At 60.2% G+C, this 57,671-nt stretch carries 51 protein-coding genes (2 of these 51 running past the window's edge); 34 read left to right on the top strand and 17 right to left on the bottom strand.

Annotation, left to right across the window (positions count from 1 at the left end; all coding sequences use genetic code 11):
- Positions 1-911: the 5' portion of a SurA N-terminal domain-containing protein gene (locus ACR3XE_RS10250; RefSeq protein WP_486185707.1), read on the bottom strand. The gene continues 1,036 nt to the left of window position 1, outside the view; the window shows 911 of its 1,947 coding nt (coding positions 1-911); its start codon is at positions 909-911; its stop codon lies beyond the left edge, outside the window.
- A 159-nt stretch (positions 912-1,070) separates the two neighbouring features.
- Between ACR3XE_RS10250 and tpiA the strand changes: the two genes are divergently transcribed.
- From tpiA to ACR3XE_RS10200, 10 genes are all read left to right on the top strand, one after another.
- On the top strand, positions 1,071-1,823 hold the full coding sequence (tpiA, locus tag ACR3XE_RS10245; RefSeq protein WP_486185706.1) for a triose-phosphate isomerase: 753 nt from the start codon (positions 1,071-1,073) through the stop codon (positions 1,821-1,823).
- Positions 1,824-1,896: 73 nt separating this feature from the next.
- Positions 1,897-2,325 carry a preprotein translocase subunit SecG gene (gene secG / locus ACR3XE_RS10240; protein ID WP_473697751.1) on the top strand — a complete coding sequence of 143 codons (429 nt, stop codon included), beginning with the start codon at positions 1,897-1,899 and terminating at the stop codon, positions 2,323-2,325.
- A gap of 103 nt (positions 2,326-2,428) precedes the next feature.
- Positions 2,429-4,060, top strand: a complete 1,632-nt coding sequence (pyrG, locus tag ACR3XE_RS10235; RefSeq protein WP_473697752.1) for a CTP synthase — start codon at positions 2,429-2,431, stop codon at positions 4,058-4,060.
- Positions 4,061-4,088: 28 nt separating this feature from the next.
- A complete protein-coding gene (locus ACR3XE_RS10230) occupies positions 4,089-4,775 on the top strand; it encodes a Crp/Fnr family transcriptional regulator (RefSeq protein WP_473697753.1) in 687 nt (228 codons plus the stop codon).
- Between the two features lie 372 nt (positions 4,776-5,147).
- On the top strand, positions 5,148-6,398 hold the full coding sequence (locus tag ACR3XE_RS10225) for a lipoprotein-releasing ABC transporter permease subunit (RefSeq protein WP_473697754.1): 1,251 nt from the start codon (positions 5,148-5,150) through the stop codon (positions 6,396-6,398).
- Positions 6,391-7,065 carry an ABC transporter ATP-binding protein gene (locus tag ACR3XE_RS10220; protein WP_473697755.1) on the top strand — a complete coding sequence of 225 codons (675 nt, stop codon included), beginning with the start codon at positions 6,391-6,393 and terminating at the stop codon, positions 7,063-7,065. Before ACR3XE_RS10225 ends, ACR3XE_RS10220 begins: the two co-directional genes overlap by 8 nt.
- 29 nt (positions 7,066-7,094) lie before the next feature.
- Entirely contained in the window at positions 7,095-7,658 is a 564-nt protein-coding gene (locus ACR3XE_RS10215; RefSeq protein ID WP_486185705.1) for a hypothetical protein, read from the top strand.
- Positions 7,659-7,660: 2 nt separating this feature from the next.
- Positions 7,661-8,137: a glutathione peroxidase gene (locus ACR3XE_RS10210; RefSeq protein WP_473697757.1), complete on the top strand. Its 477-nt coding sequence runs from the start codon at positions 7,661-7,663 to the stop codon at positions 8,135-8,137.
- 39 nt (positions 8,138-8,176) lie between these two features.
- A complete protein-coding gene (gene dnaE / locus ACR3XE_RS10205) occupies positions 8,177-11,674 on the top strand; it encodes a DNA polymerase III subunit alpha (RefSeq protein WP_473697758.1) in 3,498 nt (1,165 codons plus the stop codon).
- A gap of 61 nt (positions 11,675-11,735) precedes the next feature.
- Positions 11,736-13,343 (top strand): long-chain fatty acid--CoA ligase, encoded by a 1,608-nt coding sequence (locus tag ACR3XE_RS10200; protein ID WP_473697759.1) that lies wholly within the window; start codon positions 11,736-11,738, stop codon positions 13,341-13,343.
- On the opposite strand, the gene ACR3XE_RS10195 is transcribed toward ACR3XE_RS10200, so the two are convergent.
- From ACR3XE_RS10195 to ACR3XE_RS10180, 4 genes are read right to left on the bottom strand one after another with little or no spacing between them, the layout of a single operon-like run.
- Positions 13,340-14,428, bottom strand: a complete 1,089-nt coding sequence (locus ACR3XE_RS10195) for a PA0069 family radical SAM protein (RefSeq protein WP_473697760.1) — start codon at positions 14,426-14,428, stop codon at positions 13,340-13,342. The genes ACR3XE_RS10200 and ACR3XE_RS10195 overlap by 4 nt on opposite strands.
- Positions 14,429-14,474: 46 nt before the next feature.
- On the bottom strand, positions 14,475-15,002 hold the full coding sequence (gene moaB, locus ACR3XE_RS10190; RefSeq protein WP_473697761.1) for a molybdenum cofactor biosynthesis protein B: 528 nt from the start codon (positions 15,000-15,002) through the stop codon (positions 14,475-14,477).
- A 15-nt stretch (positions 15,003-15,017) separates the two neighbouring features.
- Positions 15,018-16,784, bottom strand: coding sequence for a lytic transglycosylase domain-containing protein (locus ACR3XE_RS10185; RefSeq protein ID WP_486185704.1), 1,767 nt, complete (start codon positions 16,782-16,784; stop codon positions 15,018-15,020).
- Positions 16,785-16,787: 3 nt separating this feature from the next.
- On the bottom strand, positions 16,788-17,573 hold the full coding sequence (locus ACR3XE_RS10180) for a uracil-DNA glycosylase family protein (protein WP_473697763.1): 786 nt from the start codon (positions 17,571-17,573) through the stop codon (positions 16,788-16,790).
- 120 nt (positions 17,574-17,693) lie between these two features.
- Between ACR3XE_RS10180 and ACR3XE_RS10175 the strand changes: the two genes are divergently transcribed.
- From ACR3XE_RS10175 to ACR3XE_RS10140, 8 genes are read left to right on the top strand one after another with little or no spacing between them, the layout of a single operon-like run.
- Entirely contained in the window at positions 17,694-19,349 is a 1,656-nt protein-coding gene (locus ACR3XE_RS10175) for an electron transfer flavoprotein-ubiquinone oxidoreductase (protein ID WP_473697764.1), read from the top strand.
- A 7-nt stretch (positions 19,350-19,356) separates the two neighbouring features.
- A complete protein-coding gene (locus tag ACR3XE_RS10170; RefSeq protein ID WP_473697765.1) occupies positions 19,357-21,021 on the top strand; it encodes a tetratricopeptide repeat protein in 1,665 nt (554 codons plus the stop codon).
- 6 nt (positions 21,022-21,027) lie between these two features.
- Complete coding sequence (locus ACR3XE_RS10165) at positions 21,028-21,879, top strand: 4-(cytidine 5'-diphospho)-2-C-methyl-D-erythritol kinase (protein WP_473697766.1); 852 nt, start codon at positions 21,028-21,030, stop codon at positions 21,877-21,879.
- Positions 21,876-22,604, top strand: coding sequence for an N-formylglutamate amidohydrolase (locus ACR3XE_RS10160; protein WP_473697767.1), 729 nt, complete (start codon positions 21,876-21,878; stop codon positions 22,602-22,604). Before ACR3XE_RS10165 ends, ACR3XE_RS10160 begins: the two co-directional genes overlap by 4 nt.
- A 49-nt stretch (positions 22,605-22,653) precedes the next feature.
- On the top strand, positions 22,654-24,375 hold the full coding sequence (gene ilvD / locus ACR3XE_RS10155) for a dihydroxy-acid dehydratase (RefSeq protein ID WP_473700310.1): 1,722 nt from the start codon (positions 22,654-22,656) through the stop codon (positions 24,373-24,375).
- Between the two features lie 13 nt (positions 24,376-24,388).
- Entirely contained in the window at positions 24,389-24,763 is a 375-nt protein-coding gene (locus ACR3XE_RS10150; protein WP_486185703.1) for a hypothetical protein, read from the top strand.
- A gap of 50 nt (positions 24,764-24,813) precedes the next feature.
- Positions 24,814-26,175, top strand: coding sequence for an NAD(P)H-hydrate epimerase (locus ACR3XE_RS10145; RefSeq protein ID WP_473697769.1), 1,362 nt, complete (start codon positions 24,814-24,816; stop codon positions 26,173-26,175).
- Between the two features lie 5 nt (positions 26,176-26,180).
- Positions 26,181-27,383 carry a class I SAM-dependent RNA methyltransferase gene (locus ACR3XE_RS10140; protein ID WP_473697770.1) on the top strand — a complete coding sequence of 401 codons (1,203 nt, stop codon included), beginning with the start codon at positions 26,181-26,183 and terminating at the stop codon, positions 27,381-27,383.
- Positions 27,384-27,389: 6 nt separating this feature from the next.
- Here the strand turns inward: ACR3XE_RS10140 and ACR3XE_RS10135 are convergent, their stop codons facing one another.
- The 5 genes from ACR3XE_RS10135 to ACR3XE_RS10115 all read right to left on the bottom strand — a co-directional run bounded on the left by ACR3XE_RS10135 (position 27,390) and on the right by ACR3XE_RS10115 (position 32,271).
- On the bottom strand, positions 27,390-27,824 hold the full coding sequence (locus tag ACR3XE_RS10135; protein ID WP_473697771.1) for an MAPEG family protein: 435 nt from the start codon (positions 27,822-27,824) through the stop codon (positions 27,390-27,392).
- 2 nt (positions 27,825-27,826) lie between these two features.
- Positions 27,827-28,261 (bottom strand): MAPEG family protein, encoded by a 435-nt coding sequence (locus ACR3XE_RS10130; RefSeq protein ID WP_473697772.1) that lies wholly within the window; start codon positions 28,259-28,261, stop codon positions 27,827-27,829.
- A gap of 134 nt (positions 28,262-28,395) precedes the next feature.
- The gene (locus tag ACR3XE_RS10125) at positions 28,396-29,592 is read right to left on the bottom strand and encodes a type III PLP-dependent enzyme (RefSeq protein WP_473697773.1); all 1,197 of its coding nucleotides are present in this window, start codon (positions 29,590-29,592) and stop codon (positions 28,396-28,398) included.
- 145 nt (positions 29,593-29,737) lie between these two features.
- Entirely contained in the window at positions 29,738-30,910 is a 1,173-nt protein-coding gene (locus tag ACR3XE_RS10120) for a carboxynorspermidine decarboxylase (protein ID WP_473697774.1), read from the bottom strand.
- 152 nt (positions 30,911-31,062) lie between these two features.
- Positions 31,063-32,271, bottom strand: coding sequence for a saccharopine dehydrogenase family protein (locus ACR3XE_RS10115; protein ID WP_473697775.1), 1,209 nt, complete (start codon positions 32,269-32,271; stop codon positions 31,063-31,065).
- A 63-nt stretch (positions 32,272-32,334) separates the two neighbouring features.
- On the opposite strand from ACR3XE_RS10115, the gene ACR3XE_RS10110 reads away from it, so the two are divergent.
- From ACR3XE_RS10110 to ACR3XE_RS10100, 3 genes are read left to right on the top strand one after another with little or no spacing between them, the layout of a single operon-like run.
- Complete coding sequence (locus tag ACR3XE_RS10110; RefSeq protein ID WP_473697776.1) at positions 32,335-33,324, top strand: threonine ammonia-lyase; 990 nt, start codon at positions 32,335-32,337, stop codon at positions 33,322-33,324.
- A gap of 57 nt (positions 33,325-33,381) precedes the next feature.
- Positions 33,382-33,801 (top strand): hypothetical protein, encoded by a 420-nt coding sequence (locus ACR3XE_RS10105; protein WP_473697777.1) that lies wholly within the window; start codon positions 33,382-33,384, stop codon positions 33,799-33,801.
- Positions 33,802-33,821: 20 nt separating this feature from the next.
- Entirely contained in the window at positions 33,822-34,412 is a 591-nt protein-coding gene (locus ACR3XE_RS10100; protein WP_473697778.1) for a GNAT family N-acetyltransferase, read from the top strand.
- Positions 34,413-34,422: 10 nt separating this feature from the next.
- On the opposite strand, the gene ACR3XE_RS10095 is transcribed toward ACR3XE_RS10100, so the two are convergent.
- The 3 genes from ACR3XE_RS10095 to murI form a co-directional block, all read right to left on the bottom strand.
- On the bottom strand, positions 34,423-35,112 hold the full coding sequence (locus ACR3XE_RS10095) for a nitroreductase (protein ID WP_473697779.1): 690 nt from the start codon (positions 35,110-35,112) through the stop codon (positions 34,423-34,425).
- Positions 35,109-36,329: a 5-aminolevulinate synthase gene (hemA, locus tag ACR3XE_RS10090; protein WP_473697780.1), complete on the bottom strand. Its 1,221-nt coding sequence runs from the start codon at positions 36,327-36,329 to the stop codon at positions 35,109-35,111. The genes ACR3XE_RS10095 and hemA overlap by 4 nt, the downstream gene beginning before the upstream one ends.
- 107 nt (positions 36,330-36,436) lie before the next feature.
- Positions 36,437-37,255, bottom strand: a complete 819-nt coding sequence (murI, locus tag ACR3XE_RS10085) for a glutamate racemase (RefSeq protein ID WP_486186022.1) — start codon at positions 37,253-37,255, stop codon at positions 36,437-36,439.
- A gap of 126 nt (positions 37,256-37,381) precedes the next feature.
- Between murI and plsY the strand changes: the two genes are divergently transcribed.
- From plsY to ACR3XE_RS10065, 4 genes are all read left to right on the top strand, one after another.
- A complete protein-coding gene (gene plsY, locus ACR3XE_RS10080) occupies positions 37,382-37,987 on the top strand; it encodes a glycerol-3-phosphate 1-O-acyltransferase PlsY (protein ID WP_473697782.1) in 606 nt (201 codons plus the stop codon).
- Positions 37,984-39,066, top strand: coding sequence for a DNA-processing protein DprA (dprA, locus tag ACR3XE_RS10075; protein WP_473697783.1), 1,083 nt, complete (start codon positions 37,984-37,986; stop codon positions 39,064-39,066). Before plsY ends, dprA begins: the two co-directional genes overlap by 4 nt.
- Before the next feature lie 157 nt (positions 39,067-39,223).
- The gene (topA, locus tag ACR3XE_RS10070; protein WP_486185702.1) at positions 39,224-41,764 is read left to right on the top strand and encodes a type I DNA topoisomerase; all 2,541 of its coding nucleotides are present in this window, start codon (positions 39,224-39,226) and stop codon (positions 41,762-41,764) included.
- A 63-nt stretch (positions 41,765-41,827) separates the two neighbouring features.
- Positions 41,828-42,958 (top strand): alpha/beta fold hydrolase, encoded by a 1,131-nt coding sequence (locus ACR3XE_RS10065; protein WP_486185701.1) that lies wholly within the window; start codon positions 41,828-41,830, stop codon positions 42,956-42,958.
- 22 nt (positions 42,959-42,980) lie between these two features.
- Here ACR3XE_RS10065 and era read toward each other — a convergent pair whose 3' ends face one another.
- Genes era through lepB form a run of 3 tightly spaced genes read right to left on the bottom strand, consistent with a single transcriptional unit; the run spans position 42,981 to position 45,450 of the window.
- A complete protein-coding gene (era, locus tag ACR3XE_RS10060; RefSeq protein ID WP_473697784.1) occupies positions 42,981-43,874 on the bottom strand; it encodes a GTPase Era in 894 nt (297 codons plus the stop codon).
- Entirely contained in the window at positions 43,871-44,551 is a 681-nt protein-coding gene (gene rnc, locus ACR3XE_RS10055) for a ribonuclease III (RefSeq protein ID WP_473697785.1), read from the bottom strand. The genes era and rnc overlap by 4 nt, the downstream gene beginning before the upstream one ends.
- The gene (gene lepB, locus ACR3XE_RS10050; RefSeq protein WP_473697786.1) at positions 44,548-45,450 is read right to left on the bottom strand and encodes a signal peptidase I; all 903 of its coding nucleotides are present in this window, start codon (positions 45,448-45,450) and stop codon (positions 44,548-44,550) included. Before lepB ends, rnc begins: the two co-directional genes overlap by 4 nt.
- A 120-nt stretch (positions 45,451-45,570) precedes the next feature.
- Here lepB and pgi point away from each other — a divergent pair, with 120 nt between their 5' ends.
- The 3 genes from pgi (at position 45,571) to ACR3XE_RS10035 (ending at position 49,631) form a co-directional block, all read left to right on the top strand.
- Complete coding sequence (pgi, locus tag ACR3XE_RS10045; protein WP_473697787.1) at positions 45,571-47,076, top strand: glucose-6-phosphate isomerase; 1,506 nt, start codon at positions 45,571-45,573, stop codon at positions 47,074-47,076.
- 111 nt (positions 47,077-47,187) lie between these two features.
- Positions 47,188-48,534: a glutathione-disulfide reductase gene (gene gor, locus ACR3XE_RS10040; protein ID WP_473697788.1), complete on the top strand. Its 1,347-nt coding sequence runs from the start codon at positions 47,188-47,190 to the stop codon at positions 48,532-48,534.
- An 80-nt stretch (positions 48,535-48,614) separates the two neighbouring features.
- Positions 48,615-49,631, top strand: a complete 1,017-nt coding sequence (locus tag ACR3XE_RS10035) for an NAD-dependent epimerase/dehydratase family protein (protein WP_473697789.1) — start codon at positions 48,615-48,617, stop codon at positions 49,629-49,631.
- 32 nt (positions 49,632-49,663) lie between these two features.
- Here the strand turns inward: ACR3XE_RS10035 and ACR3XE_RS10030 are convergent, their stop codons facing one another.
- Positions 49,664-51,082 (bottom strand): helix-turn-helix domain-containing protein, encoded by a 1,419-nt coding sequence (locus ACR3XE_RS10030; RefSeq protein WP_486185700.1) that lies wholly within the window; start codon positions 51,080-51,082, stop codon positions 49,664-49,666.
- Positions 51,083-51,187: 105 nt separating this feature from the next.
- On the opposite strand from ACR3XE_RS10030, the gene ACR3XE_RS10025 reads away from it, so the two are divergent.
- From ACR3XE_RS10025 to ACR3XE_RS10000, 6 genes are all read left to right on the top strand, one after another.
- Positions 51,188-52,720 carry an acyl-CoA carboxylase subunit beta gene (locus ACR3XE_RS10025; RefSeq protein ID WP_486185699.1) on the top strand — a complete coding sequence of 511 codons (1,533 nt, stop codon included), beginning with the start codon at positions 51,188-51,190 and terminating at the stop codon, positions 52,718-52,720.
- A gap of 230 nt (positions 52,721-52,950) precedes the next feature.
- Positions 52,951-53,118 (top strand): hypothetical protein, encoded by a 168-nt coding sequence (locus ACR3XE_RS10020; RefSeq protein ID WP_473697791.1) that lies wholly within the window; start codon positions 52,951-52,953, stop codon positions 53,116-53,118.
- Between the two features lies 1 nt (position 53,119).
- Positions 53,120-53,557, top strand: a complete 438-nt coding sequence (mce, locus tag ACR3XE_RS10015) for a methylmalonyl-CoA epimerase (protein WP_486185698.1) — start codon at positions 53,120-53,122, stop codon at positions 53,555-53,557.
- Between the two features lie 113 nt (positions 53,558-53,670).
- A complete protein-coding gene (locus ACR3XE_RS10010) occupies positions 53,671-54,453 on the top strand; it encodes an enoyl-CoA hydratase-related protein (RefSeq protein WP_473697792.1) in 783 nt (260 codons plus the stop codon).
- A 2-nt stretch (positions 54,454-54,455) separates the two neighbouring features.
- Positions 54,456-56,585, top strand: coding sequence for a methylmalonyl-CoA mutase (scpA, locus tag ACR3XE_RS10005; RefSeq protein WP_473697793.1), 2,130 nt, complete (start codon positions 54,456-54,458; stop codon positions 56,583-56,585).
- A gap of 30 nt (positions 56,586-56,615) precedes the next feature.
- Positions 56,616-57,671, top strand: partial view of an O-acetylhomoserine aminocarboxypropyltransferase gene (locus ACR3XE_RS10000; RefSeq protein WP_486185697.1) — the 5' portion only. Its footprint extends 222 nt past the window's final position; only the first 1,056 of its 1,278 coding nucleotides appear in the window; its start codon is at positions 56,616-56,618; its stop codon lies off the right edge, out of view.

The following is a 57,671-nucleotide window of genomic DNA, read 5'->3' as shown; positions in this document are numbered from 1 at the left end:
CGCGCAGCTGCATCAAGTGAGGATCCGGCGCGCACTTTTGTGGCGATGGATTTTGCTGTCGCCTCGTCGGGCGCGACGACTTGCGCAAAGCGACGCGTTTCGCTCGCCGCATAGCTCGCTGCATTGGCTTTATAGTCCTCGGCAGTTTCGGCATCCGTCACGGCGGGCGCAGGGACGACCGAACGATCAAATATTGCATATTGCACGACCCGCCGTTCCGGGATGCTATATTTGCTGGAATTTTGAGAGAGATAGGTTTTGAGCGCCGCGTCATCCGGAGCCTTGGTCGGCTCCCACAGGCTCGCCGGGATAAAGGTCGCTTGACCGCGTCGATCTTCTAGCAACAGCGCCGCATAGGGCGCGGCGATGCCGGTTGAAATTTTTGGTAAGGAACCGACTGGAACAATCATCTGTTCCATCATCAACTGAAGCTTGATTTCATCGCGGAGCTGCGTCTCGGTCATCCCGTTTTCGCGCAAGAAGGACTGATATCGCGTCTGATCGAACTTGCCAGACACTCCATTGAAAACCGGCAGGTCGGCAATGCGACCGTCGATGAGCCTTTTGCTGACGCCAAAGCCGACCGAATCGGCATATTGTAACAGCGCCGCGCTCTCGACCATCTGATTCAGCACCTGATCGATCCCGCCTGATTCGATAAAATCGCTCATCGTCAGGCCGGGTTGCTGCTGCCGTGCCTGATCATAGGCGCGACGGACGCGGGTCCGAAGCTCGCCGACACCAATTTTCGTGCTACCGACTTTGGCGACATCGGCGCCGCCTACTCCGCCAAAACTGGCATTCCCGGTCACGTCGCCCATCGCAAAGGCAAAACCGACCAGAACGACAAAGGACAGGGCGAGGAATTTGCCGATGGTCGAAGCAAACATATTACGGAGGGCAGTGATCATGGTTGGGTCAATACTCTGATAAAAAGGCAGCGCAGGCGGCGTTGCGGCTCGCTTTAGGCGTCAGTGGTACAGGCTTCAAGGTGCGATTGGCCTGTCGACCGCTTGCGTGTTGGGCAATCGCGGCGTTAGAGCATGTGCAATGCAGAAGAAGGACAGGCGATGACCCGACGAAAATTTGTGGTGGGCAATTGGAAAATGAACGGTTTGCAGGCCGATCTTGCCGAAGCAAAAACGATTGCCGCGATTGCGGCCGACCATCGCGCGGTCGATGTTGCGATTTGTCCGCCTGCGACATTATTGGGAGCGATGTCCGCTTCGTTCCCCGATTTGGCCATGGGAGGGCAGGATTGTCATGCCAAGCCTTCGGGCGCCTTTACCGGCAGCGTCGCCGCCTCGATGCTGGTCGACTGCGGCGCCAAGCTGACCATCGTCGGCCATAGTGAACGGCGCGAGGGTTGCGGAGAAAGCGACACCGATGTGCAAGAGAAAGCCGACGCGGCGCTACAAAGCGGACTGTCGGTGATCCTGTGCGTTGGTGAACCCCGCGAAATTCGCGAATCAAGCGGGGCAATTGCCTATGTGCTCGACCAGATCAGCGGCTCCTTGCCGACCTCCTTTGATGCACAGAAACTTGCGATCGCCTATGAACCCATTTGGGCTATCGGTACCGGTCTGGTGCCGACGACCGCCGATGTAGCGGCGATGCATGATGCCATTCGCGATGCTTTGACGGGCCGGATTGGCGATGACGGCAGCAAGGTTCGCCTTCTTTATGGCGGCTCCGTCAACGGCGACAATGCAGCTGAATTGCTCGGCACAGACAATGTTGACGGAGCGCTTGTTGGCGGCGCGAGCCTGACCGCAGCGAAATTTGGCCCGATCATTCAGGCCGCGGCTGCATTGGCGGCTTGAAGCGGATGCCGTTCGTCTCTATGTGCGCTGCGCAATGAAGGCGCAGACGCGCCGCCAATTTCGGGAACAATCCATGACCAGCCTCTTTAACTTCCTGCTCGTCGTCCAGGCCGTGATCGCCGCGGCGATGATTGGCGTCATCCTGATGCAGAAATCAGAAGGCGGTGGGCTTGGCATGGGCGGCAGCCCGGGCGGGTTGCTGTCGGCACGTGGTGCGGCGGATTTCATGACGCGTGCGACGACAGTTTTGGCGACATTGTTCGTCAGCCTGTCGATCATCCTTGCGGCCATGGCCTCGGTGGGGCGCAGCGGGTCGACGATCGACACTTCGCTGTCGAAAACGGCGCAGGAGTCGGGAGCGACGGGTTCGTCGCTGACCGGCGATGCTGCTCCGAACCAGGCCGCTCCGACCACCGCACCTCCTGCCAGCGACGATCCGCTGGCTGCGGCTGCCGCAGCTGATGCTGCAGCGGCCAAGCAGGGCGTTCCGCTCGAGCAATAATTCGATCGCCCGTTTCGGGCACTAGATTCAGGCTGAATTATTTTGCCTGAAGCGATTCGATGGCTTGCGTCATCGCCCCTCCATTGACTAAGCCTTTTCTCCCATGGCGCGGTTCATTTTTATCACCGGCGGCGTGGTCTCCTCGCTTGGCAAAGGTCTGATGGCGGCAAGCCTTGCGGCTTTGTTACAGGCGCGTGGATACCGCGTGCGCATCCGGAAATTCGATCCCTATCTGAATGTCGATCCGGGCACGATGTCGCCCTATCAGCATGGAGAGGTCTATGTGACCGATGACGGGGCCGAAACCGACCTCGATCTGGGTCATTATGAACGCTTCACTGGAGTTGCAGCGCGACAGAGCGACAATGTGACCTCGGGCCGAATCTATAGCCAGATTATCCAGCGCGAACGGCGCGGCGATTATCTGGGGGCAACCGTTCAGGTCATTCCGCACGTCACCGACGCCATCAAGGCCTTTGCCCGCACCGATGTTGATGATCTTGATTTCGTGCTGTGTGAAATTGGCGGCACCGTTGGCGATATTGAATCGCTTCCGTTCATTGAGGCGATTCGGCAGTTTCGCAACGAAGTTGGGCGCGAAAACGCCATTTCCGTGCATGTGACTTTGGTCCCCTACATCGCCGCTGCGGGCGAGTTAAAGACCAAGCCGACACAGCACAGCGTCCGCGAACTCGCCAGTCTAGGGGTTCAACCCGACATATTGCTGTGCCGCTGTGAAAAACCGCTGCCTGAAACCGAACGCGCCAAAATCGCGCAATTCTGTAATGTGCGTAAAGAAGCTGTCATCCCCGCGCTCGACGCCGACAGCATCTATTCGGTGCCGGTCCAATATCATGGAGAAGGCCTTGATAGCGAAGTGCTCCACGCCTTTGGCATCACCGACGCGCCTGATCCCGATTTGTCACGCTGGTTCGACATCATGGATCGCAAGCAACATCCTGAGGGCGAAGTCACAATTGGCGTCGTAGGCAAATATGTGTCGCTACCCGATGCCTATAAGTCGTTGAACGAGGCGCTTGTCCATGGCGGCATGTCGAACCGGGTCAAGGTCAATATCCGCTGGCTCGACGCCGAAATGTTCGAGGATGAAGATGAACTTGCGGCACGACTAGAGCCACTACACGGCATATTGGTTCCCGGCGGTTTTGGTGAGCGCGGGTCAGAAGGCAAAATTTCCAGCGTCCGCTTTGCTCGCGAACGCAATGTGCCTTTTCTGGGCATTTGCCTTGGTATGCAGATGGCCTGCATAGAGGGCGCGCGCAACACCAGCGCTATTGCTGGCGCTTCCAGCACCGAATTCGGATCGACCGATGAGCCGATTGTCGGGCTGATTACCGAGTGGATGAGCGCCGAAGGATTGCAAAAGCGCGGCGCCGAAACCGACTTGGGCGGGACGATGCGACTGGGCGCCTATCCTGCCAAACTGTCGCCCAACAGCCATGTTGCGACCATCTATGGCAGTGATGAGATCAGCGAGCGTCATCGCCACCGCTATGAGGTCAATGGCCAGTATCGCGATCGGCTCGAGGCGGGTGGGCTGGTCTTTTCGGGCCTATCCCCCGACGGCATGTTGCCCGAAATTGTTGAACGTCCTGACCATCCTTGGTTCATCGGCGTTCAATTCCATCCGGAATTGAAATCAAAGCCGTTCGACCCGCACCCTCTGTTCGCGGGATTTATCGAAGCAGCGGTCAAGCAGAGCCGACTGGTCTGAACTGCCAACACAGGGTAGGGGTGGGGTCATGGATTATGCCAAACTTGCCGATATGCAGGGAGCAGACAGTATTTTTGCTGGCCTGTCCGCGCCCGATTGGGAAGCTCTGGCTAGCCGCGCTGTCCAGATCAGCTTTGTCAAAGGCCGCGAACTTTTAAGTCAAGGGGACAGCGGCGACGGCATGTTGATCCTGACCGAAGGCAGCGCGCGTGTGTCGATGCTGACCGCGAATGGCCGCGAAATTGTTCTCGCTTATGCCGACCCGGGTGCCGTACTCGGCGAAATCGCCTTGCTTGATGGCGGCGAACGAACGGCATCGGTCATTGCCACCAGTGCTGGCAAAGCCCTGCAACTTGGCCGCAACGCGCTGCGTGATTTTGTGGCCACCCATCCCGAATTTGCCTGGTCGTTGATGCATCAACTGGCCCGCCGCCTCCGTACTGCAGACCATACCATTGAAAGCGACCGCGCCTATGCGTCGGGGCCGCGGCTTGCGCGCTATCTGAAACGCCTGATTGGTATCGGGACAGGGGAAAAGACCCACCGTGTCGAATTGAGCCAGTCCGAGCTGGGCAATTTCGCCGGAATGAGCCGCGAGCATATTAATCGCCAGCTACGAAGTTGGGAAGAATCGGGTGTCATCGCGCTTGAACAGGGACGTGTGCGCATCCTGGATGTCGCTACGCTGGAAGAGATTAGCGAAGCCGAAGGCTGAATGTCCGCTACACCATTGCTTGCAATAGCTCCGAAGGACAACGCCCGGGCTTCGCAAGCGAAACCCGGGCGCCTGTGACGAACGTCGCCATCCCCCTTTTGGCGCAGACCGGCGAACCAGTCCGCTCTCCCTGGAACCGGGCCTTTGGCCGCTTGATCCAGAAGTGTTAGGGCTAGGAAGTCATCCCGGCTTTGTCACGCGCTACCACGCCTTTGGCCAAATTTTGCGGGTCGGCTGTGGCCGATAGGCAACAATAACTGCGAGTGAGTCGCAGCTAGGGCGACATTGTCGGTGCCATTGCCAGCAGCGAAGGCGCACCGTAAAGCACGACTGTAACGCCTGCTTCTCGATCTTGTGAAAGCCTCATCCTCCATGATCCTGCGTCCCTATGAACGCGCTCTCTTTAAACGATATCTTCTGCCTGCGCGCGGTGAAGGCTTTATTTTCGTCGCCGCCGCCTTCAGTTTTAGCGCGGTGGTGTTGGGTGTCGCCTCGCTCGTCATTGTCATGAGCGTCATGAACGGGGTGCGCGGTGAATTGTTTGACAAGATTGTCGGGCTGAATGGCCATGCCGTCGTGCAAGGCTTTGGCGGCCGCCTCGACGATTGGCGCGATGTGCTCAAGGAAACGAAAGCAACACCGGGCGTGGTATCGGCGACGCCGCTGATCGAACAGCCGTTGCTGACCACCTATAATGGCCGGGTCGAAGCCGTGCTGGTGCGCGGCATGACGGTGCCAGACATTCTCAGTAACAATGTTCTGCAAGGCAAAGTGCTGCAAGGTAGTCTCACCAATCTGAAGGTTGGATCGGGCGAAATTGCACTGGGATCGCAACTGGCTCAGAATTTGGGGGCGACAGTCGGGTCGAAGATTACGATCATCAATCCGGCGGGGCGCTCGACGCCTTTTGGCACAGTGCCGCGCGAAATCAGTTATCGTGTGGGCGCTATTTTCGAGATCGGCGTCTATGATTTCGACAAGGCATATGTCGTTATGCCGTTGCAAGATGCCCAATTGTTGCTGTTGCTTGGCGATCAGATCGGGATGATCGAACTCAAGACCATAGATCCGGACAAAGTCGGAACGATATTGGCCCCGCTTGCCGAAAAACTGTCGGACAAGGCAGTGATTTCCGACTGGCGATCGATGAATGCCAGCTTGTTTGAGGCGCTGACGGTCGAGCGTGTGGCTTTGTTCGTCATCCTGTCGCTGATCATCTTGGTGGCGGCATTCAATATCGTTTCATCGCTCATCATGCTGGTACGCGCCAAGACTCGCGACATAGCGATCATCAGAACCATGGGCGCGCCGCGGGATTCTGTTTTGCGGGTGTTCGTTGCCATCGGTGTGGCTATTGGGGCTGGTGGTACGGTGGTTGGTTTGGTTCTTGGATTTGTCCTGCTGTATTTCCGCCAAGGCGTGTTGGGGGCGATCAGTTTCCTTACCGGACAGAATTTGTGGGACCCTTCGATCCGTTTTCTGACGGAGCTGCCATCAAAGCCCGATCCGGTCGAAATTGTCGGGGTCGCGGGGATGACGATTTTGTTCAGCTTCCTTGCGACGCTCTATCCGGCGTTCAAAGCCGCCAATACCGACCCTGTCCAGGTTCTGCGCTATGAGTGATCTGCTGCAATTGGAGGGCCTGCAACGCCGGTTTGTGCAAGGCGATGTGACAATTGATGTGTTGCGCGGTGTCGATGCGACCTTGAAGCGCGGCGAGATTGTCGCGTTGCTGGGGCCGTCGGGATCGGGCAAATCGACCTTATTGCAAGCGGTCGGCCTGCTTGAGGGCGGATTTGAAGGCATCATCCGCATCGATGGCACGGACGTCACCAAATATAGTCAAGGCGAACGCACCCGGACGCGGCGAGAAAAAATTGGGTTTATCTATCAATTCCACCATCTGCTGCCCGATTTTAACGCCATCGAGAATGTGATTCTGCCGCAGTTGATCCGCGGGACTGCCCAAGCCGAAGCCGAAGTCCGCGCCGAGGAATTGCTGTCGCGGCTCGGATTGGCGGAGCGCCTGCATCACAAGCCCAGCAAGCTGTCGGGCGGCGAACAACAGCGTGTCGCCGTCGCGCGGGCGCTCGCAAACCGGCCGTTGCTCGTGCTTGCCGACGAGCCGACGGGCAATCTGGACGAAGCAACCGCCGACCGTGTGTTTGACCATTTCGTCTCGCTTGTCCGTGACAATGATTCGGCTGCACTGGTCGCCACGCATAATGAGCGTCTTGCTGCTCGGATGGATCGAGTGCTTCGGTTGCACGAAGGCCGCATCGAGGCCTAGGAAGCAAAAAGGCGAAGGGGGAAGAAGCCATGCTTCAAAAAATATACCCGCTGGGCGTCGCGTTGATGTTGCTGCTGCCGCATGTCGCGTCCGCGCAAACCGCGCCGCCGGTGCCAACTGCGACTGCCGCGCCGGCCAAGCCATGCAGCAGCGACGCTTATCGCGCGTTCGATTTTTGGGTCGGCGAATGGGATGTGTATCCGAATGGCAAAACGACCCAAGTTGCGACCAGCAGCATCGAATCGATGTTCGGCGGCTGTGCCATTCGCGAGACATGGAAGCCGTTGAAAGGAAGCGGTGGCGGATCGTTCAGCAATTATGACGCCGACCTCGACCTGTGGCGCCAAGCCTGGGTTGACGGCAGCGGGACGCGCGTCGATTTTGAAGGCGGCACCGTGGATGGCAAGATGGTGCTGACCGGCATTTGGCGGAATGCTCTTGGCCCCGGGAAGCATAATCTGACTCGCATGACCTATACCGCCAATCCTGACCATTCGGTGCGCCAGCATGGCGAGCAATCGATCGATCACGGCCTGACTTGGACGACCAGTTTTGATTTCATTTATAAACCGCATGTTGCGACGGAGAATTGACCATGGACCTTTATGATTTGTCGGCGGCTATGCCCGACGGCAGCAAACAGACGATGGCCGATTATCGGGGCAAGGTTCTGCTGGTCGTCAACACCGCGTCCAAATGCGGTTTCACCCCGCAATATGAGGGGCTGGAGGCGCTCTATCGCGATTATAAGGATCGCGGACTCGAAGTGCTGGCCTTTCCCTGCAACCAATTTGCCGGGCAGGAACCGGGCGACGCGAGCGAGATCGCCAATTTCTGCACGCTGACCTATGACGTCACCTTTCCGGTCATGGCCAAGATTGACGTCAACGGATCGAGTGCCGACCCCATTTTCAAGCATCTGAAGTCCGAAAAATCCGGATTGTTGGGCAGCGGGATCAAGTGGAACTTCACCAAATTTCTGGTCGACCGCGACGGCAAAGTCGTGTCGCGCCATGCCCCGACCACGACACCCGAAGCGCTCCGCAGCGAAATCGAAAAACTGCTGGGATAAGGCTTGGCCGAATCAGCGCGAGAGCGTTAGCGTGGCGCCATGGCCTTTAGCCCCTTTGTCCCCTTGCGCGTTTTTTCGAGCTACACGATGCTCGAGGGAGCGATTGAACCAAAATTGATCGCCAAAGCCGCGCGCGATAGGGGATTTCCGGCGGTCGCCATCGCGGACCGCAACGGGCTGTATGGCGCGATGGCCTTTGGCGATGCCTGCAAAGCAGCGGGCATTCAGCCGATTATCGGAGCCTTTGTCAGCTTCGCGCGGCCCGGTCAGCGGCTGGCCAATGGCGCGCCGATGATCGACTGGCTGGCGCTCTATGCGCAAGATGAGGTCGGCTATGGCAATTTATGCGCGCTGGTGTCGGCGGCGCATCTGGACCGCCCGATTGAGCAGGGCCCGCATCTGCCGCTGTCGGCGCTGGCGGGCAAAAGCGAGGGCCTGATTTGCCTGACCGCTGGCGGCGAGGGGGCTCTCACCCGTTTGCTGGCCGACGAGCAAGTTTCGGCTGCCAATGACTATATCGAGCAGCTGGAGGCGCTGTTTTCTGGGCGGCTGTACATCGAGCTATCGCGCCGCAACAACGCCGCCGAGATGGCCGCCGAAGCGGCGCTGATCGACATGGCCTTTGCCCGCGCCTTGCCGCTGGTGGCGACCAATCCTGCCTCTTATCTGGAGCCCGAATTCCACCCCGCGCACGACGCCATGCTTTGCATCGCGCAGTCGGCCTATGTCGAAAGTAGCGACCGCCGCGTCAGCTGTCCCGAAGCGTGGATGAAATCGGCGGAGTCGATGGAGGACAGTTTCTCCGACCTGCCAGAGGCGGTGCGAAACAGCCTGATTATCGCGCAACGCTGTGCCTTTATGGCGCCGAATCGCAGCCCGATCCTGCCGAGTTTGGCAGGCGATCGCGAAGCCGAAGCGGCGCAACTGGCGCGCGATGCCCATGCGGGACTAGAGACGCGGCTGGCGCTTTATCCTGACCTGAGCGACGAAGAACGCACGACCTATGTCGAGCGGCTCGATTTCGAAATAGATGTCATCATCAAAATGGGTTTCCCCGGTTACTTTCTGATCGTGGCCGATTTTATCAAATGGGCGAAGGGGCAGGATATTCCGGTGGGTCCGGGGCGTGGGTCGGGTGCCGGTTCGGTCGTCGCCTGGTCGCTGACCATCACCGACCTTGATCCGTTAAAACTGGGGCTGCTGTTCGAACGCTTCCTCAATCCCGAGCGTGTGTCCATGCCCGATTTCGACATTGATTTCTGCGAAACGCGGCGCGGTGAAGTCATCCGTTATGTGCAGGAAAAATATGGCCGCGACACGGTGGCGCAGATCATCACTTTCGGAAAATTGAAAGCGCGCGCGGTCCTGAAAGATACCGGGCGCGTCCTTCAAATGAGCTATGGTCAGGTTGACCGACTGGCCAAGCTGGTGCCCAATCATCCGACCGACCCCTGGACGCTGGAACGCGCGCTCAACGGCGTATCGGAATTGATGGCCGCCTATAAGGAAGATGACGGAGTGCGCCGCCTGTTCGATATGGCGCGCCAGCTGGAAGGCTTGCCGCGCCATAGCTCCACCCACGCGGCGGGCGTCGTTATTGGCGACCGCCCGCTCGACCAGCTGGTGCCGCTCTATCGTGATCCACGGTCGGACATGCCGGTCACGCAGTTCGACATGAAATTTGTCGAAAATGCCGGACTGGTGAAATTCGACTTTTTGGGCCTCAAAACCTTGTCGGTGCTGCGGGAGGCGCGCAAGCTGCTGGCTCTGCGCGGGATCGACGTCGATCTCGATACGCTCGCTTGGGATGACCCGACAGTTTATGAATTGCTGCAACGCGGCGACACGGTCGGGGTGTTCCAGCTTGAATCCGAAGGGATGCGGCGCACGCTGTCGGCGGTGAAGCCCACAGCATTTGGCGACATTATCGCGCTTGTTGCGCTCTATCGCCCGGGTCCGATGGACAATATTCCGCTGTTCGGTGCCCGCAAGAACGGACGCGAGGCCATCGCCTACCCGCACCCCCTGCTCGAAAGCATTTTGGCCGAGACCTATGGCGTTTTTGTCTATCAAGAACAGGTCATGCAGGCGGCGCAGATCCTGGCGGGATATAGTCTGGGCGGCGCCGATCTGTTGCGCCGGGCGATGGGTAAAAAGATTCAGGCCGAAATGGACGCCCAGCGCGAGACTTTCGTTCTGGGCTGCGCCGAGCACCATCAAATCGACAAGAAAAAGGCGAACGAGCTGTTCGATTTGATCGACAAGTTCGCCGGTTATGGCTTTAACAAGAGCCATGCCGCGGCCTATGCGCTGCTCGCCTATCAAACGGCGTGGTTGAAGGCCCATTATCCGCATGAATTTTTCGCTGCGTCGATGTCGTTCGACAACCATCAGACCGACAAATTGTCGATTTTTATCGACGATATGCGACGGCTAGACATCGGCATTGCGCCGCCGTCGATCAACGACAGCGAAGCCGATTTTTCGGTTGGTGTTGGCGATGATGGCCTTGCGGTGCGCTATGCCCTTGGCGCGCTGAAAGGTGTGGGCGAAAAGGCGATGGTCGAGCTGGTGGCCGAGCGACGCGAGCATGGCGATTTCGTCAGTCTGGATGATTTTGCGGCGCGCATTGATCCGCGTCAGCTCAACCGTCGCCAGATTGAGGCGCTGGCGGGTGCGGGTGCCTTTGACGCTCTCGAACCCGATCGGTCGCGTGTCTATGCCGGTGCCGATGTGTTGCTGGCGAGCGCCAACGCGGCGGCGCGCGAGCGCACGACCGGACAGGGCGGATTGTTCGGCGGTGAGGTCGATATTGCCCCGATGCTGCAATTGCCGACCGCCGAGCCTTGGACAATTGCCGAGCGTATGGCACGTGAGAAAGAGGCCTATGGCTTCTATTTTTCGGCGCATCCGGTCCAGCAATTCGATGCGATTGTCGCCGCCCGCGGATCGCGCACCTATGGCGAGATATGCAGCACCGTCGACATGCAGCCGGGGACGCGGATACCGGCATCGATGGCGGCTATGGTCGAAAGCGCACGCCCACGCATGTCGCAACGCGGCAACCGCTTTCTCAACCTGACGCTATCCGATCGAACCGGACAATTTCAGGCGAGTTGTTTCGACGAGACCGCCGGGAAGTTGCTGGAGGAACTGGCCAATCATGGCGGCTGCGCGCTGTTGGGTGTCGAACTGGATCTGCTGGAGGGTGAGGAAACACCGCGCGTCACGATCAGGGGTGCCCAATCGCTGACCGACATTGCTGCGACCGCGGCCTTGCAGTTGACGTGCGCGGTTGCAACGCCTGCTGCGATTGCCGAGCTTGCCGATCTGCTCGAACCAAGGGAGGACGCGCGCGGGCGGGTCGAGATTCGCACCAATGACCCCGAAACGGATGCCGAAATCCGGGTCGAACTTGGCAACGCCTTTGTCCTTGACCCCGATGTTGTGGCGCGGGCGGGATTGGTGCTGGGTATCGACGACGCGCAATTGTCTTTGGTGACGCCGCGCGATTTTAGGATGCGCGCGGTCGCTTGACGCTTGCGTCAGCCGCTGACTCGGCCTTATCGTCCGCTTATAAACATAAGAAGGGATGACGATGTTAGGAATGCAAAGCCAGCCGCTGCTCGTGACCGGTCTGATCGACCATGCCACGCGTGAACATGCTGACCGGGAAATCATCACCCATTGGGCTGACGGCACGCAGACGCGATCCAGTTGGGGCGAAGTCGGGAGCGATGCCCGCCGCTTTGCCGCCGCGATGGTCCGGTTGGGGATGAAAAAGGGTGATCGCATTGCGACCTTGGCGATGAACCACAACCATCATCTGGTGAGCTGGTACGGCAGCGCGGGCATGGGCGGGGTGCTTCATACCGTCAATCCACGGCTGTTTGACGAACAATTGATCTATATCATCAACCATGCCGAAGATCGGGTGCTGCTGTTTGATGAGGCGTTCCTGCCCATCGTCGAACGTTTGCGCGAGCAGTTGCCCAAGGTTGAACATTTTGTCCTGTTCGATGCGCCAGCAAGCGAAGGATATCTGTCCTACGCCGACCTGATCGCTGCAGAGGATGGCAGTTTTGAGTGGGTGGAGCTTGATGAACGCGACCCCGTCGGGCTTTGCTATACCAGCGGGACAACCGGCAATCCCAAGGGTGTGTTGTATGAGCATCGATCGAACGTTATCCACGCGATAACCGAGGTTCAGCCCGATGCGTTCAACCTGTCGAATCGCAGCGCCATCCTGCCGATTGTGCCCATGTTCCACGCCAACAGCTGGGGCGTGCCCTTTGCCTCTGCTGCCGTGGGCGCAAAGCTGGTGTTTTCGGCGACCAACGACGCGGCGACGCTTTGCACGCTGATGCACGAAGAAGGTGTGACGCACAGCGCCGGCGTGCCGACGGTGTGGCTTGCGCTGTTCGCTCATATGGATGCGACGGGGGCTGATTATGGTCAATTGCAGCGCGTGGTCATCGGTGGATCAGCCTGTCCGCGCGCGATGATCGAACGGTTTATGAAAGCGGGAATCGACGTCGGCCATGCGTGGGGCATGACCGAAACATCGCCGATTGGCACCATGGGCAAACAACCATGGAATTGGGATAGTCTGTCATTCGATGAAAAAATCGACGTCATTGTCAAACAAGGCTGTCCGCCCTTTGGCGTCGAGCTGCGTATCGTCGATGACGAAGGCGCTGTCTTGCCGCGCGACGGGGCCAGCAGCGGGCGGTTGCAGTGTCGCGGGCCGTGGATCATCCGCCGCTATTTCCGCGCCGATGAGGATGCGACCGACGATGATGACTGGTTTGACACAGGCGACGTCGCGCTGCTCTATCCTGACGGGACGATGCAGATTACCGATCGTGCGAAGGATGTGATCAAATCGGGCGGCGAATGGATCAGCTCGATCGAACTGGAAAACGCCGCCGTCGGCGCGCCCGGTGTACAGGAAGCGGCAGCGGTTGGCGTTTATCATCCCAAATGGGACGAACGCCCCCTATTGCTCATCATCAAAAAGCCCGGAGCCGAGGTGAGCGAGGCCAGTATCATCGACTATCTGAAGGACAAGGTCGCCAAATGGTGGCTGCCTGACGAAATCGTCTTTGTCGATGAGTTGCCGCACACCGCAACGGGCAAGCTGCTCAAACGCCAGCTGCGCGATATGTATAAGGATTATAAGCTGAAGTCGCTGGAGCAGGCTTAGAACAGCTCCATCTGACCGTCACGCTCGGGTGGATGAAACAGGTCTGACCTCAGTTTTGGGAATGGGCGGTCGAGCCCGTGCGCGCGGGCGGCGCGTTTGAAGCGGGCGCGGATGACCTGCGCCCACACGCCCTTGCCGCGCATTCGGCTGGTGAAGTTGGGGTCATTGTCACGTCCGCCGCGCATGTCCTGTACAATATGCATCACTTTGGCCGCGCGGTCTGGATAGTGGGTGGCCAGCCAGGCGCGGAACAGCGGCGCAACCTCGTGCGGCAGGCGGAGGAGTATATAGGACGCGCGCACGGCTCCGGCTTGCGCGGCGGCGGCCATGATGGCCTCTATCTCATGGTCGGTTATCGCAGGGATGACGGGCGAAATATTGACCTGTGTCGGCACTCCGACGTCGATGAGTTTCCGGATCGCCGCGAGCCGCCGTTGCGGGTGCGGTGCGCGGGGTTCCAGCTTGCGCGCCAGCACCGGATCGAGTGTCGTTACCGATATTGCCACACCCACCAGATTGTCGCGCGCCATGGCGGTCAGCAGGTCGATGTCCTGTAATAGCCGGTCGGACTTGGTGGTGATGAGCAACGGATGGCGCGTTTCGGCGAGAACCTCGATGACCGACCGCGTAACGCCCCAGTCGCGCTCGATAGGCTGATACCCGTCGGTGTTGGTGCCAATGGCCAGCGGGGCGGGGGCATAACCGCGCTCGGCCAGCTCGGTACGGAGAAGAGCTGCTGCATCGGGCTTGGCGAACAAGCGGCTTTCAAAATCCAGTCCCGGTGAGAGGTCGTGATAGGCATGGGTCGGGCGCGCAAAGCAATAAACGCAGCCATGTTCGCATCCCCGATAGGGGTTGATCGACCGGTCAAATCCGAGATCGGGAGAGCTGTTTCGCGCGATGATGGTGCGTGGTCGCTCGATTGTTACCATGGTGCGAAGGGGAGGGGCCTCGCCATCGACATAGGCGGCCATGTCGATCCAGTCGCCTTCGACCTCGCGTTTCAGCGAACCGGTGCGTGTCGGGGCGCGATTATCGGTCGCGCCGCGTCCTGAAATAGGGGGCAAAATGACAGGGTCGTCCATCCGCGCAGTCTAGCGCGAGCGCAGGAACAAAAAAAGAACAAACTACCTAGCGTTCAGTGAGGCGCGGCATCAGATCGACAAAATTGCAAGGCTGCTGGCGGCTGTCGAGCTGGGTTGCCAATATGCCTTCCCACGCATCGCTCACAGCGCCGGTCGAACCCGGCAAGGCAAAGATATAGGTGCCGCGCGCAACAATCGCGCAGGCGCGTGACTGGATCGTCGATGTACCGATTTTTTGATAGCTCAGCCAACGGAACAGCTCGCCAAAGCCGGGAATATCCTTGCCGTCGAGTTGGTGAAGAGCCTCTGGGGTCACATCGCGACCCGTCAGGCCCGTGCCGCCGGTTGTGATGACGACATCGACCTTCGGGTCGTCGACCCAATTGTGCAACCGAGATACGATCAATGCCGTTTCGTCACGGATGATTGCGCGGTCGGCGAGGATATGGCCGGCATCAGTCAGCAATGCCTGAAGCTTGTCGCCGGACTTGTCATCGGCCTCGCTGCGGCTGTCGGACACGGTCAACAGTGCGATGCGAACGGGGATGAAGGGCAAGGACAGGTCGATGGGCATGGCCTCGGCGCTGCTTTAATCGTCTTTGGAGTTGGGCGTAGCATAACTAAGCTGCACACGTCCCTTATATTCGGGGAAACGCGGCCATTTGCCCTGTGCGAGTTCGGTACGGCTGACCGAATCCCGGCCTTCCTGCGCTTCATACATCCAATAATTGCGCAGCACAGTGCCAACATAGCCGCGCGTTTCCCAATAGGGGATGGATTCGATGAACAAGAGCGGGTCGCCCTGATCCTTCACCTCGGTTGCCCAGCGCGCCACAGGAGCGGGGCCAGCGTTATAGGCGGCGATGACTTTGGGCAGAAGGCCGCCAGTCGAGCTGTCGTGGCTGAGATATTGCAGATAGCTTTGGCCGAAATCCATGTTGACAGCCGGAATGCGAAGGTCACGCGTGTCGACACTTTCGCCGCGCCAGCGCGCGAGATCCTTGGCGGTGCCGGGGCGCACCTGCATCAACCCAAAGGCGCCCGCCGGACTGACCACCTGACGCTGAAACCGCGATTCCTGCAACGTATGGGCAAAGACCAGTGCCGGATCGACTTTCCAGCCGCCACTGGGTTCCCATTGCGGTTGCGGATAGCGGTTGACGGCGGCGAGCTTGCGGCCCTGCGGCGTGTTATGGGCAAGGTATAATTGTGTCTCGGGCAGGTTGAGCGCTTCTGCCATCGCGATCAGCATTTCATGTTGTTCGGGGCGGCCTATGCGCGCTTGGTGCCGCAAAACTTCGTCGGCATAGCTGTCTTCGCCAATCTCGCTCAGCGCGATAGCGGCGCGAACATTGGGTAGATTTTCTAATGCTTGCCAAGCGTGGCGATCGCTTCGCTTGACCTTTTTGTCCTTAACCAGCGTTTCCCCAAGCGATTCGGCTGCGAGCAGGCCGTAGAGCGTTTCGCCATTGGCGGCGGCTGCGCGCAGGCGATTCTGGACACCCGACGGTTCGCCAGACGCCATTGCTGCGCGCGAGGCCCAATAATAGCCCGCCGCTCGTAACTCGCTATCGGGAGCCTCACGACTGACGCGGTCAAAGGCCGACAAGGCGGTGGAATAATCCTGCGTGCGCCATGCCGCGAGCCCGACGACCCACGCCGCCTGCGTCGACCAGCTGCTGTGTCCATTCGCGCTGTCGCGCGCCAGACGCAGCGCGTTGGCATCGTCATTTTCGATATAATAGGACCAGGCGATCTTTTGGCACCATTCGTCACGCGATTCCGGGCTCAACCGGTCTTTGACGGCATTTAAAAGCTCCTCGGCACCGGCAGGATCATCATTCTTGATCCGGTCCGGAACTTTTAGTTCCAAACTCATCGCAAAGGGATCGCCGATGACGGGGTCTGCACCCAGTCGGCGCGGCGCGCTGCCGGACCAGGAAAGGCGCATGGTATTTGGCAGGTCGGGTAGCGACGTGGCACCACGCTTGGTCGCAAGGCGCTCGAGTTGGGCGGCTTGCGGCAGGTCGGGTGCCTTGGTGAGCAACGGCATGATATCACTGACCTCTGCCCGCGGACTGTTCGCAGCGACCAGCAACTCGGCGCGCAAAAAGGCATTGAGCGGGCCGTCGTCGGCGCCGTCGAGCAAGGTCTTCGCCTCGCTCCATTGTTGGCTGCGGATGGCTGCCAGAACCTGCGTGTAAAACTTATTCTGTTTGGCCGACAGGATCGTCGGAACGGTTTGCCGTTCGGTCGTGGCATTGGAAAAGGATGATTCGCTTGCATGGGCTGATGCGGCCTGAACCCCCATAGAGAGGGCCAGAACGGACAGGATTGCAGTGGAACTTCGAAACATTAATCAACGTCCCCGGTTGAGTAATTTCAAACTGTCCCAGGCCGCCGCTTTTTGCGCGGGCCGGGAAAGCAGAGTCGCCGGATGCGGAACTGCCACTGCCTCCACATTGACGCCATCTTGGTTAATATTGAGTAACTTTCCGGTGGCTTCGCTGCGCGACATGCCCGCCAGAACGCGAACCATGTCATTACCCAACAGCAAAAGTTGCCCCGGATTGGCGATCTGTAGATGGTGCCGCATCAGGCGCTGAAGCTCTGTCATATCTTCATCAGAACAGCGACCGCCGGGAGGGCGGGTAATGGCAAGAGACGCGACATAACATTGCGTGCGGTCCCGACCAATGGCGCGCAGCATGGCATCAAGGAGTTTGCCCGCCGCCCCCGTAAATAAGGCGCCTTCGCGTTGATCCTCCATCTCGGGCCATGCCGTCAGCAGCATGAGCGGCGCATTCACTGGTCCGACCGGAAGAACGCGCAGGGCGTCCCATTGGCTTCCAGGGACATCGTCGCCCTTTGTCAGCCATTGCTGGAAAACATCCCAGTCCGCCGGCAGTTCGACCGGCGCACTTGGTTTTATCGGGGCGGGCGGTGCCGTTTCGGCGCGCGCCTTTGCCATAATGTCGATTATGGGTGTGGCTTCGGACGGTGCCGACGTCTTCGGAACAGGCTTTTCCGGTGCCGGTTGGGCCAACCAATCGGCCGGATTCTCGCCGACAAGTGACTCGACACCTGACAGTGCCCACCAGTCGCAATAGCTGTCCGCCAGCAAAGTCGTTTGTTGCCCACCCATATAATTTGTACAAACAGGCGGTTGACGGCATCGTCAATTGGCGGGCATCGGAATATGTGACAAGGTGGGTGCGCCTTACGACGATGTGAGGATTGCACGGCAAAGAGAAAGGTCAAAGCGGTGAGCGAACGGGAATCGATGCCATATGACGTGGTGATCGTCGGGGCTGGACCCGCCGGATTGTCAGCCGCCATCCGGCTGAAACAATTGGCAAACGAACAGGGCAGCGAGCTGTCGGTCTGTATACTGGAAAAAGGGTCAGAGGTCGGCGCCCATATCCTGTCCGGTGCCGTCGTCGACCCAAAGGCGATTGACGAGTTATTGCCCGAATGGCGCACGTCGGGATGCCCGCTTGCGGAAACTCCGGTGACAGACAATCAGCATTGGGTTTTGACGCCCAAAAAGCGGTTTGGCATTCCGCATCTGCTCACGCCATCATTCCTGCACAACAAGGGCACCTATACCGGCAGTCTGGGTAGTTTGTGCCGCTGGCTTGCCGAACAGGCCGAAGGCTTGGGCGTCGAAATCTTTGCAGGCTTTCCCGCCGCAGAAATTTTATACCATGATAACGGGGCGGTCAAAGGCGTGGCCACCGGCGACATGGGTGTCGCGCGCGACGGGAGCCATAAACCCGATTATCAACCCGGCCTTGAACTCCATGCAAAATATACTTTTTTTGCCGAAGGTGTGCGCGGTAACCTGACCAAGATATTGAAGCAGCAATTTGCGCTCGACGCCGAATGCGAGCCGCAGGTTTATGGGCTGGGCGTCAAGGAATTATGGGATATTGATCCCGAATTGCACGCACCGGGCCGTGTCATTCACACGCAAGGCTGGCCACTCGATGCCCATGCCAATGGCGGCGGTTTCCTTTATCATCAGGCGGGCGGGCAGGTCGCGCTCGGTTTTGTGACCTGGCTCAACTATCGCAACCCGCATCTTTCGCCGTTTCAGGAGATGCAAAAATGGAAAACCCATCCTGAGATCGCTGCCATTTTGAAGGGCGCCAAGCGGGTTTCCTATGGCGCCCGCGCGATTAGCGATGGCGGCTGGCAATCGGTGCCCAAGCTGGTCTTTCCCGGCGGTGCCTTGATCGGCTGTTCGGCGGGTTTCCTGAATGTGCCAAGGATCAAGGGCAGCCACACCGCGATGAAATCGGGGATGATGGCGGCTGAAGCGGCCTTTGCCGCCGTTGCTGCGGGACGCGAGAGCGACACGCTCGATGCCTATGAAGCGGATTATCGCACCAGTTGGGTCGAAAAAGAATTAAGTAAGGTCCGCAATGTCCTTCCTTTGATGGAAAAATTTGGCGATTTGGCGGGGTCTGCTTTTGCCGGCATCACAATGTGGCTGGAACATTGGGGGATAAAGCTGCCCTTCACGATGAAGCATCATCCCGACAATGAAAGCCTGTATCGCGCCGACATTATGACCAAGCCCGATTATCCCAAGGCGGACGGCGTTCTGACTTTTGACCGGTTGTCGTCGGTTTTCCTGTCGAACACCAATCATGAGGAAGACCAGCCGGTTCATTTGCAGCTTAAAGATCCGTCGATTCCGGTCAGCTATAATTTGCCGCTCTATGACGAGCCAGCACAGCGTTATTGCCCGGCCGGCGTCTATGAAATCATCGGCGAGGATGAAGGCGATCCGAAATTCGTCATCAACGCCCAGAATTGCGTGCATTGTAAGACGTGCGACATCAAAGATCCGACGCAGAATATTAACTGGGTCACGCCAGAAGGCGGTGGAGGTCCCAATTATCCCAATATGTAATCCGGCAGTGCGCGGCTCGGCCATTGTGCTGGCTCTGGCGATGGCGTTGGGCGGCTCCGTTTCGCCAGCCGTCGCCGATGTCGATACGAACAAGACCATATTTGCGCTGGCGCAGGCACGGTTGGCCGAAGATACCGGCACGCCTGCGGAAGCGCTGGCCGCCCTGTCGGTTGTGGCCAGTTTGTCACCTGATCTACCGGGGTTGAATGGCCGCATATTGGAGCAGGCAATACAGGCAGGCGATTTGCCCGCAGCGCGTTCAGCAGCGATGCAGATATGGAAAAGCGGCGGCAAACGGCTTGATGCGCGGCTGGTTTTGATGACCGATGCCATCCGTCGATCCGATTGGAAGGCCGCGCGTGATTATATTGAGGGAGGCAATAGCAAGATTGGACCTGATGCGGCTGCGCGTCTGATTACCCCAATGTTGCTTGGCTGGGCTGGTGTGGCCGGTCGAGAAAAACGACCAGAAAACAATATTCTAGCTCTCGGCCGGGCGAAAGTGGAGCCGGTTTATTTGCTTGATGCGGCATTGATGCAGCTGGTCGCACGCCGCCCCGACGAGACCGAGACGCTGATTAAATCGGTGACGTTGAGCGACCGCAACAGTCAGATCGTCGCTCTACGTCTGGTGGCGACGCTCGACAAGCAGGGCCGGAGTGAGGCTGCGCAGACGTTACGGAGCCGCATCGCCGTCGTCGCAGGGGATAGCAACGACCCGGTGGCCTTGCTGCCGCCGCAACCGATCACAACAGCGCGGTCTGGTGTCGCGCAATGGTTTGGCATGTTGGCCGATGGTTTCTCCCACATGCCCAACAGCAGTAAAAAAGTTGCCTTGCTGTTCGCGCGCGTCGGCTTTTGGCTCGATGCGGAGGATTGGCAGAACCGCTCGGCTTTGGTGGAGGCTTTGGACCAGAATGGCCTATCGGATCAGGCGATTAGTCTGGTGGCGGGATCGCGTACTGACCTGCCGCCCATATTGGCGCTGCGTCATGCCGAATTGGTAGCGGGCAAGGGGGACATGAAAGCGGCGATTGCGATTGTGCAACCGGCGGTTGCCGCAGCCGATACGCCGCGCGCATTGCTGCTGCGCTATGCCGATTTGGTGCGCCGTTCGGATGACGCCTCTGTGGCTATGGCAGCTTTTGACCGTCTGCTGGGTGAATTGGGTGAAAGCGAGCCCGATCAAGCGTTGCGGTCGGCGTTGCTGATGGCCAAGGCCAATTTGCTGTTGGAACAGGATGATTGGGACGCGGCCTCGCCGTTGCTGGAACAGGCGGTGGCCTTGAGACCCGATGACGCTGCGACGTTGAACTTTGTTGGCTATTCGGCGTTGGAACGGCGGCGCAATGTTGATCAGTCCTTGGCACGGATCGAAACGGCGTGGCGACAGGACCCCCAAAATGCCGAGATTACCGATTCACTTGGCTGGGCCTATTATCTGACAGGCAAGACCGACAGCGCGGTTGCCATGCTCGAAAAGGCGCAGCGCGGCGCGCCCAATAATGCGGTGATTGTCGAGCATCTGGGCGATGCCTATTGGGCTGCGGGACAGAAATATGACGCGCGCTATGTCTGGCGCGCGGCGGCTGTGCTGGCGGAACCAGACATGGCGGAAAGACTGACGGCAAAGATACGCGACGGCTTAACTCCTGCCACCAGCGCGCCCTGACTCGCGATGGGTGCGGTGTTAAGCGAAACCGGCTGGGCCAAGATCAATCTGGCCCTGCATGTGCGCCATCGGCGGCCAGACGGTTATCATGACATTGAGACGCTGTTCGCATTCGTCGATGACGGAGACAGGCTGAACGCGTGCGTTGCGGATCGCGATAGCCTGATGATTAGCGGCGAATTTGCCGAAGGATTATCCAGCGGTGCAGATAATCTGGTTTTGCAGGCGCTGGACACGCTCCGTCAATATTGCGGTCAAGGTGTCGTCCCGCCGCTGGCACTGGAGTTGGAGAAGCGGTTGCCCGTTGCTGCGGGGCTGGGAGGAGGGTCTGCCGATGCCGCGGCGCTGGTCCGGCTCGTTCAGCGCCATTTTGCGCCAGCCGCCGACCTTGAATCGCTCGTTCGCCTGATGGCGCCGCTTGGGGCTGATATCGGGGCCTGCATTGCAAGTGAAACTTGCTTAGGACTGGGGACGGGTGCGGAACTACATCCGGCGGAGGATCTATCACTTTCCGGCACGCCGGTGCTGATCGTCAATCCGCGTCAACCGCTATCGACCGGTCCGGTGTTCGCCGGATGGGACGGGATTGATCGCGGCGCGCTTTTTATGGGGGCGACCCAGCGTTCCCAATTATTGGCCTGTCGCAATGACCTGCAGCGTGCGGCGATAGCACAATGCCCCGCCATCACGGATATTCTGACGTCTTTGGGCGGGCTGCAGCCGTGGTTGGCGCGCATGTCGGGTTCTGGGGCGAGCTGTTTTGCCTTGTTCAACGCCGAGGCCGAACGCGATGCGGCTGTGGCGCATTTTGCCCGGCATCACCCCGAATGGTGGCTGATGGCAGGGAGCCTGCGATGAACGAGGCTTGGCGCGAGATTGGAAGCCCGCGAACCGGCGGAATCTTGCTGGTTGGCGACCATGCCTCTGCGCTGGTTCCCGACGATATTGATCTGGGAATCAGTCCCGCATTGCTGACCAATCATATTGCGATCGATATTGGGGTGGCCGAGGTTGCGGCGTTGCTGGTCGAACAAGGCGCGGTCGATGCCGCCATTTTGGGCGGGGTGTCGCGACTGGTCGCCGATTGCAATCGCGACGAACACGCACCGGGCGTGATACCAACGGTGAGCGACGGCCATGCAATCCCCGGCAATATATTGGGCGCGGCACAACGGGAGGCACGCATCGTGCGGTTTTTCCGACCGTATCACGACCATATCGCCGCGACCGTTGCCCGTCATCGCCCGGCCATCCTGTTGTCGCTGCATAGTTTTACCCCGCAGCTGGAAAGCCATCCCGAACAGGCGCGACCTTGGGATGTGGGGGTGCTTTACAATCGCGACGCCCGGCTTGCGCCCGCGGCTGTTGCGGCGCTAGCGGGGCAGGAGCTGAATGTCGGCGATCAACTGCCCTATTCGGGCGAATTGCTCAACGCGACGATGAACCGCCATGCCGAGGCGCATGACATCCCCTATATCGGTATCGAAATGCGGCAGGACCATGTCGATACGCCCGATGGCCAGCATCGTTTCGCGCAATATCTGGAAAAAATGCTTGGTGCGTTACGTAATAGTCTTGCGTGAACCGATGCGCTTTGGATAGGGGAGGCGCGTCCCCTTCGACATAGGAAACATCAACATGCCCTTCGACAAATCGCGCCTGCCCAGCCGTCATGTTTCGCATGGCCCCTCGCGCGCGCCTCACCGCAGCTATTATTACGCCATGGGCTGGGACGAAGAAGCGATTGCCAAGCCTTTTGTGGGACTGGCGTCGGCTGGCAATGAATCGGCGCCGTGCAATACGACTCTGAATGCACAGGCCGACGTCGCGAAACAGGGCGTCATCGCTGGCGGAGGAACGCCGTTCCGGTTCAACACGATCACCGTGACCGATGGCATCGCGATGGGCCATCAGGGCATGAAATCCAGTCTGATCAGCCGCGAAGTGATCGCCGACTCGGTCGAGCTGAGCGTGCGCGGCCATTGTTACGACGCGCTTGTCGGCTTCGCTGGGTGTGACAAAAGCTTGCCCGGCATGATGATGGCGATGTTGCGGCTGAACGTCCCTTCGATCTTTGTATATGGCGGTTCGATCATGCCGGGGCGCTTTGACCAGAATGATGTCACCGTCGTCGATGTGTTTGAAGCAGTGGGTCAGCATGAAGCGGGCAATTGTCCGATCGAGCGGCTGACGGCGCTAGAAAAAGTGGCTTGCCCCGGACATGGGGCGTGCGGTGGACAATTTACCGCCAACACCATGGCCTGTGTGGGTGAAGCCATCGGACTGTCGCTCCCCAACAGCAATATGGCTCCGGCTCCGCTGGCGAGCCGCGCCGACATTGCCATTGCGGCTGGCGAGCAGGTGATGAAACTGATCGAAGCGAACATTCGCCCACGCGACATCTGTACCCCTGCGGCTTTCAAAAATGCGGCGCGGGTCGTGGCTGCCACTGGCGGATCGACCAATGCGGCGCTGCACTTGCCAGCCATGGCGCATGAATGCGGCATCGACCTCGACCTTTTCGACATCGCCGAAATGTTCAAGACCACGCCCTATATCGCCGATTTGAAACCCGGCGGGCGTTTTGTCGCCAAGGATATGTATGAAGCGGGCGGCGTTTACATGCTGATGAAAACGCTGCTCGAAGAAAATTTACTCGACGGCAATTGCATGACTGTGACGGGCAAGACGCTGGGCGAGAATATCGACGAGGTGACGTGGAACCCCGATCAGAAGGTCATCTATCCTGCGTCCAAACCGTTATCGCCAACAGGCGGAGTCGTGGGCCTGAAAGGGACATTGGCGCCCGACGGCGCGATTGTGAAGGTCGCGGGCATGGAACGGCTGAAATTCGCTGGGCCAGCGCAAGTATTTGATAGCGAAGAAGATTGTTTTGCGGCGGTTGAAGCGCGACAGGTCCGCGAAGGATCGGTCGTTGTCATCCGTTACGAAGGTCCAAAAGGCGGGCCGGGAATGCGCGAAATGCTGTCCACCACCGCTGCGCTTTATGGGCAAGGCATGGGCGAAAAGGTGGCGCTGATCACTGACGGGCGTTTTTCGGGCGGAACGCGCGGTTTCTGTATCGGACATGTCGGCCCCGAAGCCGCGGTTGGCGGCCCGATTGCGCTGATCGAGGAAGGCGATATGATCGTGATCGACGCTGTCGCGGGAACCATCGATCTGGATGTTGCGCCCGATGTTCTCGACACACGCCGAGCCGCCTGGACCGCGCGGGTACATGATTATCAGTCGGGTGCGATCTGGCGCTACGCCCAGAATGTCGGCGATGCGCGAACCGGGGCTGTGACCCATCCGGGGGCCGACGCCGAAACGCATATGTTCGCGGACATTTGACCTGATGCGTCGCATGGCCCTGACCCTGCTGCTGCTGGCTGGTGGATGCAGTTCGCAGCCCGACAATAGCGAGCTGGCCGCAACGGAGTCGCGGCAGGCGCGCGAGGCGGCCAATGCGGGCCGCATCGACTGTGCGTTGGAAAATGCCCCGCATTTCGACCGTACCTGTACCGTCGAGCAAATGACCAGTGACGGCCAATCGCTTCTGGTGGTTGGCCGTGCCGACGCCGGTTACCGCCGGTTGCTGATTACGAGTGACGGGCGCGGGGTCGTGTCGGCCGATGGCGCTGAGCAGGCAAAGGTGTCGATCCTTGATAATGGCATGATCGAGGTCCGCATCGGCACCGACCGGTACCGCCTGACAGCGAGGGTTGGAACCGCCAGCTGAATTGCACGATGAGGGGGCGACTTTTGCGTTGCAGATGCTAGGGCAACGCGATGCATGTCCCCGCCAATACCCCCATCCTGACCACCGCAGTGATGCGCGATGCAGAGCTTGAGGCTGTTGCAAAGGGGACTTCGCTTTCGGCGCTGATGGACCGGGCTGGCGCGGCTGTGGCCGATATGGCGTGGCGCATGGCGTGTGGTTCGCCGATTCTGGTTCTGGTTGGGCCGGGAAACAATGGCGGCGACGGCTATGTTGCGGCGCAGTTGCTAAGGTCACGCGGTGCCAATGTGCGGGTCGCGGCCTTGACGCCGCCGACAACCAAGCTGGCCAGCGCCGCCCGCGCGCAATGGTCGGGCGAGGTTGCGGCAATCGACGCGGATTTGCGCGGCGCTCCGGTCATAGTTGACGCTGTTTTCGGTATCGGGTTGTCGCGCCCCATCGCCGTCGAGCTTGCCAATATATTACAGCAGTTGCTCAACGCTAATTCGCGCGTGTTGGCGGTTGATGTGCCGAGCGGGGTCCATAGTGACGGTCAGGCCGACTGGGTTCCACCCTTACCCGCTGATGTGACGCTGGCGCTCGGCGCGCTGAAGCCCGCACATGTGGTTATGCCAACCGCGCCGCATTGCGGAGAGGTGCATGTCGCCTCGCTTGGCTTGGATGTTGCGCCGACCATGCACAGTTTGCCGAGCTGCGTCGCGGACGAGGTTGGAGTCACCGCCAACAAGTTCAGTCGTGGTATGGTGCTGGTTCGCGCTGGACAAATGGCGGGAGCGGCAGGACTGGCGGCTGGTGGTGCGATGCGGGCGGGCGCTGGCTATGTCGTGCTGAACGGTGCTGACAATGCTCCGATGGCCGCGATTATTGGCGAACCGGACGACGCCTTTGCCAGTCGTTTGGCGGACCATCGGCTGGGAGCTCTTGTCATCGGACCGGGCTATCACGCAGGGGATAGGCTCGACGCCGATATTGCAGCAGTGATCGAAGCGGGCAAGCCAGCGGTTTTTGACGCCGCTGCGATAGCGGCGGCGCTGCCGCATCTGACGGCAAATGCAGGCCATGCCGCCGTCATATTGACGCCCCATGAAGGCGAATTCACGCGCGCTTTTCCAGGATTGTCGGGAAGCAAGATTGATCGCGCCCGCGCCTCCGCCGATTTGGCGCAGGCGGTGGTAATCTATAAGGGTGCCGACACTATCATTGCCGCGCCAGACGGGCGGGTTGCTGCAGCTTGGCCCGGCAGTCCTTGGCTGGCTACGGCAGGCAGCGGCGATGTGCTGGCGGGCGCTTGCGGCGCGATGTTGGCGCGCGGGATGGATGCTTTTGAGGCGGCAGAGGCTGCTGTCGGCTGGCACATTGCGCGCGCCCGACAATGCGGGCCGGGGCTGGTCGCTGATGATTTGGTGGGATGACAGTTATGAGTGACGATAACGGCCTGATCGTGCGCATTGCGGCGCGCGGCGACGGGGTGAGTGCCGATGGCCGCTTTGCGGCTGGTGGCGTGCCGGGTGATCGGTTGAGTGAAGACGGCACGCTGATTGCCGGTCCCAATCGGGCCGATCCGCCGTGCCGCCATTTTGGCAAATGTGGTGGATGCCAGTTGCAGCATGTCGCCGAATCCGCGCTGGCTGATTATGTGCAAGACCGTGTGGCTGGGGCGCTAACCGGACAGCATTTGCCCAACGACATGGTGCTGTCGCCGCTTCTCAGCCCGCCGAACAGCCGACGCCGCGCCGCGCTGACGGCACTACGGACGGGCAAGCAGGTGGCAATCGGGTTTAACGCAGCGGCGAGCAATCAGATTGTCGACATGCGGATGTGCCCGCTTTTGCTGCCGTCGCTGTTTGCGGTGGTGGCGCCACTGCGCGCGTTGCTTGGCACCATTGCGGTGCAAAAGCGTCCGGTGAAGGTCAAGCTGCAACAGCTCGACCAAGGGGTCGAAATCATCCTTGAAGGCGTGCGTGCCGAGGGTCTTGATGCGGCCTTTGCGCTGCAGGATTTTGCTGGCGCAAACAGTTTGGCGCGGCTTGCCATTGATCAGGGCGGCGGGCTGGAAACCATCTGGCAGCCTGAGCCGCCAACGGTGCATTTCGGCGGGGTTCGCGTTGAAGTGCCTCCCTTTGCCTTTTTGCAGCCTACCGAAGTCGGGCAGGCTGCGCTCGTCGATGCGGTCAAGCGCGCGGTGGGGGATGCGGGGCCCATTGCCGATCTGTTCGCCGGCGTCGGAACCTTTGCCTTGTCGGTGCAGGACGGGCGAAAGGTCTATGCTGCCGAAGGTGCGCGCGATGCCGTGACGGCTCTGGCGCGCGCGGCGGGGCTGGCCCGCGCACTGGTCACGACCGAGCATCGTGACCTGTTTCGTCGCCCGTTGATTCCTGCCGAGCTTGATCGTTTTGGCGCGGTGATTATCGATCCGCCGCGCGCAGGTGCGGAGGAGCAGATCGTCGAGCTAGCCGCCTCGGCTGTTCCGGTGATCGCCTATGTCAGCTGCAATCCCGCGACCTTTGCGCGCGATGCCAAGCTGCTCATCGCCGGGGGCTATCGCCTCGATTGGGTGCAGCCCGTTGGCCAGTTCCGTTGGTCCACCCATGTGGAACTGGCCGCGCGCTTCAGTCGTTGAACGGCATCAGTGCAGCACGAAGCCGATAAAGGCGTGGATGCACAGCGCGAACAGCACCAGACTGCCCAAGGCGAAGATAAGAAAGCGGACCATCACGCGGTTGACGGTGACTTGCACCAAGCTGTGGACGATGCGCAGCGCGACATAGGCCCAGGCCAGAGATGTGTTGAGCCCGCCGCCCATGCCGCCAATCGCCAGAGCCAGTGCAACCGCATAGAAAACCGTTGGCTGCTCCATCAGGTGGTTATAATTATGTGCTTTCCACTGCACTTCTGGCGGTAGCACATCATCAAGGCTTTTGCCCGTTGTGCCGACCAGATTTTTGGCGTCGATCTTGGCGCGCTGCATGGCTGGAATGCGCGTGGCGTACATCCATAACCATATCAGCATCGACCAGAGTGCCAGCGTTGCGACTGGCCCCAAAATGGCATGACCTTCCATCGTCAATCTCCCAAAGTGGCGATGACCGCCAACAGGCTCAGCGCCATCAGGCACAGGCTAGACAGCAGGAAGATGGTAAAGCGCACCGGAATCCGGTTCACCGTCGCCTGCCAAATGCTGTGGACAATCCGCAGCACAACATAGGCCCAAGCCAGTCCGCGTGTCAGATCGGTAACGCCTCCCGACAGCGAGAGAAAAATGAGGACAGCATAAAAAAGCGTCGGTTGTTCCAGCAGATGCGTATAATTGTGCGATTTCCAGTTCACCGACGGCGGCAACGTCGCTTCCAGATCGATCCCGCGACCGCCCGGTGGCGCCTCTTTCAGGTCCATCCCCGCTTTTGCCATGGCCGGGAACCGCGTCGCGGCCATCCAGAACAACATGATCATCGTCCAAAGCGCGAGGACCGCGCCAGGTGCGAGCAAACTATTTGGCATATCCATACCCCTCCCATTCAATCGACCCATCAATGAGCCGACTATATGAAAGCGATGCTAGGGAATGAATTGCACAATGCAACGGGTGAAATCTTATCCGGCTTGCGCGTGGGCACATGCCGTTGCAGGCTGGTTCAGAACAGGTTGGTGACGCTAGCCGTGCGCCGCTCCGGCTCTGCCTCGCCAGTGTAGAGGCTGGCCATGGGTTCGTCGCTGACGACGTGGGTTTCCTCTGCGCCAAAGCCGTTGAACTTTGTACGCATCGCGCAGCCATAGGCGCCCAACATGCCGATTTCGATGAACTCGCCCGACTTTATATCGGCGGGCAGGAAAAAGGGACCGGCCATATGGTCGAGGTCGTCGCAGGTCGGGCCATAAAAGCTGAACGGCGCCATTTCGACAGCGCCGCCCTCATCGTCACGCAGTAGCGTCACCGGAAAGCGCCAGCCGACATGCGCGGCATCGAACAGCGCGCCATAGGCTCCGTCATTGATGTAAAGCTCGTCACCGCGGCGCTTTTCGACGCGAACGATCAGGCTGCTATATTCGGCGCACAGGGCGCGGCCCGGCTCGCACCACAGTTCTGCGGAATAGCTGATCGGCAGATTTTCAAAGGTGCGGTGGATGGTTTCAAAATAATCACGCAGCGGGGGTGGTTCCATGCCGGGATAGGTCGACGGAAAACCGCCACCGACGTCGACAATGTCGACCGTGACCGAGGCAGCGACGATGGCGGCGCGGACGCGTTCCATGGCGGCGGCATAGGCGTGCGGGGTCATCGCCTGGCTGCCGACGTGAAAGCAGATGCCGAGGGCGTCACTGGCCTGACGGGTGGCCATCAAAAGTTCCGCAACTTCTTCGGGTTCGGCCCCGAACTTGGCGGCGAGGCTGAGTTTGCTGTGGTCCGACGACACGCGCAGGCGGACAAGCAGGTTTAAATCCTCGGCACCTTCGGTGGCGCGGACGATTTTTTCCAGCTCTTCCATGGTGTCGAGCGAGAAGGTGCGCACGCCATATTTCCAATAGGCGTCCGAGATGGCTTCCTCGGCCTTGACCGGGTGCATGAAACACAGCGTTGCTTTGGGCAGGGTGCGCGAGACGAGCCGAACTTCGGCGATGGAGGCGACGTCATAATGGGTGACGCCCGAATCCCACAAGATGTGCAGCAAATCTTCAGACGGGTTCGCTTTAACGGCGTACAACGTCGTTCCGGGAAATAGTTCGACAAAGAAACGCGCCGCGCGCCGCGCCGCGTGGGGACGGACAAGCGTGACAGGTTCGACCGGCGATAGTGCCTTAATCAGCCCGTGGGCGCTGTGATGATTGTGCAACTCAAGGGACCCCCAAAACTAACGTGAAACATCGAAGCTGCCTTGCGGTTATTGGAAGTCCCCCTGGGGCAGCGGAGGGCGCATATATGTGGGTGGGTCCACCCTGTAAACCCCTAGCGGGGTAAAATTTGACGACGGTGACGCCTCAAGAAAGCCGTGATTTGAAGTCTTCGAAGGAAAAATCGCGGATTTTCTGCAGTGCATCAGTGTCGCTATCCCAAAGCCAGATGGACGGTAACGGCACGCCATTGAAGGTATTGGTCTTTACCATCGAATAATGCGCCTGATCCAGAAACGCGAAGCGCGTGCCAATGGTTGCACCGGCGGGCAGGCGGTAATTGCCGATAACATCGCCCGCGAGGCAGGATGGACCGCCGAGCCGCGTTGCCGCGCCTTCGCTTTCTTCGCCCAGCATGGCGGGACGATAGGGGGCTTCGATAACGTCAGGCATGTGGCAAGTGGCGCTGATGTCGGTAATCGCTAGCGGCATCCCATTGTCGAACAGGTCAAGAATTTCGCCGACGAGGATGCCGGCATCGAGTGCCACCGCTTCGCCGGGTTCGATCATCACCTCGCAGCCGGTGCTTTCGCGGACATTGGCCAGGAAAGAGATCAAGTCATCGACCTGATAGTCGGCGCGGGTGACATGATGGCCGCCGCCAAAATTAATCCATTTCAGTTGAGGGAAATAGGGCCGCAATATCGGTTCAATGGCGCCCCAAGTCCGCTCAAGCGGCGGGAAATCTTGTTCGCATAGGCTGTGCATGTGGATGCCGTCGATGCCCTCCATATGCTGGGGGCCAAGCTGACCAACCGGAAAGCCAAGGCGGCTGTGCGGTGCGGCGGGGTCATATTTGGCGACCTCCCCCTCGCTATGTTGCGGATTGATGCGCAGACCGACGTCGAAAGCCTGACCCGCCGCGCGCGATTCGGCAAGAATTGGCGCAAAGCGGACGTGCTGTCCCGGCGAATTGAAAATCAGATGGTCGGACAGCGCGCAGATCTGCGGCAAATCTTCGGCCTTGTAGCCCGCACAATAGGTGGCGACCTCGCCTCCATATTCTTCACGGCCCAAGCGCGCCTCATATAGCCCCGAAGCGCAGACGCCGTCGAGATATTCGGCAACAGTGGGACCCAGCGACCACATCGAAAAGGCCTTGAGCGCCGCCAGCACCTTGGCACCCGACGCATCACCGATGTGACGCAGGACAGCCAGATTGGCGCGGACCTTCGCCGCGTCGACGACAAAGGCCGGCGACGGAACGCGGTTAAGGTCGAAGCGGGCAAAGGCCCCGGGATCGCCGGCTTTGGTTTCCATAATGTCTGCCTCGTGATTAAGCCCCCCCCTCAGGGGAGGGGTTGGGGTGGGGGTGTCGGCCTTGCGTCAGGTCGAATGTCCCACCCCGCTGCGACTAGGCAGCAAGCTGCCTAGTCTCGCTGCCCCTCCCCTGAAGGAGAGGAGGAGAAGCTTTAAAAATCAAGCGGCCCATCCAGTTCTTTCACCTGCCAGGGCAAGCCATGCTTGTTCAACATATCCATGAAGGGGTCGGGGTCCATTTGTTCCATGTTGAACACGCCTTTGCCCGCCCATTGGCCGGTGATCATCATTGCAGCGCCGATCATCGCGGGGACGCCGGTGGTGTAGCTGACGGCCTGATTGCCGGTTTCGGCATAGGCGTCTTCATGGTCGCAGATGTTATTGAGATAGAGCGTTTTTTCCCTGCCGTCCTTGCCCAGACCGGTGGCGATGACTCCGATGTTGGTTTTGCCCTTTGTGGTTTCGCCCAGGCTGGAGGGTTCGGGGAGCACCGCCTTCAGGAATTGCAGCGGGACGATTTCGCGGCCTTCGTACATCACCGGATCGATCCGCGTCATGCCGACATTCTGAAGCACATTGAGGTGGGTGATATAGGCCTCGCCAAAGGTCATCCAGAAGCGGATACGCTGAATTTCTGGGAGGTGGGTTTTGAGGCTTTCAATCTCCTCATGGTACATGAGGTACATGGTTTTGGGGCCGACCTCGTCGAAATCAAATTGCTGTTTGACCGACATGGCGGGGGTTTCGACCCATGCGCCCTTTTCCCAGTGGCGCGCGACCGCGGTGACTTCGCGGATGTTGATTTCGGGATTGAAGTTGGTGGCGAAATGCTGGCCATGATCGCCGCCGTTGCAATCGAGAATGTCCAGCGTGTCGATACGGTCGAAATGATGTTTTTTGAGCCACGTCGAAAAGACGCTGGTGACGCCGGGATCAAATCCTGATCCCAGCAGTGCCATCAGGCCCGCGTCCTTGAACCGGTCTTGATAGGCCCATTGCCAATGATATTCGAACTTCGCCTGATCGCGCGGTTCGTAATTGGCGGTGTCCATATAATGGGCGCCGGTCGCAAGGCAGGCATCCATGATGGTGAGATCCTGATAGGGCAGGGCGAGGTTGACGACATGCGTAGCGCCGACCTGACGGATCAGGGCGGCGGTGGCTTCGCTATCGTCGGCGTCGACCTGTGCGGTCGCTATGGTGACGCCGGTGCGCGCCTTGACCGATTCGGCGACCTCATCGCATTTGAAGCGGCGGCGGCTGGCGAGGGTGATGTCGGGGAAGATGTCGCTGTTCATCGCCATCTTGTGAACCGCTACCGACCCGACGCCGCCGGCGCCAATCACCAAAATCTTGCTCATCAAATTCTCCTGTCGCCGGATTGACCGGCTTGCCTTGTCTGACTGGCCCTATAGGACGTTGGCATGGCGGAACAAACCCCCGATGCCTTTATGGACCCCACCCGCGCGCCCACCTTGTCAGGCGTAGAACGCGCCGCTGCCAAGATCGCTGCGCTGTTGCCGCCCACACCCTTGTTGCCGATGGAGGTCGATGGGGTGACGATCTGGTGCAAGGGCGAATGCCTGCAACCGGTCGGTGCCTTCAAGATTCGCGGCGCGTGGAACCGGCTGACCGACCTGACGCCCGAACAGGCGGCGGCGGGAGTGGTTGGCGTGTCGAGCGGCAACCATGCACAGGGCGTCGCGTGGGCTGCGAAGCGGCTGGGCATCAAGGCGATCATCGTTATGCCCAGCAACGCGCCCGCGATGAAGCTGGCCGCGACGCGTGCGCTGGGTGCCGAGGTCGTGCTGTATGACCGGGTGAGTGAGTCGCGCGACGCGGTGGCGGCGAAGCTGATTGCGGAGCGCGGCGGGACGCTGGTCCATGCCTATGGCGACCCGTGGATTATCGAGGGGCAGGGGAGCGTCGGGATCGAGGTGCGCGACCAGATGCGCGCGCGCGGGATCGACGGACCGACACAGATTGTCGCCTGTTGCGGCGGCGGCGGGCTGTCGGCGGGGCTGGCGCTGGCCTGTCCCGATGCTGAAGTGATCGCGGTCGAGCCCGAAGGGTGGGACGATGTGGCGCGGTCGTTAGCGGCGGGTGAGATATTGGCGGTTGAGGATATGGCTTACCCGACCGAATGTGACGCATTGCAGACACCGCAGACATGGCCCATCAACTTTGCGGTGTTGCAGGCACGCGGGGTGCGCGGGGTCGTGGTAACGAAGGGTGAGGTGCGCCATGCGATGCGGGTTGCGTTTGAGCGGCTGCATCTGGTCGTGGAGCCGGGCGGCGCGGCGGCGTTGGCGGCGGTGCTGGCGGGGAAGGTCGAATTGGGGCAAGCTACACTCGTGACGCTGTCGGGTGGCAATGTCGACCCACAGCTTTATGCCGAAATTCTGGCTGGTTAAGAGGCTATACGGATATTTTTCGGGTGCGATGCGTTGAACAGGCAGAGGAGAATGGCGATGAAGAATGAGATGATGTTGATGAGCGCTGCTGCGCTGATGCTATTGACCGGTTGTGAAAAGGCCGAGGCGCCCGCGCCTTCCGATACGACGATGACCGAGGTTCCAGTCGAGAGCGTTGCACCGAGCGATAGCGCGCACCGCTTTGCAAGCTGGGCTGGCAAGTGGACGGGCGTCGAAGGGATGTATGTGACCATCACCCCCGCCGGACCGGGCGAATATGCGCTGGAGATGCAGTCGGACCTCGATACCAAGGGCAATTATGTCGGAAGCGATAGCGAACATGGCATCCAGTTCGAACGCGGCGGCGAAGCCCTGTCGCTGACCCGTGCAAGCGGGGACGAGATTGGCCTTAAATATCTGGCGGGCAAGACCGAATGTTTGAAGGTCAAAGACGGCGAAGGTTATTGCCGCGATTGATTGAACTGGAGGGGCGGGGAATGAGCGAAATCATAAGGGCGGGCGCGGGTGATTTTCCGGCGGTAGAGGAAACGCTGAGCCAGGCGTTTCAGGACGATCCCGCGCTATCGTGGATATTGCCCGACGCAGAGCATCGCGCGCGGGCGCTGCGCGGGTTGTTCCGGACGCTGGTTCCCACCGATGCCCGTGTAGGTTTGGTGATGCACTCAGCGGGTGACGAAGCGGCGACGCTGTGGCGTGCACCGGGCAAAGCCCATGGCGGGACGGTCGAGTTTCTGGCGACGGTTCTGCCGTTGATCGGCGTGTTCCGCACCGCCCTTCTGCGCGGGCTGACGGTGCAAAACAGCATCGACGCCCATCGGCCCAAGACGCCCTTTTGGTATCTCCACTATGTCGGCGTGCGCCCCGCGCATCAGGGCAAGGGACATGGCGGTCGGATCATCCGCGCGCAAACGGCGGTCGCCGATAGTGAAGGGCTGCCCTGCTGGCTGGAAACGGCGACGGCGACGAATGTGCCGCTGTATGAGCGACTGGGCTTTGTCACGCAGGTCGAGTGGGATGTAAAAGGCGGCGGGCCGCATTTCTGGGGGATGATGCGAGCGGCTAGTTAGCGCAAGCGCCCTAGCTTTCGAATCCCACGAACCGCACCGTTTCCTCGACACTTTTGCGGTTGGAGACCACGGCGTTGGCCGGAAAATCCTCGTCGGGCCAGCCCATTGCGACGCAGATCATGATGACCTGATCGTCGGGGATATGCGCATGTTCGCGCACAACGGGGCTTTGCATGATGCCCTGACTGTTGATGACGCAACCGAGGCCACGGGACCAAGCTGCGTTGACGAGCGCGTTGGTGACAGCACCGCAGTCAAAGGGGGCAATATCGCTGCCGAGCAGCACGCGGTCATAGGTTACGACGATGCTGACCGGCGCATCGAACTGGCGGAATCCGCGCAGCACCCAATCCTGCCGTGCATCCTTGTCCTCGCGGACGATGCCCATGGCACCGAAAAGCTGTTTGGCGATTTCAATCTGGCGACCGCGATGTTCGTCGGGAACCTTGGTGAAGGTGCGAAATTCGCGGCTGTCGGGCTGGCCGGCCAAAATGCCGTCGGTATTGCCTTGGCGGATCGCATCAAGCGGTGCGCCGGTGACGACCGAGAAGTTCCAGCATTGGTTGTTGAAGGACGAGGGCGCACGCATCGCGATCTCGATCACTTCGGCGACCAGATCCTGTGGGACGGGTTTGTCCAGAAAGCCACGAATGGAGCGCCGTCCGAGAACGACCTCGTCAAAACCGTTTGTTTGCGTCACGCGGCTTTACGCAGCTCCAGCTCCAGCCGGCCCCAGATCTCGGTGAGCGCCTGTGTCAGCTCGCTCATCATCGCTTCGCTGTGTGTCGGTCCGGGGGTGAAGCGCAGCCGTTCGGTGCCGCGCGGCACGGTGGGATAATTGATCGGCTGAACATAGACGCCATATTCGGCGAGCAAAATGTCGCTGATTTTCTTGGCGCGCACCGGATCGCCGACCATCAGCGGGACAATGTGGGTGGTCGAGTCCATCACCGGAAGCCCCGCATCGCGAAAACTTTGCTTGAGGAAAGCGGCAGAGGCCTGCTGCGCGTCACGCTCGACACTCGAGGATTTGAGATGGCGGACGCTGGCGAGGACACCGGCGGCGAGCACCGGCGACAAGCTGGTGGTGAAGATAAAGCCGGGGGCATAGCTACGGATGACGTCGATGATATTCTTGTCGGCCGAAATATAGCCGCCCATGACGCCGAACGCTTTGCCCAGCGTCCCTTCGATGATGGTGATGCGATCAGCGGCTTCGTCGCGGTCCGAAATGCCGCCGCCGCGCGGGCCATACATGCCGACGGCATGGACTTCGTCGCAATAGGTCAGCGCATTATATTTTTCGGCCAGATCGCAAATCGCGTGAAGCGGAGCGACGTCGCCGTCCATCGAATAGACGCTTTCAAAAGCGATCAGCTTGGCGACATCGGGATCGTCGGCGGCCAGCATTTCCTCAAGATGTGCGAGGTCATTGTGGCGCCAGATGCGCTTTTCACAACCCGAGTTGCGGATGCCCGCAATCATCGAGGCATGGTTGAGCTCGTCCGAATAAATGATGCAGCCGGGCAGCAATTTGCCGAGCGTACCGAGTGTCGCTTCGTTCGAAATATAGCCCGAGGTAAAGAGCAGCGCGCCCTCTTTGCCGTGGAGGTCGGCCAGTTCTTCCTCAAGCTGGATATGAAAATGGGTGTTGCCGCCAATGTTGCGCGTGCCGCCCGATCCGGCACCGACGCTGTGCAACGCCTCTTCCATCGCCTCGACCACTTTGGGATGCTGGCCCATCGACAGATAATCGTTCGAGCACCAGACGGTAATCGGCTTCGGCCCGTTATGGCCGGCAAAGCAGCGTGCATTGGGGAAAGATCCGCGATTGCGCAATATATCGATGAAGACGCGATAGCGTCCTTCCTCGTGCAAGCGGTCAATCGCTCGGGCGAAAATATCATTATAGTTCACGTTCAGCCCCGCATGGTCGGCGTGCGTCAGCCCTTCCGGCGACGTTCTGGGGCGGCTTTAGCGTTGAAAATGGCTGAAATCCAGTGAGAACGATTCGCAACTTGCCGTCAGATCGTGTCGATGCTGGCAATTCCGAACGGGAGGAGCGCGCTGAGCGGTGGTGGAGCACGGTCTGGGCTGGACGTGAAAACGGCCTGACCTGCGGGTGGAGCAGACGGCCATTGCTGCCCTTCGGTCAGGTGCGCGATGCGGCGGGCGATGCCTTCGGCTCCGTCGATCAGGTGGACTTCAGGGCCGAATTTTGTCTGAAGTTCCGGGAGCAACAGCGGGAAATGGGTGCAGGCGAGGACAACGACGTCGATGGCGTCGCCCTGCGGCTGATTGGTCAGGCCCGCAACGGCATTGGCGATGATGCTGTCATCGACGGGGTCACCGCGCAATTTGGCCTCTGCCGCAGCGACGAGGGCGTTGCTGCCATGCCGGAGGACGATTTTCTCGGTGGCGAAACGCGCACTCAGATCATCGACATAAGGTTGGCGCACCGTCGCTTCGGTGCCGAGCACGCCGATGACGCCGCTGCGGGTGAGCGACGCGGCGGGCTTGATGGCAGGCACGGTACCGACAATCGGCAGGTCGAGCGCGGCGCGGACATGGGTGAGGGCAATTGTCGAGGCGGTGTTGCACGCGATGACGGCAAGGCGCGGCTGAAAACGCTCGACCAATCGACCGAGCAGCGCAGGGACGCGCGCCGCCAGTTCGGCTTCACTTTTTGCGCCATAGGGCAGTCCGGCATAATCGGCGGCATAGATGATCGGGGCATGGGGGAGGAGTGCGCGCGTCGGCCCCAGAACGGTCAGCCCGCCCAACCCGCTGTCAAAAAAGAGCAGCGGCGCGTTCGCGGTATCAGGGGCGTGAGATGGGTCCATATCGGATGAGGCGATAGGCCATTTGGCGACGATGCGGCAAGCGCGGCGTTGACCCTCGGGCGTGATTGGCTTCAAAAGGCAGGTCATGAAGCGGAGTCGGTTCCGCCGCACAAGGGAGTGACGATAATGGGAACCATCGCTTTGATCGTCATGGGCTATTTGCTCGGCTCCATCCCCTTTGGCATAATATTGACGCGATTGTTCGGGGTGGGTGATTTGCGCCAGATCGGGTCGGGCAGCATTGGCGCGACCAATGTGCTGCGCACCGGCCGCAAAGGGTTGGCCGCAGCGACCGTGCTGTTCGATGGGGGCAAGGGGGCTATGGCTGTCTGGCTTGCGTGGACGTTGGCACCGCAGCTTGGTGCGGGTGGTGCGATGGCCGCCGGAGCCGCCGCAATGATTGGTCATTGCTATCCCGTATGGCTGAAATTCCGGGGCGGGAAGGGGGTCGCGACCTTGTTGGGCCTGGTGCTGGCGCTGGCTTGGCCGATTGGCCTGATTTTTGCCATTGTGTGGCTCGGCACTGTGGCCTTGGTCCGGATATCCTCGCTTGGCGGCATGGCGGCGGCGGTGGCGGCACCGATTGCTGCGCTGGCGCTGGGACATACGACTTACGCCTCCGGATTGGCCTTGCTGGCACTGCTCGTCCTGTGGCGGCATCGCGATAATATCATACGTCTGCGTGCGGGCACCGAACCACGAATAGGCGGGAAGAAGGACCGTCTTGCGTGAATTCTGCTGAACGGCTGGCGCGGCTGCGACTGATCCGCACGGCGCATGTTGGCCCCGTAAGCTGGCATCAGCTGATGCAGCGATTTGGTTCGGGCGTGGCGGCGCTCGAGGCACTGCCCGATCTGGTGCTACGCGGCGGCGCGGGCAAGGTTCGCATCGCTCCCGCCGATGTCGCCGAGCGCGAGATGGAGCGCATCGCGGCGCTGGGCGCGCGGCATATATTCAGCGACGAGGAGGCCTATTCGCCGCTGTTACGCGCGGTCGATGGCGCCCCGCCCGTAATCATCGTGCGCGGCGACACCGCGATGCTGCGGCGTCCCTGTGTGGCGATTGTCGGCGCGCGCAACGCCTCTGCGGCGGCGTGTCGCTTTGCGCGCCAGATGGCCGCAGACCTGACGGCGCGCGATGTCACCGTGGTCAGCGGATTGGCGCGCGGGGTCGATACGGCGGCGCATGTCGGCGCGCTGGGCGGGGCGACGGCCGCGGTGATTGCCAGCGGCATTGATATTGCGTTCCCGACCGAAAATGCCGCCTTGCAGGAAAAAATTGCAACGGATCAGTTGCTGATCGCCGAGCAACCACCGGGGACCGAGCCGTTGGCGCGGCATTTTCCATCGCGCAACCGGATTATTGCGGGGCTGACGCAAGGAACGCTGGTGATCGAGGCAGCGCCCAAATCGGGGTCGCTGATCACCGCGCGCCGCGCCGGAGATTTTGGGCGCGAGGTGATGGCGGTGCCGGGATCGCCGCTCGACCCGCGTGCGCAGGGCGCCAACTTGCTGATCCGCGAGGGCGCGACGCTGATCCAGACCGTCGATGATGTGATGGAAGCGGTCGGGCCGATTGATGTGCGGATGCTGCGCGAACCTGTCAGCAGCTATGCGGCCGATCCAGTGGATGGGGCCGATGACGGCGACCGGCGCGCGTTACTGGACCTGCTCGGGCCGACTCCGGTAATTGTCGACGAGCTGGTTCGCCAGTCGGGCTGTACGTCGGCGACAGTTCAGCTGATTCTGCTGGAGCTGGAACTGGCAGGGCGGATTGAGCGCCATGCCGGAGCGAAAGTTTCGCTGGTGTAGTGGGGTGAGAATGCAGTGGACAACGAGCGCCCGCGCCGCATCTTGTCCGCCAATTTTAACGGGCGACAGTTGCTGATAAAAATGCCGCTTGACGGAATTAGGACTATCCCGCCACCCTCGCATGTGTATGTGAGAGCCGGTTTTAGGGAAAATGTGAATGCAATTAGTCATCGTGGAATCGCCTGCAAAGGCGAAGACTATCGAGAAATATCTGGGGCGCGATTTCAAGGTTTTGGCAAGCTATGGCCATGTCCGCGATTTGCCGCCCAAGGATGGGTCGGTCGATCCCGACGACGGCTTTGCCATGCAGTGGCAGACCTATCCCGACAAGACCAAGCGGATGAAGGAAATTTCGGACGCAGCGAAGACAGCCGACCGCCTGATCCTCGCGACTGACCCTGATCGTGAGGGTGAGGCGATCAGTTGGCATGTGCAGGAATTGCTGCGCAGCAAAAAGGCGCTGCCGACCAGTGTTGACCGGGTGACGTTTAACGCGATCACCAAGGATGCGGTGCTGACCGCGATGGCGCATCCGCGTGCGCTCGACGAGGATTTGATCGACGCCTATCGCGCCCGCCGCGCGCTTGACTATCTGGTTGGATTCACGCTGTCTCCTGTGCTTTGGCGCAAATTGCCGGGAGCCAAATCGGCGGGGCGTGTGCAGTCGGTGACGCTGCGCATGATCGTCGAGCGCGAGCGCGAGATCGAGGCTTTTGTTGCGCAACAATATTGGTCGATTACGGGCTTGTTCGAGATGAGCGGGACGCCGTTCAAGGCGCGGTTGGCCCGATGGCGCGGCGACAAGATTGAACGGCTGACGATTACCAACGAGGCAGATGCGCGCGCCGCCGAGGCTGACGTCAAAGCGGGCAACTTTACCGTCGATCTGGTCGAGACCAAACCGCTGACGCGCAACCCTCCGCCGCCCTTTACGACATCGACATTGCAGCAAGAGGCGGCGCGCAAACTCGGTTTTTCGGCCAGCCATACGATGCGTATCGCGCAGGGCCTGTATGAAGATGGCGCGATCACTTATATGCGAACCGATGGGGTTCAGATGGACGGCAGCGCGATCAGCGCGGCGCGTAAAGCGATCGCGAACCGCTATGACGGCGGCTATGTCCCCGACAAGCCGCGCCAATATCAGACCAAGGCCAAAAACGCGCAGGAAGCGCATGAAGCGATCCGGCCGACCGATTTTTCAAAGGACAAGGCAGGCAGCGGCGATCATGCCCGGCTCTATGAGCTTATCTGGAAACGCGCGATGGCGAGCCAGATGGCGTCGGCGCGGCTGGAGCGCACGAGCATCGACCTGACCGACGGCACCGGCAAGACGATGCTGCGCGCCAGCGGACAGGTGGTGAAATTCCCCGGCTTCCTCGCGCTCTATGACGAAGGCCGCGACGAGGCCTCTGATGATGATGATGCACGTTTGCTGCCCGCGATGGCCAAGGGCGATGCGCCTGCCAAGACCGGGATTGAGGTCGAAAGTCACGAGACGCAGCCGCCGCCGCGCTATTCGGAGGCAAGCCTTGTCAAAAAGATGGAGGAGCTGGGGGTCGGACGTCCGTCGACCTATGCGTCGATCCTGCAGGTTCTGAAGGACCGTGCCTATGTGACAGTCGAGAAGAACCGCTTTTCTCCCGAAGAAAGTGGGCGGTTGCTGACCGCTTTCCTCGAACGCTTTTTCACCCGTTATGTGCAATATGATTTCACCGCCGGGCTGGAAGAAGAGCTGGACGATGTGTCGGGCGGGCGCGCGCAATGGCAGGCGGTGCTTGATGCCTTTTGGCGCGATTTCAAGCCGCGCACCAATGAGGTGATGGAGCAAAAGCCGAGTGAGATTACCGCGGTGCTCGACGAGTTTCTGGGCAATTATCTGTTCCCCGACAAAGGCGACGGCAGCGACCCGCGGCTGTGCCCCAATTGCGGCAATGGCAAGCTGGCACTGCGTGGCGGCAAGTTCGGGCCGTTTATCGCGTGCAGCAACTATCCCGACTGCAAATTCACCCGCAAATTCGCGCAGCCCGGCGGCAATGGCGACGCCGACACCGGCCCTGAAGTCATGGGCAAAGACCCTGTGAGCGGCGAAGAGGTCAGCAAGCGCAACGGTCGCTTTGGTCCCTATGTGCAGATGGGCGAGGGCAAGGAAGCGAAACGCTCGTCCATTCCCAAGGACATTGCCGAAGAGGATTTCGACCTCGATTATGCGCTGCGGCTGCTGAGCCTGCCGCGTGAGGTGGGGAACCACCCCGAAAGCGGCAATATGATCGTCGCGGGGCTGGGGCGCTATGGACCCTATCTGCTCCACGATGGCAAATATGCCAAGCTGACCGGCACCGCCGAGATTTTCGACATCGGCATGAATGCCGCGGTGGTGCGGATTGCCGAAGCGGCAGCCAACGGCGGACGCGGCGCGCGCGCCAAGGCCGAACCGCTCAAAACCTTTGGCGTTCACCCGACCAGCGGTGGCGAGATGAAGCTGATGGCGGGGCGTTATGGCCCCTATGTCACCGACGGCACCACCAACGCGACGCTGCCCAAAACGGTCGAGCAAGAGGCGCTGACCGAAGAACAGGCCATCGAACTGATCGACGCCCGCGCGGCCAAGGGGCCGGCGAAGGGCAAGAAGAAAGCGGCGCCAAAAAAGAAGGCACCCGCGAAGAAGAAGGCTCCGGCCAAGAAGGCTGCTGACTGACGCGGAGAGTGAACGCCATATTCGTTGCGGAAAGAGTATGTTAGGGTGTCGCACAGGAGGTAGATGATGCGCACCTTTATTACAGCTTTGCTTTTCGTGATTTCGGCTGTTGCGGTTCCGGTCGCAGCACAGCAACCGGGCGAGCTTGTTTCGGCCGATCCTGTTGTCGATACGCCGCCAGGGATGCAGGCGTGGAAGGTCCGGTACTGGACCACAACAGAAGATGGGCTTTCACAAGACGTCACGGGCATGGTCGTCGCCCCGCGAGAGGCGATGCCTCCAAAACCGCGCCGCGTCATCGCCTGGGCGCATGGGACATCGGGCGTCGTTGAAAAATGCGCGCTGTCGACCAACCCGCTGTTTTTTGATGAAACACCGGGGCTCGCACAGGCGATCCGCGAGGGTTATGTCGTTGTCGCGCCAGATTATCCCGGGCTGGGTTCGTCAGTGCCGCACCCCTATTTGGTGGGTCAGGACACAGCGCATTCGGTGCTCGATGCGGTGCGCGCAGCGCGCGGAATTACGGGCGCTGCAGCGGGCAACCGATTTGCCGTGTGGGGCGAATCGCAGGGGGGGCATGCCGCGTTGTGGACGGCCATTGCCGCACGATCCTATGCTCCCGATCTGACGCTTGTCGGAACCGCAGCGGCCGCGCCGCCGACCGACCTTGCCGCCAATATGAACAAGGCGAGCGATCCCAACGTTCGTGCGATGATGATGGCGTTCACCCTCTATAGCTGGTCCCAGCGTTTCGGCTTTTCGCTCGACGGTGTGATCAACCGCATCAATCAAGGCGTTGTGCGTCGGCTGGCGCAGAATAATTGCATCGAAATCGGCAAGACACCGAAGCTCGGGACAATATTGGGTATCGTGTCGGTGCGTAACGCATTGAAGGGCAAGGATCTGGGACGGATCGCGCCTTGGGCGGCGACAATGCGCGCGAATAGCGTCAATCCGGCGCGCGTTCCGGGTCCCTTGTTAATCGCGCAGGCGGGCGAGGACCCGCTTGTCGCACCGGCGGTAACCAGAAACTTTGCCAAGGCGGTGTGCCGCCGCCACACGCCGCTGCGCTGGATTGACTTGCCGGGCGGCGATCATGCCCATACGGCGCGTGATAGCGCGGTAGAGACGCTGGCGTGGATCGGCGCGCGCTTCGATGGAGCGGCGCCGCCGAATGATTGTCGGCGGCTTTAGGGTTCAGGACTGACGCGCGTCTTCACTCCACCCAGTCGAGCCCCATGTCGCGATAGACGCTGCGGTCTTCGTCCCAGTTCGCTTTCACTTTGACGTGTAGGAACAAATGGACCTTTCGCCCTAGTAATTCGGCGAGTTCGGCGCGGGATTTGCTGCCGATTTCCTTGATGCGCCCGCCCTTGTGACCAAGGATGATCGCGCGCTGATTGTCGCGGGCGACGAGGATTTGCTGGTGAATTTCGGCGCTGCCATCCTTGCGGGTGGTGAATTTCTCCGTCTCGACCGTCGATTGATAGGGCAGCTCTTCATTGAGTTGGCGATAGAGTTGTTCGCGCGTAATTTCGGCGGCGAGGATGCGTTCGGGGGCGTTGCTGACTTCATCTTCGGGGAAGTGCCAGTTCCCTTCCGGCATCAGCGCCGACAAGCTTGTTTTAAGTTCGGCGACGCCATCGCCGCTGCTGGCCGAGATAAAGAAGGTTTCGGCAAAATCACCGCGCGCGTTGAGTTCGGTGGCGATGGTGAGCAGCTTGTCCTTCTTGGTCAGGTCGACCTTGTTGAGAATGAGAAATTTCTTCTCGGGTCGTCCGGCAATGCCCGACAGCACCCGCTCGACACGCTCACCGACTTTGGCGGCGGCATCGATCATGACCAAAATGGCTTCGGCCTCGTCAAGGCTGTTCCACGCCGTCGCCACCATCGCGCGGTCAAGGCGGCGGGTGGGGGCGAAGATGCCGGGGGTGTCGATCAGGATGATCTGCGTCTCGCCGTCCATCGCAACCCCCATCAACCGCGTGCGCGTGGTTTGTGCCTTGGGGCTGACGATCGCTACCTTTTGGCCGACCAGTGCATTGACGAGGGTCGACTTGCCCGCATTGGGCGCGCCGACAACGGCGACAAAGCCGCAACGATGGGTCATGGGTTTTCCTTGGCTAGCTGCGCTAGAAGCGCAGTGGCAGCGGCCTTTTCAGCGGCCTGTTTGGAGGAGCCTTCGCCGCTGGCTTCGGCAAGCGTGCCGATGCTGACGGTGATGCGGAAATGGGGGGCGTGGTCGGGGCCTTCGCGTGCGGCGATGCGATATTCGGGCGGACGGCGTTTGCGCGCCAACGCCCATTCCTGAAGCGCCGCCTTGGGGTGTTTTGGGGCTTCGACCTGTCCCTCGATCATAGCGCCCCAATGTTGAAGGATGAAGGCGCGGGCGGCAGCTTCGCCCTGATCGAGATAGAGCGCGCCAATCAGCGCCTCGATCACATCGGCGGCAATATTGTCGCTATAGCGCCCGCCGTCATTGCGCGCCTGACTGCCGAAGGTGACATAGGCGGTGAGGTCGAGATCCTGCGCGATCCGGGCGCAGGTTTCACCCGATGCGAGGGCGTGAAGGCGCGAGGACATGTCCCCCTCTGTCGCTTCGGGAAAACGCGCGAATAATTCCGACGCGATGACCAGCCCCAGAATGCGGTCACCCAGAAACTCCAGCCGTTGATAGTCGGTCCGCCCGCTGCTGCCGTGGGTCAGCGCCTCGTGGTAAAGTGCCAGATTGCTGGCCGGAGCGCCGGTGATGGCTTTTATGGTGTCGGCAGAGGGCCGGTCGGTCAAAAACCTTCCCCGATGCGGCTCCACCGGGCGGCGGTGAACCAACTGATGGGGTTGAGCCAGCTGGCCGATCCATCAGTGGAGAACATGCCGACGAGAGCATGGCCGACCAGATTCTTTTCGGGCACCAGTCCGATGCCCTCGTTCTCGACGGCGGGAAAGCGGCTGTCGGCGCTGCGGTCGCGATTATCACCCATCAGGAACAAATGCCCGTCGGGCACAACCACCAGCGGCGTATTGTCTTTTTCCTGTTGGATGATGTCGAGCACCGCATAGGATTTCCCGTTGGGCAGCGTTTCCCTGAACTGCTTATAGCGGCACTGGCGCTGACCATTGGGCGCGATCTCTTCAAACCGCATGGCATAGCAAGGCAGTGTTCCCTCTGTGCGGGCGGTGTCGATCATGTTTTGCGTCACCGGAATGACAAAATCGGCCATGGGAACGCGCTTGACCGCTTTGCCATTCAACCAGACGACGCCGTCGCGCACTTGCACGCTGTCGCCGGGAAGGCCGATGACGCGCTTGATATAATCATTGTCGTTGACCGGCGGCGCCTTGAACACCACGACATCGCCGCGTTCGGGCGTGCGGGCGAAAATGCGACCGGGGATCAGCGGCACGCTGAACGGAAGGCTGAATTTCGAATAGCCATAGGCCATTTTGTTGACGAGCAGATAGTCGCCGATCAGCAGGCGCGGTTGCATCGATTCCGATGGAATGTTGAACGGCGATAAAAAGAAGCTGCGAAAGATGAATACGCCAATGGCCAGCAACACGAGGAAGCGGGCTGTGTCGACGGCTTCTTCGCGGGCAGAGAGGGGGGCAGGGGCGGGCGAAGGCGCCGGCGGCGTGCTCTGTGCGTCGGGTGCGGACGCATCGCTGGGGAGGGTGGCATCGGTCATGGCGCGGCATTGGCGACGAATTGGTCTATACGTCAAGAGAATATCGGCGAATGCGGCTGGTGCGGCGACGGCCCATCGCCTAAACCGCCATCGATTTTTGCAATTTTGAGGATGGCGTGAATGACAGGTGCAGCGACGGCGTGGCAGGCTTTGGCCGATTGGCAGCCGCAAGAGCTTTCGGCGCTGGTAGCGACGACGCCCGAGGCGCGTTTGCAACAGCTTGTCCGCACTGTTGCCGATCTGCGGTTCGATTTTGCCAAGACCCATCTGGACAATGCGGCGCTGGCGACGCTGAACGATCTGGCGGTGGCGCAGGATTTCGCAGGTCGCCGCAAGGTTTTGTTTTCGGGCGGCATTGCCAACCCGACCGAAGACCGCGCCGCGGAGCATAGTGCCGAACGCGGTGATGGCGCGCCCGAATCGGTGCATCTTGCCCAGGCGCTGCACCAACGGATGCGGATGATGGTCGATGCCATAGAGGCCGGGGCATTTGGCGAAATCCGCCACCTGCTGCATATCGGCATTGGCGGGTCTGCGCTCGGCCCCGATTTGCTGATCGACGCGCTGGGAAGGCATGGCTCGCGCTATGATGTCGCGGTCGTGTCAAACGTCGATGGCGCGGCGCTAAGCGAAGTGTACGCGAAATTTGATCCGGCCTATACGTTGGTCGCGGTCGCCTCCAAAACCTTCACCACCACCGAAACGCTGCTCAACGCCGAATCTGCGGTCCAATGGCTGGACGAGGCGGGGGTGGACGACCCCTATGGCCGCGTCATTGCGCTGACCGCCAACCCTGACCGCGCGATGGAATGGGGGGTCGACGAGACCCGCATCCTGCCGTTCAACGAGACGGTTGGCGGGCGATATTCGCTTTGGTCGTCAATCGGCTTTCCCGCCGCCTTGGCGCTCGGCTGGGACGCCTTTGCCGAAATGTTGGAAGGCGCAGGAGAGATGGACCGGCATTTCCGCCTGTCCAACGGCACAGACAATGTCTGTTTGCTTGCCGCCTATGTCGACCAGATTTACGCCAACCGTCTGGGGTGCCAGACACGGGCGGTTTTTGCCTATGACGAGCGGCTGCGGCTGTTGCCTTCCTATTTGCAGCAGTTGGAAATGGAATCGAACGGCAAGGCTGTGACTTTGACAGGCGACGCGGTGGGACGGGCGACGGCACCGGTCACATGGGGCGGGGTCGGGACCGATGCCCAACATGCGGTGTTCCAACTTCTCCATCAGGGGACGCATCTGATTCCGGTCGAATTTGTCGTGGCGCGCGAGCCCGACCATTTGCTCGACGAGGCGCATCACGAAACGCTCGTCGCCAATTGTATTGCGCAAGGCGCGGCGCTGATGACTGGACGCGCGAGCAAAGATGGCGCGCGCAATTATCCCGGCAACCGGCCTTCGACGACGATATTGCTCGATCAGGTGTCGCCACGCAGCCTGGGCGCGCTGATCGCCTTTTACGAACACCGCGTTTTTGCCAATGCAGTGTTGCTGGGGATTAACCCGTTCGACCAGTTCGGCGTCGAGCTGGGCAAGGAAATGGCCAAGGCTCTGGGTGAAGGGTCGATGGAATTTGACCCGGCTACCAAGGCATTGATGGACGCTGCGTTCGACGCTTAGGCATGCCGCCGATAAGACTGATGCAGATTTCCGATTGGAAATGAGCAGCGGAGTAACCAATTAGGGTTTCTGACCGAAATGCAGCCAATGGCCAAGAACAGGAACCCATTCATGAGTAAATTTGATTTTGATCTGTTTGTCATCGGCGCAGGGTCGGGCGGCGTGCGCGCGGCGCGTGTCGCCTCTTCGCACGGAGCGAAGGTCGCGATTGCCGAGGAGCATCGGGTCGGTGGCACCTGCGTCATTCGGGGCTGTGTGCCCAAAAAGCTGCTCGTCTATGGCGCGCATTTTGCCGAGGATCTGAAAGATGCCCGCAATTTTGGCTGGGACGTTCCCGACTGCAAATTTGACTGGAACCGGCTGCGCGACAATGTGCTGGACGAGGTTGCGCGGCTTGAGGGCATTTATGGCGAAACGCTGAAGAACCATGATGTCACGCTGTACAAGAACCGCGCGACATTGGTTGGTCCGCAAAAGATCAAGCTTGATGACGGCAAGGAAATCACCGCCGAACGGATTTTGATTGCGACCGGCGGCTGGCCCTTCATGCCCGATTTTCCGGGCAGCGAACATGCGATCACTTCGAACGAGGTCTTCCATCTCGACACCATGCCGAAACGCGTCGTGATTGCGGGCGGCGGCTATATCGCCAATGAGTTCGCCGGGATTTTCAATGAGTTTGGCGCCAAGGTCACCATCGTCAACCGCAGCGACACGATTTTGCGCGGCTATGACGAGCAAATCCGCGACCGTTTGCTCCAGCTGTCGATGGCCAAAGGTATCGAGTTCAAATTCAACGCACCATTTGAAAAAATCGTCAAGGGCAAGGATGGCGGGCTGATCGTTCATCTGGGCGGATGCGATCCGATCGAGGCCGATATTGTGCTGGTCGCGACGGGCCGCGTTCCCAACGTCAAGGGACTGGGTCTCGAAGACGTCGGGGTCGATCAAGCCAAAGGCGGCGCGGTCAAGGTCGACGCGCAGAACCAGTCATCGGTGCCGAGCATCTTTGCTGTCGGTGATGTGACCGACCGTGTCCAGCTGACCCCCGTTGCGATCCTCGAAGGACAGGCTTTTGCCGACACTTACTATGGCGAAAAGCCGACGACGGTCGATTATGAGAATATCCCGAGTGCAGTGTTCAGCCATCCGCCGATAGGCGCGGTCGGGATGACCGAGGCGCAGGCACGCAACAAGCTTGGCACCATCCGCACCTACACCAGCGATTTTCGTGCCATGAAGAATGTGCTCGCCGGTCGCAATGAGCGGGCTCTGTATAAAATGATCGTCGATGCCTCGACCGACAAGGTTGTCGGGCTGCACATGATCGGGCCGGATTCGCCCGAAATCCTGCAGGCGGCGGCTATTGCGGTGAAGGCCGGACTGACCAAGGCGCAGTTCGACGAGACCGTCGCTTTGCACCCGAGCATGGCCGAGGAATTGGTGCTGTTCAAATAAAGGTTTTCGCCTGCAACCTATCCTTGTGTTTTGGCCCGTAAAGCGTAGACTGCGGGCCATAACATCAATGGAGGGAAGCGATGTCGGGAACTGCCTTTGTGTCGGGAGGGTCGGGCTATATTGCCGGTTTCCTGATCCGCCAGCTAATCGAAAATGGTTGGACGGTTCACACCAGCGTCCGCAGCCTGAGCCGTGAGGCCGAGGTGCGCGGGTGGCTGGGCGTTGATGACAGCAAGCTGAGATTCTTTGCCGCTGACCTGAACGATGATGCCGGCTGGACAGAGGCGATGGCGGGGTGCAGCCATGTCGCGCACGTCGCTTCGCCCTTTCCGTTGCAAGTCCCCAAAGACCCCGATGATCTGATTATACCCGCGCGCGATGGTGCCCTGCGCGCCTTGCATGCGGCGAAAGCGGCGGGGGTCAAACGCTTTGTCCTGACGTCGTCGATGGCGGCGATTGCCTATGGTCATGGCAAAGGCGACCGCATGTATAGCGAGGCCGACTGGACCCAGCTCGATGCCCCCGGCGTAATGCCCTATATGCAATCAAAGACGGTGGCCGAGCGCGCAGCGCGTGATTGGGTCGCGGCCGATGGCGGCGATATGGAATTTGCGTCGGTGAATCCGGCGGCGGTGTTCGGCCCGTTGATCAGCGACGATTTGTCGACCTCTATCGAACTGGTCAAACAATTGCTGGAAGGCAGCGTGCCCATGTGCCCCGACATTGGTTTCGGAATCATCGATGTGCGCGACGTTGCCGACCTTCATTATCGCGCGATGACCACGGCGGGGGTCAAGGACGAGCGTTATGTTTGCTCGGGACCGTTTCTGAAGATGATCGACGTCGCGAAAATCCTGCGCGACAATTTGGGAGAGAGCGCGCGCAAGGTTCCATCGCGCCGGATGCCCGACTGGGCGCTGCGGCTGTTCGCGCTGGTGCGGCCCGAACTCAAGCAGTTGGTCAATGAATTGGGCAATGTGCGGGGCGGCGATTCAAGCCATGCCGAAAAGACTCTCGGCTGGACTATCCGCCTACCCGAAGAGGCCATTTTGGCGACCGCGAACAGTTTGTTCGAGCGCGGAATTGTCAAGGTTTAGGCCGTCCCCCTCCCGCAAGCGGCAGGGGAGATTTACCCTATCCGATAGGGCACGACGTCGCGGCGGTCGGGATCGACAAGGATCGGGCGATCGCTGGGCGGGAAGGCGCGTTGGTCGCAATCGTCGCGCGGACAGATGCGGCATGAAACGCCGATGCGGGTTGCGGCATGTTCGGCGATCAGGTCGACACCATCGGCATAGACAAATTCGCCAGCATATTGCGCCTCACACCCCAGCGCGACAGCATAGCGGCGCGGACTGCGGGCATAGCTGCCCGATGGTTTGACCAGCCCCTTGGCCATTGAAACATAGCGCAGGCCATCGGGGGTTTCGGCAAGCTGGAACAGGATGCGATCGGGAATGGCGACGGCTTCGTGGACAATCCACAACGGACAGGCGCCGCCGAAACGGGCGAATTGCAGCCGCGTGGCGCTGTGGCGTTTGGTAATGTTTCCCGCCATATCGACGCGGCAGAAAAACATCGGAATCCCGCGCGCGCCGGGGCGTTGCAGCGTCGAGAGGCGGTGGCAGGCCTGTTCAAAACTGACTCCATATTCCGCTCGCAGCCGGTCGATGTCGTGCCGTGACGAGCGCGCGCTGGCGCGAAAGGGCGCATAGGGCATGAGCACCGCGCCTGCGGCATAGTTGGCGAGGCCGACGTGGAGCAATTGGCGCGCCGCCGCTGTGCGCAGCGGGCTGGCCTCTACCACCTCAGCAATTTCGTCGACGAGCGCGAGTGCGGCCAGTTGATGTGCAAGCTGGAACCGGCGGCTTTCGGCGGGCTGTGACGGGTCGACCACCAGATGGCGCATTGTCGCGTCATAGTCGCGCAGCGCAGGGGTTTGCCGATAGACGATGGAAATACCCAGCGCATCGCGCAGGCGGCGGTCAATGTCGTCGATGGTGGGCGAGGCGACGCCGCGCCGCAGTTCGTTGGCGAGCGTTTCGGCTGCGCGGTCCAGCCGGTCGACATAATTGCCCGCATCGTGGAACCAGTCGCGCACTTCCTCCCACGGCAGACGGCTGCCCTCTGCTCCTCCGCCAGTCAGCGCCTCGTCGATGATTTGTAGTCGCTGTCCGGCGCGGCGATAGGCGGCGTGGAGCGTGACGAACTGGTCGGCAAGCTGCGGCTGTTGCAAGGCGGCGCGCTCGATCTGGTCGGGTGGCATCGGATGCGCGACGAACATAGGATCGGAAGCGGCTTCGCGCAGCGCGGCCTGACGACGATCACCGACGTCGGCGGCGACATCTTCCCATTCGAGCGGAAAATAGCGTTGTAGCCGTTCGAGGAGGGCAGGGGTCAGCGGGCGATCGTCATGTTCGATCTGGCTGAGATAGGAGGCGGAAATGCCAAGCTGTTCGGCGAAGTCAGTCTGTTTGAGGGCACGGTCCTGCCGAAGTTGGCGAAGCTGTTGCCCGGCATAGAGTCGCGTTTGGGCCATGCACGCCATCCTAGTTTGCAAATATAAACTTTGCAACTTTGCAATTTCACATTTGCATGGATCAGGCAGAGCGGGCAGGAGAAGGTGTTGAATGATAATCGAAAGAGGTTGCCTGTGTCCGCCAATATCGTTGAAATGGAAAACCGCCGCGCCGCCGCTGCTTTGGGAGGCGGGCAAAAGCGCATCGATGCACAGCATAGCAAGGGTAAGCTGACCGCAAGAGAGCGGTTGCTGGTGCTGCTCGACGAGGGATCGTTCGAGGAAATGGACACCTATGTCGAGCATAATTGCACCGATTTCGGCATGGAAAAACAGGTCATTCCGGGGGACGGCGTGGTCACGGGATCGGGAACGATCAACGGGCGTCTGGTCTTCGTATTCAGTCAGGATTTCACCGTGTTCGGCGGGTCGTTGTCCGAACGTCATGCCGAAAAAATTTGCAAGGTGATGGACAATGCGATGAAGGTCGGCGCGCCGGTCATCGGCCTGAACGACAGTGGCGGCGCACGAATTCAAGAGGGTGTGGCATCGCTGGGCGGCTATGCCGAGGTGTTCCAGCGCAATGTGCTGGCGTCGGGCGTGGTGCCGCAAATCAGCCTGATCATGGGGCCATGCGCGGGCGGCGCGGTGTACAGCCCCGCGATGACCGACTTCATCTTCATGGTGAAGGATTCGAGCTATATGTTCGTCACCGGCCCCGATGTGGTCAAAACCGTGACCAACGAGGTGGTCACGCAGGAAGAGCTGGGCGGCGCGATCACCCACACGACCAAAAGCTCGGTCGCCGATGTGGCGTTTGAAAATGACATCGAGGCGCTGCTCGCCGCGCGCGATTTCTTTGATTATCTGCCCGAGAATAATCAGGCCGGGGTTCCCGAACGCCCGACGAATGACCCGTGGGACCGCACCGAGCCCAGCCTCGACACACTGATCCCGCCGAGCGCCAACCAGCCCTATGACATGCACGAACTGATCCGCAAAACGGTGGACGAAGGCGACTTTTTTGAAATCCAGCCCGCCCATGCGGCGAATATTATCTGTGGCTTTGGCCGTATCGAAGGGCGCACGATCGGGATTGTTGCGAACCAGCCGCTGGTGCTCGCGGGGGTGCTCGACATCAACTCGTCGAAAAAGGCGGCGCGCTTTGTGCGTTTTTGCGATGCGTTCGAGATTCCGATTGTCACCTTTGTCGACGTCCCCGGCTTTTTGCCCGGCACGAGCCAGGAATATGGCGGCATCATCAAACATGGCGCAAAATTGCTGTTCGCCTATGCCGAGGCGACGGTGCCCAAAATCACCGTCATCACGCGCAAAGCCTATGGCGGCGCTTATGACGTGATGGCGTCAAAGCATCTGCGCGGCGACCTGAACTATGCGTGGCCGACCGCCGAAATCGCGGTGATGGGTGCGAAGGGCGCAGTCGAAATCATCTTTCGCAGCGACATCGGCGATCCGGAGAAAATCGCCGAACGCACCAAGGAATATGAAGACCGCTTTGCCAACCCGTTTGTCGCGGCGAGCAAGGGGTTCATCGACGAGGTGATTTACCCGCATTCGACACGGCGACGGATTGCGTTGGGGCTGCGGAAATTGCGGAACAAGCAGTTGGAAAATCCGTGGAAGAAGCATGACAATATTCCACTCTAGGAATTTGATTTCATGAAAAATGCTTTGATCGTCATTCTGCTCGGTATCGTAGTTTGGTTTGGTGCTTCAATTGTGAGGCTCGAGAATGAACGTTACGCGCTGGAAAGCGAAGTTTGTGGGCATTTTGATCCAGGCAAGCCATCCACGCTCATTGCGCGGGACGAGTGCTTAAAACGAGTCCAGACACGGACCAACGCAGTATATAACCTTTTGTATGGACTGAGAATAATATGAAACTAGGCCGCCTCAACCACATCGGCGTTGCGACGCAGTCGATCGCCGACAACGCCGTCATTGCGAGCGCAGCGAAGCAATCTCCAGCTATCGACCTTGCACTATGTTGCGAGCTGGAGATTGCCGCGTCGCCTTCGGCTCCTCGCAATGACGGGGGTTGGTGAGATGAAACTAGGCCGCCTCAACCATATCGGCGTCGCAACGCCGTCGATCGCCGACAGCATCATCTTTTACCGCGACGTGATGGGCGCGACGCAGATCCATGAACCGTTCGACCTGCCCGATCAGGGGGTGAAAGTGTGCTTTGTCGATACGCCGACCGATACGGGCTTGAACGGGACGCAGATCGAGCTGGTCGAGCCGTTGCCCGGTAACACCTCCATTCAGGGCTTCCTCGACAAGAATCCGGCGGGGGGGCAGCATCATATGTGTTATGAAGTGCCCGAAATTCACGCCGCCAAGGCCGAGTTTGAGGCAATGGGAAAGCGCGTGCTGGGCGAACCGCGGATCGGGGCGCATGGGACGCTGATCTTCTTTGTCCACCCGCGCGACATGGGCGGTATTTTGACCGAGATTATGGAGACGCCAAAGGGCGCGCACTGACCGTTGTTTTCTTCGTTATGCTGAACTTGTTTCAGCATCCATGGCCTGACGACGCATCCTTAGGCCATGGACCTTGAACCAAGTTTGGGGTGACGGACTTTGAAAGGAATTTAATGACCTACGAAACCATCAAGCTCGCCATTGCGGACGATGTTGCGACGATCACGCTGAACCGGCCCGATCGGCTGAATGCGATGCCTCCGTCGATGGCGGACGAGATTTCGGATGCGCTCGACAATTTGGGCGGTGCGCGGGCTTTGCTGATAACCGGCGAGGGGCGGGCCTTTTGTTCGGGGGCCGATTTGCAGGCGCGCGGGACCGCGTCGGTGACGGGCAGCGGCGGCAGCTATGGCGCGCTGACCCGGCATTATAATCCGACGATGATGAAGCTTTCCAAGCTCGACATTCCGTTCATCACCGCGGTCAATGGCCCGGCGGCGGGCGTCGGGTGCAGCCTGGCGCTGTCGAGCGATTTCGCGATTGCGGGCAAGTCGGCCTATTTCCTGCAGGCTTTTGTCAATATCGGGCTGGTCCCCGATGGCGGCGCCAGCTGGATGCTTGCGCGACTGGTCGGCAAGGCACGCGCGACCGAAATGATGTTGCTGGGTGAGAAGATTGGTGCTGAGAAGGCTGCCGATTGGGGGCTGATTTACAAATGCGTTGAGGATGCCGAACTGTTGATCGAGGCCAAAGCCCTTGCGGCACGGCTGGCCAATGGACCGACGCTCGCGTTGGGTATCATGCGCCGCAACCTCGCTGCTGCGCTCGATGGTGATTATGCCAGCGCGCTGGTCCGCGAGGCCGAGGGGCAGCGGATTGCGGGCAGCAGCGCCGATGCGATGGAAGGCGGCATGTCTTTCCTCGAAAAGCGCAAACCGGTGTTCAAAGGACAATAGGCATGACGACCCGCGAAGACTGGAAAGCCGCCGCCGATAAAGAGGTGAGGGGCCGGGACCTTGATTGGGAAACGCCCGAAGGCATCACCGTCAAGCCGCTCTATACTGCGGAGGATGCAGGGGACCCCGGCTTGCCCGGATTTGGGCCTTTCACACGCGGGGTGCGGGCGTCGATGTATGCGGGTCGGCCGTGGACGATCCGGCAATATGCGGGCTTTTCAACAGCGGAGGAATCGAACGCTTTCTATCGTCGCAATCTGGCGGCGGGGCAGAAGGGGCTGTCGGTCGCTTTCGATCTGGCCACACACCGCGGCTATGACAGCGACCATCCCCGCGTCACCGGCGATGTCGGCAAGGCTGGGGTCGCGATTGACAGCGTCGAGGATATGAAAATCCTGTTCGACGGCATCCCGCTCGACAAAATGTCGGTGTCGATGACGATGAACGGTGCGGTCATCCCGATCTTGGCGTTCTTCATCGTTGCGGGAGAGGAGCAGGGGGTGGCGACCGCCGATCTGGACGGAACGATTCAGAATGACATTCTGAAAGAGTTCATGGTCCGCAACACCTATATCTATCCACCCGAACCAAGCATGAGGATTGTCAGCGATATCATCGCTTTCACCAGCGCGAACATGCCGAAGTTCAACAGCATCTCCATTTCGGGCTATCATATGCACGAAGCGGGCGCGACGGCGGTGCAAGAGCTGGCGTTCACCATCGCCGACGGCAAGGAATATGTGCAAAAGGCCATGGAAACCGGCCTCGACATCGACAAATTTGCTGGTCGCCTGTCCTTCTTTTTCGGCATCGGCATGAATTTTTTCATGGAAGTGGCCAAGCTGCGCGCGGCGCGGACCTTGTGGCATCGCGTGATGGACGGGCTGGGCGCGCAGTCCGAACGGTCCAAGATGCTGCGGACGCATTGCCAGACCTCGGGCGTCTCGCTGCAAGAGCAAGACCCGTACAACAATGTCATCCGCACCACGATCGAGGCGATGGCGGCGACGCTGGGCGGAACACAAAGTTTGCACACCAACGCGCTCGACGAAGCCATTGCGCTGCCGACCGATTTTTCCGCCCGCATCGCGCGCAACACACAGATCGTGCTGGCCGAAGAAAGCGGGATCACCAAGGTCGTCGATCCGCTGGGTGGCAGCTATTATGTCGAGGCACTGACGCAGGAGCTGGTCGATCAGGCGTGGGCGATCATGGGCGAGGTCGACGCGATGGGCGGTATGACCAAGGCGGTCGCGTCGGGGATGCCCAAGCGCGTGATTGAGGAAGCCGCCGCCGCGCGTCAGGCGCGAGTCGACAAGGGCGAGGATGTCATCGTCGGGGTGAATAAATATCGGCTCGCGGGCGAGGATTATCTCGACACGCTGGAGGTCGATAATGCCAAGGTCCGCGACGGCCAGATTGCGCGCATCAAGGCGATGAAGGACAGCCGCGACGAGGCGGTCTGTCAGGCGGCGTTGATCGCGCTGGCCGAGGGCGCCAGGGATAAGGGCAATCTGCTCGCGCTTGCGGTCGATGCCGCGCGTGAGCGCGCGACGCTCGGCGAGATTTCGGACGCAATGGAAAGCGCCTTTGGCCGCTATGCCACCCAACCGGTTCCGGTGAAAGGCATTTACGGCACAGCCTATGGCGATGATGACCGCTATGCACAGGTCCGCGATGGCGTAGCGGCGGTCGAACGGCGACTGGGACGCGCGCCCAAGCTGCTGATCGCCAAAATGGGGCAGGACGGACACGACCGCGGTGCCAACATCATCGCCAGTGCGTTCAGTGATATGGGATTTGATGTGGTTAGCGGGCCGCTGTTCCAGACGCCGGAAGAGACCGTGGTTCTGGCGCTGGAAAGTCAGGTTGATGCGGTCGGCGCGTCGAGTCTGGCGGCGGGGCACAAGACACTTATCCCCGACCTTATCCACAGGCTGAAAGAAGCGGGACGCAGCGATATCAAGGTGATTGCCGGCGGTGTTATTCCGCCGCAGGATTATGATTATCTGCGCGATGCGGGCGTGCAGGGGATTTACGGGCCGGGAAGCAATGTCGTCGAATGCGCCGCCGATGTGCTGCGTTTGCTGGGGCATAATATGCCGCCGCGCGACGCCGATACCGCCGCGTGAGATGTTTGAGATGAGAAGGATGATGACGACGTGATACAGAAACTGGATACCATGGCGGTCCACGCCGGAACCGCTCCTGACCCGACGACCAAGGCGCGGATCACCCCCATTTACCAGACCGCATCCTATGTGTTTGACGATGTCGATCATGCCGCCGGTCTGTTCAACCTCGACATAGCAGGGAATATCTACACGCGGTTGATGAACCCGACCAATGGCGCGTTTGAAGCCAAGGTTGCGGCGATGGAAGGCGGGGCGGCGGGCCTTGCCACCGCGTCGGGACATGCCGCACAGTTTCTGGCGTTTCATACATTGATGGAACCGGGGTGCGAAATTGTTGCCGCGAACAAGCTTTATGGCGGATCGCTCAACCAACTCGGCCACAGCTTTCCCAAAATGGGGTGGAAGACGCATTTTGTCGACGCCTATGACCCCGCCAATGTCGCCGCCGCGATCAATGACAAAACGCGCGCGGTGTTCATCGAAAGCCTGACCAATCCGGGCGGCGTGATCCAGGACATTGCGGGCATTGCCGATGTCGCGCATCAGGCCGGTGTGCCGCTGATCGTCGATAATACCATGGCGACGCCGATGCTGTGCCGTCCGATCGAGCATGGCGCGGACATTGTGGTCCATTCGGCGACGAAGTTCCTGAATGGACATGGCAACAGCATCGCGGGGGTTATCGTCGATAGCGGCCGCTTTGACTGGGCCAAATCGGGTAACTACCCCTATCTCAGTCAGCCCAACCCTTCCTATCATGGCAAGGTGTTTACCGACGCTTTTGGCGAGGTGGCCTTTATCCTGGCGTGTCGGGCGCTGGGGCTGCGCGATTTGGGACCGGCGCTCGCCCCGATGAACGGATTTCTGGCCCTGACGGGGATGGAAACGCTTCACCTGCGGATGGAGCGGCATTGTTCCAACGCTCAGTCGCTGGCCGAGTGGCTGCAGAAGCATCCGAAAATTAGCTGGGTGTCCTATGCTGGTCTTCCCGATGATCCCTATCATGATCGCGCCAAACGCTATCTGGGAGGCAAGGGCGGGGCGGTTTTCACCTTTGGTTTGAAGGGCGGCTATGATGCGGGT

This window comes from Sphingopyxis sp. 10G20-10, from assembly GCF_057365075.1.
This window is presented reverse-complemented; position numbering and strand designations above follow the sequence as displayed.

Bases quoted from the DNA above. Each gene is read 5' to 3' on its own strand.
- tpiA (WP_486185706.1), top strand. From the start codon at position 1,071: ATGACCCGACGAAAATTTGTGGTGGGCAATTGGAAAATGAACGGTTTG.
- secG (WP_473697751.1), top strand. From the start codon at position 1,897: ATGACCAGCCTCTTTAACTTCCTGCTCGTCGTCCAGGCCGTGATCGCC.
- pyrG (WP_473697752.1), top strand. From the start codon at position 2,429: ATGGCGCGGTTCATTTTTATCACCGGCGGCGTGGTCTCCTCGCTTGGC.
- ACR3XE_RS10230 (WP_473697753.1), top strand. From the start codon at position 4,089: ATGGATTATGCCAAACTTGCCGATATGCAGGGAGCAGACAGTATTTTT.
- ACR3XE_RS10225 (WP_473697754.1), top strand. From the start codon at position 5,148: ATGATCCTGCGTCCCTATGAACGCGCTCTCTTTAAACGATATCTTCTG.
- ACR3XE_RS10220 (WP_473697755.1), top strand. From the start codon at position 6,391: ATGAGTGATCTGCTGCAATTGGAGGGCCTGCAACGCCGGTTTGTGCAA.
- ACR3XE_RS10215 (WP_486185705.1), top strand. From the start codon at position 7,095: ATGCTTCAAAAAATATACCCGCTGGGCGTCGCGTTGATGTTGCTGCTG.
- ACR3XE_RS10210 (WP_473697757.1), top strand. From the start codon at position 7,661: ATGGACCTTTATGATTTGTCGGCGGCTATGCCCGACGGCAGCAAACAG.
- dnaE (WP_473697758.1), top strand. From the start codon at position 8,177: ATGGCCTTTAGCCCCTTTGTCCCCTTGCGCGTTTTTTCGAGCTACACG.
- ACR3XE_RS10200 (WP_473697759.1), top strand. From the start codon at position 11,736: ATGTTAGGAATGCAAAGCCAGCCGCTGCTCGTGACCGGTCTGATCGAC.
- ACR3XE_RS10195 (WP_473697760.1), bottom strand. From the start codon at position 14,428: ATGGACGACCCTGTCATTTTGCCCCCTATTTCAGGACGCGGCGCGACC.
- moaB (WP_473697761.1), bottom strand. From the start codon at position 15,002: ATGCCCATCGACCTGTCCTTGCCCTTCATCCCCGTTCGCATCGCACTG.
- ACR3XE_RS10185 (WP_486185704.1), bottom strand. From the start codon at position 16,784: ATGTTTCGAAGTTCCACTGCAATCCTGTCCGTTCTGGCCCTCTCTATG.
- ACR3XE_RS10180 (WP_473697763.1), bottom strand. From the start codon at position 17,573: ATGGGTGGGCAACAAACGACTTTGCTGGCGGACAGCTATTGCGACTGG.
- ACR3XE_RS10165 (WP_473697766.1), top strand. From the start codon at position 21,028: ATGGGTGCGGTGTTAAGCGAAACCGGCTGGGCCAAGATCAATCTGGCC.
- ACR3XE_RS10160 (WP_473697767.1), top strand. From the start codon at position 21,876: ATGAACGAGGCTTGGCGCGAGATTGGAAGCCCGCGAACCGGCGGAATC.
- ACR3XE_RS10150 (WP_486185703.1), top strand. From the start codon at position 24,389: ATGGCCCTGACCCTGCTGCTGCTGGCTGGTGGATGCAGTTCGCAGCCC.
- ACR3XE_RS10145 (WP_473697769.1), top strand. From the start codon at position 24,814: ATGCATGTCCCCGCCAATACCCCCATCCTGACCACCGCAGTGATGCGC.
- ACR3XE_RS10140 (WP_473697770.1), top strand. From the start codon at position 26,181: ATGAGTGACGATAACGGCCTGATCGTGCGCATTGCGGCGCGCGGCGAC.
- ACR3XE_RS10135 (WP_473697771.1), bottom strand. From the start codon at position 27,824: ATGGAAGGTCATGCCATTTTGGGGCCAGTCGCAACGCTGGCACTCTGG.
- ACR3XE_RS10130 (WP_473697772.1), bottom strand. From the start codon at position 28,261: ATGCCAAATAGTTTGCTCGCACCTGGCGCGGTCCTCGCGCTTTGGACG.
- ACR3XE_RS10120 (WP_473697774.1), bottom strand. From the start codon at position 30,910: ATGGAAACCAAAGCCGGCGATCCCGGGGCCTTTGCCCGCTTCGACCTT.
- ACR3XE_RS10115 (WP_473697775.1), bottom strand. From the start codon at position 32,271: ATGAGCAAGATTTTGGTGATTGGCGCCGGCGGCGTCGGGTCGGTAGCG.
- ACR3XE_RS10110 (WP_473697776.1), top strand. From the start codon at position 32,335: ATGGCGGAACAAACCCCCGATGCCTTTATGGACCCCACCCGCGCGCCC.
- ACR3XE_RS10105 (WP_473697777.1), top strand. From the start codon at position 33,382: ATGAAGAATGAGATGATGTTGATGAGCGCTGCTGCGCTGATGCTATTG.
- ACR3XE_RS10100 (WP_473697778.1), top strand. From the start codon at position 33,822: ATGAGCGAAATCATAAGGGCGGGCGCGGGTGATTTTCCGGCGGTAGAG.
- murI (WP_486186022.1), bottom strand. From the start codon at position 37,255: ATGGACCCATCTCACGCCCCTGATACCGCGAACGCGCCGCTGCTCTTT.
- plsY (WP_473697782.1), top strand. From the start codon at position 37,382: ATGGGAACCATCGCTTTGATCGTCATGGGCTATTTGCTCGGCTCCATC.
- topA (WP_486185702.1), top strand. From the start codon at position 39,224: ATGCAATTAGTCATCGTGGAATCGCCTGCAAAGGCGAAGACTATCGAG.
- ACR3XE_RS10065 (WP_486185701.1), top strand. From the start codon at position 41,828: ATGATGCGCACCTTTATTACAGCTTTGCTTTTCGTGATTTCGGCTGTT.
- era (WP_473697784.1), bottom strand. From the start codon at position 43,874: ATGACCCATCGTTGCGGCTTTGTCGCCGTTGTCGGCGCGCCCAATGCG.
- lepB (WP_473697786.1), bottom strand. From the start codon at position 45,450: ATGACCGATGCCACCCTCCCCAGCGATGCGTCCGCACCCGACGCACAG.
- pgi (WP_473697787.1), top strand. From the start codon at position 45,571: ATGACAGGTGCAGCGACGGCGTGGCAGGCTTTGGCCGATTGGCAGCCG.
- gor (WP_473697788.1), top strand. From the start codon at position 47,188: ATGAGTAAATTTGATTTTGATCTGTTTGTCATCGGCGCAGGGTCGGGC.
- ACR3XE_RS10035 (WP_473697789.1), top strand. From the start codon at position 48,615: ATGTCGGGAACTGCCTTTGTGTCGGGAGGGTCGGGCTATATTGCCGGT.
- ACR3XE_RS10030 (WP_486185700.1), bottom strand. From the start codon at position 51,082: ATGGCGTGCATGGCCCAAACGCGACTCTATGCCGGGCAACAGCTTCGC.
- ACR3XE_RS10020 (WP_473697791.1), top strand. From the start codon at position 52,951: ATGAAACTAGGCCGCCTCAACCACATCGGCGTTGCGACGCAGTCGATC.
- mce (WP_486185698.1), top strand. From the start codon at position 53,120: ATGAAACTAGGCCGCCTCAACCATATCGGCGTCGCAACGCCGTCGATC.
- ACR3XE_RS10010 (WP_473697792.1), top strand. From the start codon at position 53,671: ATGACCTACGAAACCATCAAGCTCGCCATTGCGGACGATGTTGCGACG.
- scpA (WP_473697793.1), top strand. From the start codon at position 54,456: ATGACGACCCGCGAAGACTGGAAAGCCGCCGCCGATAAAGAGGTGAGG.